This window comes from Streptomyces sp. NPDC037271 (assembly GCF_055603605.1).
Genome location: NZ_JBVJVN010000028.1, coordinates 31384 through 89054, shown reverse-complemented (window position 1 = coordinate 89054; position 57671 = coordinate 31384). Strand labels below are relative to the sequence as shown.

At 72.6% G+C, this 57671-nt stretch carries 46 protein-coding genes and 1 pseudogene (1 of these 47 running past the window's edge); 18 read left to right on the top strand and 29 right to left on the bottom strand.

Translation table 11 applies throughout. From position 1 onward, the window contains the following. Positions 1-126: the 3' portion of a DUF6204 family protein gene (locus ACZ7G3_RS31660; protein WP_470929752.1), read on the top strand. It extends 237 nt beyond the left edge of the window; only the last 126 of its 363 coding nucleotides appear in the window; its start codon lies beyond the left edge, outside the window; its stop codon occupies positions 124-126. On the opposite strand, the gene ACZ7G3_RS31655 is transcribed toward ACZ7G3_RS31660, so the two are convergent. The 9 genes from ACZ7G3_RS31655 to ACZ7G3_RS31615 all read right to left on the bottom strand — a co-directional run bounded on the left by ACZ7G3_RS31655 (position 98) and on the right by ACZ7G3_RS31615 (position 12650). Continuing rightward, positions 98-724 carry a GNAT family N-acetyltransferase gene (locus tag ACZ7G3_RS31655; RefSeq protein WP_470929750.1) on the bottom strand — a complete coding sequence of 209 codons (627 nt, stop codon included), beginning with the start codon at positions 722-724 and terminating at the stop codon, positions 98-100. The two genes, ACZ7G3_RS31660 and ACZ7G3_RS31655, sit on opposite strands and share 29 nt — an antisense overlap. 42 nt (positions 725-766) lie before the next feature. After that, positions 767-1690 carry a S66 peptidase family protein gene (locus ACZ7G3_RS31650; protein ID WP_426597486.1) on the bottom strand — a complete coding sequence of 308 codons (924 nt, stop codon included), beginning with the start codon at positions 1688-1690 and terminating at the stop codon, positions 767-769. Positions 1691-1704: 14 nt separating this feature from the next. Continuing rightward, entirely contained in the window at positions 1705-3672 is a 1968-nt protein-coding gene (locus tag ACZ7G3_RS31645; protein WP_470929748.1) for a prolyl oligopeptidase family serine peptidase, read from the bottom strand. Between the two features lie 28 nt (positions 3673-3700). After that, positions 3701-5023 carry a M20/M25/M40 family metallo-hydrolase gene (locus ACZ7G3_RS31640; RefSeq protein ID WP_470929746.1) on the bottom strand — a complete coding sequence of 441 codons (1323 nt, stop codon included), beginning with the start codon at positions 5021-5023 and terminating at the stop codon, positions 3701-3703. Beyond that, complete coding sequence (locus ACZ7G3_RS31635; RefSeq protein ID WP_426597489.1) at positions 5016-5849, bottom strand: M55 family metallopeptidase; 834 nt, start codon at positions 5847-5849, stop codon at positions 5016-5018. The genes ACZ7G3_RS31640 and ACZ7G3_RS31635 overlap by 8 nt, the downstream gene beginning before the upstream one ends. Positions 5850-6153: 304 nt before the next feature. Next, the gene (locus ACZ7G3_RS31630; RefSeq protein ID WP_426597490.1) at positions 6154-6879 is read right to left on the bottom strand and encodes a class I SAM-dependent methyltransferase; all 726 of its coding nucleotides are present in this window, start codon (positions 6877-6879) and stop codon (positions 6154-6156) included. A 144-nt stretch (positions 6880-7023) separates the two neighbouring features. After that, positions 7024-9501 (bottom strand): ATP-binding SpoIIE family protein phosphatase, encoded by a 2478-nt coding sequence (locus ACZ7G3_RS31625; protein WP_470929744.1) that lies wholly within the window; start codon positions 9499-9501, stop codon positions 7024-7026. 145 nt (positions 9502-9646) lie between these two features. Continuing rightward, positions 9647-12046 carry an MFS transporter gene (locus ACZ7G3_RS31620; protein WP_470929742.1) on the bottom strand — a complete coding sequence of 800 codons (2400 nt, stop codon included), beginning with the start codon at positions 12044-12046 and terminating at the stop codon, positions 9647-9649. 160 nt (positions 12047-12206) lie between these two features. Then, entirely contained in the window at positions 12207-12650 is a 444-nt protein-coding gene (locus ACZ7G3_RS31615) for an SRPBCC family protein (RefSeq protein ID WP_470929740.1), read from the bottom strand. 160 nt (positions 12651-12810) lie between these two features. On the opposite strand from ACZ7G3_RS31615, the gene ACZ7G3_RS31610 reads away from it, so the two are divergent. From ACZ7G3_RS31610 to ACZ7G3_RS31600, 3 genes are all read left to right on the top strand, one after another. Continuing rightward, positions 12811-13851, top strand: coding sequence for an Rv2578c family radical SAM protein (locus tag ACZ7G3_RS31610; RefSeq protein WP_470929738.1), 1041 nt, complete (start codon positions 12811-12813; stop codon positions 13849-13851). A gap of 406 nt (positions 13852-14257) precedes the next feature. Continuing rightward, positions 14258-14656 (top strand): RidA family protein, encoded by a 399-nt coding sequence (locus tag ACZ7G3_RS31605; protein ID WP_470929736.1) that lies wholly within the window; start codon positions 14258-14260, stop codon positions 14654-14656. Next, positions 14653-15186 carry a GNAT family N-acetyltransferase gene (locus ACZ7G3_RS31600; RefSeq protein ID WP_470929734.1) on the top strand — a complete coding sequence of 178 codons (534 nt, stop codon included), beginning with the start codon at positions 14653-14655 and terminating at the stop codon, positions 15184-15186. The genes ACZ7G3_RS31605 and ACZ7G3_RS31600 overlap by 4 nt, the downstream gene beginning before the upstream one ends. Positions 15187-15190: 4 nt before the next feature. Here ACZ7G3_RS31600 and ACZ7G3_RS31595 read toward each other — a convergent pair whose 3' ends face one another. Then, positions 15191-15778, bottom strand: coding sequence for an adenylosuccinate lyase (locus ACZ7G3_RS31595; RefSeq protein ID WP_470929732.1), 588 nt, complete (start codon positions 15776-15778; stop codon positions 15191-15193). A 383-nt stretch (positions 15779-16161) separates the two neighbouring features. On the opposite strand from ACZ7G3_RS31595, the gene ACZ7G3_RS31590 reads away from it, so the two are divergent. The 9 genes from ACZ7G3_RS31590 to pssA all read left to right on the top strand — a co-directional run bounded on the left by ACZ7G3_RS31590 (position 16162) and on the right by pssA (position 27108). Then, positions 16162-17967, top strand: a complete 1806-nt coding sequence (locus ACZ7G3_RS31590) for a 3-hydroxyacyl-CoA dehydrogenase family protein (protein WP_470929730.1) — start codon at positions 16162-16164, stop codon at positions 17965-17967. A 259-nt stretch (positions 17968-18226) separates the two neighbouring features. Then, positions 18227-19042 carry a TetR family transcriptional regulator gene (locus ACZ7G3_RS31585; RefSeq protein WP_426597498.1) on the top strand — a complete coding sequence of 272 codons (816 nt, stop codon included), beginning with the start codon at positions 18227-18229 and terminating at the stop codon, positions 19040-19042. A 325-nt stretch (positions 19043-19367) separates the two neighbouring features. Further along, positions 19368-20711, top strand: a complete 1344-nt coding sequence (gene ccrA, locus ACZ7G3_RS31580; protein ID WP_470929728.1) for a crotonyl-CoA carboxylase/reductase — start codon at positions 19368-19370, stop codon at positions 20709-20711. Between the two features lie 18 nt (positions 20712-20729). Then, positions 20730-22757: a protein meaA gene (locus ACZ7G3_RS31575; protein ID WP_470929726.1), complete on the top strand. Its 2028-nt coding sequence runs from the start codon at positions 20730-20732 to the stop codon at positions 22755-22757. Then, the gene (locus ACZ7G3_RS31570) at positions 22754-23716 is read left to right on the top strand and encodes an HpcH/HpaI aldolase/citrate lyase family protein (RefSeq protein WP_470929724.1); all 963 of its coding nucleotides are present in this window, start codon (positions 22754-22756) and stop codon (positions 23714-23716) included. Before ACZ7G3_RS31575 ends, ACZ7G3_RS31570 begins: the two co-directional genes overlap by 4 nt. 5 nt (positions 23717-23721) lie before the next feature. Further along, the gene (locus tag ACZ7G3_RS31565) at positions 23722-24234 is read left to right on the top strand and encodes a MaoC family dehydratase (protein ID WP_470929722.1); all 513 of its coding nucleotides are present in this window, start codon (positions 23722-23724) and stop codon (positions 24232-24234) included. Further along, complete coding sequence (locus ACZ7G3_RS31560; protein WP_356371758.1) at positions 24235-25440, top strand: acyl-CoA dehydrogenase family protein; 1206 nt, start codon at positions 24235-24237, stop codon at positions 25438-25440. Positions 25441-25610: 170 nt separating this feature from the next. Continuing rightward, positions 25611-26267 carry a phosphatidylserine decarboxylase gene (locus tag ACZ7G3_RS31555; protein WP_426517822.1) on the top strand — a complete coding sequence of 219 codons (657 nt, stop codon included), beginning with the start codon at positions 25611-25613 and terminating at the stop codon, positions 26265-26267. A gap of 22 nt (positions 26268-26289) precedes the next feature. Continuing rightward, positions 26290-27108 (top strand): CDP-diacylglycerol--serine O-phosphatidyltransferase, encoded by an 819-nt coding sequence (gene pssA, locus ACZ7G3_RS31550; protein WP_426517824.1) that lies wholly within the window; start codon positions 26290-26292, stop codon positions 27106-27108. A 272-nt stretch (positions 27109-27380) separates the two neighbouring features. Here the strand turns inward: pssA and ACZ7G3_RS31545 are convergent, their stop codons facing one another. Next, entirely contained in the window at positions 27381-28538 is a 1158-nt protein-coding gene (locus ACZ7G3_RS31545; RefSeq protein ID WP_470929720.1) for a glycerate kinase, read from the bottom strand. A gap of 114 nt (positions 28539-28652) precedes the next feature. Beyond that, the gene (locus ACZ7G3_RS31540) at positions 28653-29486 is read right to left on the bottom strand and encodes an alpha/beta fold hydrolase (RefSeq protein WP_426597505.1); all 834 of its coding nucleotides are present in this window, start codon (positions 29484-29486) and stop codon (positions 28653-28655) included. 182 nt (positions 29487-29668) lie between these two features. On the opposite strand from ACZ7G3_RS31540, the gene ACZ7G3_RS31535 reads away from it, so the two are divergent. Both ACZ7G3_RS31535 and ACZ7G3_RS31530 read left to right on the top strand, forming a co-directional pair. After that, the gene (locus tag ACZ7G3_RS31535) at positions 29669-30163 is read left to right on the top strand and encodes an NUDIX domain-containing protein (RefSeq protein ID WP_426597506.1); all 495 of its coding nucleotides are present in this window, start codon (positions 29669-29671) and stop codon (positions 30161-30163) included. A 40-nt stretch (positions 30164-30203) separates the two neighbouring features. Continuing rightward, complete coding sequence (locus ACZ7G3_RS31530) at positions 30204-30950, top strand: SIR2 family NAD-dependent protein deacylase (protein WP_426597507.1); 747 nt, start codon at positions 30204-30206, stop codon at positions 30948-30950. Here ACZ7G3_RS31530 and ACZ7G3_RS31525 read toward each other — a convergent pair. The 3 genes from ACZ7G3_RS31525 to ACZ7G3_RS31515 form a co-directional block, all read right to left on the bottom strand. Further along, the gene (locus ACZ7G3_RS31525) at positions 30947-31429 is read right to left on the bottom strand and encodes a methylated-DNA--[protein]-cysteine S-methyltransferase (RefSeq protein ID WP_470929789.1); all 483 of its coding nucleotides are present in this window, start codon (positions 31427-31429) and stop codon (positions 30947-30949) included. The genes ACZ7G3_RS31530 and ACZ7G3_RS31525 overlap by 4 nt on opposite strands. Positions 31430-31448: 19 nt before the next feature. After that, positions 31449-32921, bottom strand: a complete 1473-nt coding sequence (locus ACZ7G3_RS31520) for an AlkA N-terminal domain-containing protein (protein WP_470929787.1) — start codon at positions 32919-32921, stop codon at positions 31449-31451. 118 nt (positions 32922-33039) lie between these two features. Then, positions 33040-34950 carry a heavy metal translocating P-type ATPase gene (locus ACZ7G3_RS31515; protein WP_470929718.1) on the bottom strand — a complete coding sequence of 637 codons (1911 nt, stop codon included), beginning with the start codon at positions 34948-34950 and terminating at the stop codon, positions 33040-33042. Between the two features lie 56 nt (positions 34951-35006). Here ACZ7G3_RS31515 and ACZ7G3_RS31510 point away from each other — a divergent pair, with 56 nt between their 5' ends. Then, positions 35007-35369, top strand: coding sequence for an ArsR/SmtB family transcription factor (locus tag ACZ7G3_RS31510; protein ID WP_426597509.1), 363 nt, complete (start codon positions 35007-35009; stop codon positions 35367-35369). 51 nt (positions 35370-35420) lie between these two features. On the opposite strand, the gene ACZ7G3_RS31505 is transcribed toward ACZ7G3_RS31510, so the two are convergent. The 10 genes from ACZ7G3_RS31505 to ACZ7G3_RS31460 all read right to left on the bottom strand — a co-directional run bounded on the left by ACZ7G3_RS31505 (position 35421) and on the right by ACZ7G3_RS31460 (position 50163). Continuing rightward, positions 35421-39338 carry a glycoside hydrolase family 2 TIM barrel-domain containing protein gene (locus tag ACZ7G3_RS31505; RefSeq protein ID WP_470929716.1) on the bottom strand — a complete coding sequence of 1306 codons (3918 nt, stop codon included), beginning with the start codon at positions 39336-39338 and terminating at the stop codon, positions 35421-35423. Positions 39339-39582: 244 nt separating this feature from the next. Continuing rightward, positions 39583-41187: an alkaline phosphatase D family protein gene (locus tag ACZ7G3_RS31500; protein ID WP_470929714.1), complete on the bottom strand. Its 1605-nt coding sequence runs from the start codon at positions 41185-41187 to the stop codon at positions 39583-39585. Between the two features lie 125 nt (positions 41188-41312). Next, a complete protein-coding gene (locus ACZ7G3_RS31495) occupies positions 41313-41972 on the bottom strand; it encodes an ABC transporter ATP-binding protein (protein WP_470929712.1) in 660 nt (219 codons plus the stop codon). Continuing rightward, positions 41965-42969: an ABC transporter ATP-binding protein gene (locus ACZ7G3_RS31490; RefSeq protein ID WP_470929710.1), complete on the bottom strand. Its 1005-nt coding sequence runs from the start codon at positions 42967-42969 to the stop codon at positions 41965-41967. The genes ACZ7G3_RS31495 and ACZ7G3_RS31490 overlap by 8 nt, the downstream gene beginning before the upstream one ends. After that, positions 42966-43853: an ABC transporter permease gene (locus tag ACZ7G3_RS31485; protein WP_426597514.1), complete on the bottom strand. Its 888-nt coding sequence runs from the start codon at positions 43851-43853 to the stop codon at positions 42966-42968. Before ACZ7G3_RS31485 ends, ACZ7G3_RS31490 begins: the two co-directional genes overlap by 4 nt. A 5-nt stretch (positions 43854-43858) precedes the next feature. Next, a complete protein-coding gene (locus tag ACZ7G3_RS31480) occupies positions 43859-44827 on the bottom strand; it encodes an ABC transporter permease (RefSeq protein ID WP_426555186.1) in 969 nt (322 codons plus the stop codon). Between the two features lie 32 nt (positions 44828-44859). Next, positions 44860-46452, bottom strand: a complete 1593-nt coding sequence (locus tag ACZ7G3_RS31475) for an ABC transporter substrate-binding protein (protein WP_470929708.1) — start codon at positions 46450-46452, stop codon at positions 44860-44862. Positions 46453-47086: 634 nt separating this feature from the next. Next, positions 47087-47596, bottom strand: a complete 510-nt coding sequence (locus ACZ7G3_RS31470) for an O-acetyl-ADP-ribose deacetylase (RefSeq protein WP_470929706.1) — start codon at positions 47594-47596, stop codon at positions 47087-47089. 70 nt (positions 47597-47666) lie between these two features. Further along, complete coding sequence (locus ACZ7G3_RS31465) at positions 47667-49076, bottom strand: phytoene desaturase family protein (RefSeq protein WP_426555105.1); 1410 nt, start codon at positions 49074-49076, stop codon at positions 47667-47669. Between the two features lie 154 nt (positions 49077-49230). Next, positions 49231-50163 carry an AraC family transcriptional regulator gene (locus tag ACZ7G3_RS31460; RefSeq protein ID WP_426517790.1) on the bottom strand — a complete coding sequence of 311 codons (933 nt, stop codon included), beginning with the start codon at positions 50161-50163 and terminating at the stop codon, positions 49231-49233. Positions 50164-50276: 113 nt separating this feature from the next. On the opposite strand from ACZ7G3_RS31460, the gene ACZ7G3_RS31455 reads away from it, so the two are divergent. Further along, complete coding sequence (locus tag ACZ7G3_RS31455) at positions 50277-50957, top strand: NAD(P)H oxidoreductase (RefSeq protein WP_426517792.1); 681 nt, start codon at positions 50277-50279, stop codon at positions 50955-50957. Positions 50958-51002: 45 nt separating this feature from the next. On the opposite strand, the gene ACZ7G3_RS31450 is transcribed toward ACZ7G3_RS31455, so the two are convergent. From ACZ7G3_RS31450 to ACZ7G3_RS31440, 3 genes are all read right to left on the bottom strand, one after another. Further along, a complete protein-coding gene (locus ACZ7G3_RS31450; RefSeq protein WP_426517794.1) occupies positions 51003-51893 on the bottom strand; it encodes a GNAT family N-acetyltransferase in 891 nt (296 codons plus the stop codon). 100 nt (positions 51894-51993) lie between these two features. Continuing rightward, positions 51994-52839 carry an inositol monophosphatase family protein gene (locus tag ACZ7G3_RS31445; RefSeq protein WP_470929703.1) on the bottom strand — a complete coding sequence of 282 codons (846 nt, stop codon included), beginning with the start codon at positions 52837-52839 and terminating at the stop codon, positions 51994-51996. A 130-nt stretch (positions 52840-52969) separates the two neighbouring features. Next, positions 52970-54805 (bottom strand): gamma-glutamyltransferase family protein, encoded by a 1836-nt coding sequence (locus ACZ7G3_RS31440; protein ID WP_470929701.1) that lies wholly within the window; start codon positions 54803-54805, stop codon positions 52970-52972. Positions 54806-55334: 529 nt separating this feature from the next. Here ACZ7G3_RS31440 and ACZ7G3_RS31435 point away from each other — a divergent pair. Further along, positions 55335-56642, top strand: coding sequence for a phytase (locus tag ACZ7G3_RS31435; RefSeq protein ID WP_470929699.1), 1308 nt, complete (start codon positions 55335-55337; stop codon positions 56640-56642). Between the two features lie 119 nt (positions 56643-56761). Here ACZ7G3_RS31435 and ACZ7G3_RS31430 read toward each other — a convergent pair. Next, positions 56762-57671, bottom strand: a pseudogene (locus tag ACZ7G3_RS31430) (MFS transporter); the annotation flags it as partial.

The following is a 57671-nucleotide window of genomic DNA, read 5'->3' as shown; positions in this document are numbered from 1 at the left end:
GCGATCGCCGAGGACCGGGCGGAGACGACGTTGCGCGGGCTGGGTTACGGGTTCCGCGAGCTGCGGTCGACGGTGACGGACCTGGACACGATGAAGATCAACCGGAAGTCACGGTCTCGGCGGTGATCGCCCAGCGCTGGTGGTCGCGCCAGGCCCCGTCGATGTAGAGCATCCTCGGTGAGAAGCCCTCCAGGTGGAAGCCGCAGGCGCGGGCCAGCGCGATCGACGCGGCGTTGCCCGGCTGCACGTTGATCTCCAGCCGGTGCAGGCGCATCGGTCCGAACGCGTACCGCACGACGAGGTCCAGTCCCTCGCGCATCAGCCCGCGGCCTGCCGCGTGCGCGAAGGCGCCGTAGCCGAGCGCGCCGCTGCGGAAGCCGCCCTCGACGATGTTGTTGATGTTGACGAATCCGGCGATGGAGCCGCCGCCCGCCCCACCGCCGTCCGACCCGCCGCCGTCCGACCCGCCCGTTTCCTTCTCGCCCGGTTCCTGCTCGCCCGTTTCCTTCTCGCACACCAGGAACCCGGCCTTGGTCGGGTCCTCGATCAGCCGCGCCGCGTAGGCGTCGTACGCCCGGGCGCTGTCCGGCGGGAAGAGCCACGGGTGGTGCAGGTCCTTGCTCTGACGGGCCCGGGCGGTGAACTCGGCGCCGTCCTCGTAGGTGAAGTGCCGTATGACCACGCGGGGGCCCTCGGCGAGGAGGCGGGACGGGGTGTGCGGCATTTCGCCAGCCTACGACGTCGTGCCGCCGCGCGCGGGGCGTGGTCAGCGCAGCGCCGGCCGGTCCAGCGTCAGGGTGCCCGCGTCCGCGTCGAGCTCCGCCATGACGCCGAACGGTACGGTCAGCGCACCCTCGCAGTGCCCGAAGCCGAAGTCCTCGACGACCGGCACACCGAGGCCGCCGAGCCGGTCGGCCAGCATGGGCCGCAGCCGCTCGTAGGGCTCGCACTCGTGCCACGAACCGAGCAGCACACCGCTGACCCCGTCGAGCAGTCCGGCGCGCAGCAGCTGGGTGAGGTAGCGGTCCAGCCGGTACGTCTCCTCCCCCACGTCCTCCAGGCACAGCAGTCCGCCGCGCGCGGCGGGGCGGGCGTGCGGGGTGCCCAGTTCGGCGGCGAGCAGGGCGAGGCAGCCGCCGAGGGTGACGCCGCGCGCCCGGCCGGGGACCATGGGCGTGCCGCCGGAGGCGATCACGCGGACCGTCTCCGGGGCGAACAGGGTGGCCTTCAGGTGCTCCTGCGCCCGCGCGTTCTTGAGGAAGTCGATGCCCGCGGCCATCGGCCCGTGCAGCGTGACCAGACCCAGCCGGGCGGCGAACGCCTCGTGCAGCGCGGTGATGTCGCTGAACCCGACGAGCACCTTCGGTCCGGCCGCGCGCATCGCCTCCCAGTCGAGCAGGTCGGTCATGCGCTGGACGCCGTACCCGCCGCGGGCGCACAGCACCGCGTCCACGGACGGGTCGCACCACGCGGCCTGGAGGTCGGCGGCCCGGTCGGTGTCCGTGCCCGCGAGGTAGTCGAAGGCGTGGTGCCGGTCCAGGACGTGCGGTGCCACGACCGGGTCGAGGTCCCAGCCCCGCAGCACGTCCAGGCCCGCCTGCAGCCGCTCCTCGGGCACGGGGCCGCTGGGCGCGACGACGGCCACCCGGGCGCCGGGGGCGAGCCGGGGCGGCCGGGTCAGCTCGCTCACCTTTCTCCCCTCCCTCATCCGGTCAGCTCCAGGGTCGGGATGCCGCGCGGATCCAGGCCGAAGACCTGCGCGTAGAGGGAGAGTTCGGCCTCCAGGGCACGCACCATGGTCTCCGCCCGGCGGAACCCGTGTCCCTCGCCCTCGAAGGTGAGGTACGCGTGCGGCACTCCCCGGCCCTCCATGCGGGCGAGGAACCGCTCGCACTGCACGGGCGGGCAGATCACGTCGTCCAGGCCCTGGAGCAGCAGGAACGGTGCGGTGATCCGGTCGGCGTGCGCGGCGGGCGACCGCTCGACGTACCGGGCGGGCACCTCGGCGTACGGGCCGATGAGGCCCTCCAGGTACCGGGACTCGAAGTCGTGGGTCTCGCCCGTGCCCCAGCCGGTCAGGTCGAGGATGGGGTAGCTGACCGTACCGCAGGCGTAGACGTCGGTCGCGGTCAGCGAGGCGGCGGCCGTCCAGCCGCCCGCGCTGCCGCCCCGCACGGCGAGCCGTTCCCGGTCGGCGACGCCCTCGTCCGCGAGGGCGAGGGCGACGGCCGCGCAGTCCTCCACGTCGACGACGCCCCACTGCTCGCGCAGCCGGTTGCGGTACTCCCGGCCGTACCCGGTCGAACCGCCGTAGTTGACCTCCGCGACGCCGATGCCGCGCGAGGTGAAGTAGGCGATCTCCAGGTCGAGGACGAGGGGCGACCGGCTGGTGGGCCCTCCGTGCGCCCAGATGACGTACGGCGGCAGCTCGCCGTCCGGTGCGAGACAGGCGGGGTTGTGCGGCGGATGGAGGTGGGCGTGGATCTCCCGCCCGGCGGGGCCGGTGAACGTGCGGATCCGCGGTCCGGGGTAGTACGCCGGGTCCACGGCGTCGTCGTGCGGAGCGCCGACGACCCGGGCCCGGCCGGTACGGGCGTCCAGCTCGACCACCTCGTAGGCGCTGCGCGGGCTCGCCCCGACGGCCACGACCCTCTCGCCGTCGGCGGCGAGCGTGGCCGCGAACTCGGTCCAGGGGCCCGCCGCGTCGACGACCTCGCCGGTCTCGGGGTCGAGTATGCCGAGGGCGGTGGCTCCCCGGCCGTGCACGACGGCGATCAGGCCGCTGTCCAGCGGCGCGAACCAGCGCTGCCCGAGCTTCCACAGCGGCCCGCCGAACTCCTCCTCGCGGGTGCACAGCGGCTGCCCGTCGCGGTAGAGGTTCCACCAGCCGGTGCGGTCGGAGGCGTACAGCAGGGCGCCGTCCGGGGCCCAGTCCGTCTGGGCGATCGACTCCTCGGGCCCGCCGGCGATCGTCCGGGCGTCCCGGAACGTGCCCTCCGGGCCGACCTCCGCGACGATCAGTTCGGTGCCGTCCCAGGGCATGCGCGGATGGTCCCAGGCGAGCCAGGCCGCGCGCCGCCCGTCGGGCGAGAGGCGGGGGCCGGTGACGAAGCGGTGCCGGTCGCCGGTGAGTTCGCGGACCGCGTCCCGGTCGTCGGCAGCCGAGCCGTCCAGCGGCACCGCCGCCGGGACGCGGCGCACGTCGCCGGGCCCGTCGCCGGTGAACTCCTCCAGGACGCACCACACCTCGCCGCGCTCGGCACGCACGTCCGGCTCCGCCCACCGCAGCCCGCCGCCCAGCGTCGAGACGGGCGTGAGCGGACGCGGCTCGGCGCCGCCCGGCCGGTAGGCGTACAGCCGCTGGTCGGCGAAGTTCACGAAGACCACCAGCGGCCCGGACTCCGTCGTGAGTGCGGCCCAGGGCCGGCCGCCGTACTCGATGACGCGGCTGCGGACATTCCACGGCGCGGGCAGCACCGGCTCCTCGGTGCCGTCGGGAAGCCGCCGCACCAGGGTGCGCCGCCCGCCCTCGGCGGGCCGGGGCGCGGTCCACCACACCTCGTCACCGACGAGGCCCACGTCGTCGGGCCGTCCGTCGTGCGCGGCGGCGAGGGCCGCGTCGACGGGTGAGGGCCACGATCCGTACGCCAGGGTCTGCACTGACTCGCCCACTTCTCCTCCAGGTCTCGTCGGGCAGGCGCTACGCCGTGCGCAGGAAACGGTCGAGGACGCGGACGCCGAAGTGCAGCGCGTCGACGGGGACGCGTTCGTCGACACCGTGGAAGAGGGCCTGGTAGTCGAAGCCCTCGGGCAGCCTCAGCGGCGCGAAACCGTAGCCGGTGATGCCGAGGCGTGAGAACTGCTTGGCGTCCGTGCCGCCGGACATGCAGTAGGGCACCACGTGCCCCTCCGGGGCGAACTCCTCGACGGCGGCGCGCATCCGGGCGTACGTCGGCGAGTCCACCGGCGACTGGAGGGCGACCTCGCGGTGGGCGAACTCCCAGTCCACGTCCGGCCCGGTGAGCCGGTCGAGGGTGCTGCGGAACTCGTCCTCCAAGCCGTGCAGGAAGCGCCCGTCGACGTATGCGACGGCCTGCCCGGGGATGACGTTGACCTTGTAACCGGCGTCCAGCATGGTCGGGTTGCTGCTGTTGCGGACGGTGGACTCGACCAGCCCGGCGGCGGGTCCGAGCTTGTCCAGCAGCGCGTCGACGTCGCGCAGGTCGGTCTCGATGCCGTAGACGGCGGCGAGTTCGGTGAGGGCGGCGCGCACGGTCGGGGTCAGCCGCAGCGGCCACTCGTGGCCGCCGATGCGGGTGATCGCCGCGGCGAGCCGGGTGACCGCGTTCTCCCGGTTCACCTTGGACCCGTGTCCGGCCCGCCCCCGTGCGGTGAGCTTGAGCCAGCCCGTGCCGCGCTCACCGGCGGCGATCGGGTAGAACTGGCGGCCGGCGCCGTCGTGGAAGGTGAACGCCCCCGACTCGCTGACACCCTCGGTGCAGCCCTCGAACAGCGCGGCGTGCCGGTCGGCGAGGAAGCCGGAGCCGTCCTCGGCGCTGGCCTCCTCGTCCGCGGTGAACGCGATGACGACGTCGCGCCGGGGGCGTACCCCCTGCCGGGCCCAGTCGCGCACGACGGCCAGGATCATCGCGTCCATGTTCTTCATGTCGACGGCGCCGCGCCCCCAGACGACCCCGTCGCGGATCTCCCCGGAGAACGGGTGCACGCTCCAGTCGGCGGCCTCGGCGGGCACCACGTCCAGATGGCCGTGCACGAGCAGCGCTCCGGCCGACGGGTCGGTGCCCTCGATCCGGGCGACGACGTTGGTGCGGCCCTCGGTCCGCTCCAGCAGCGTGGGTTCGATCCCCGCCTCGGCGAGCCGCGCGGCGGCGTACTCGGCGGCGGGCCGCTCCCGGCAGTCGCCGCCGCCCCGGTTCGTCGTGTCGATCCGGATCAGCTCGGAGGTGAACCGCACGACCTCGTCCAGCGCCCGCGCGTCCACGCCCTCGGGACTCTCAGCCATACTGCTCCTCCACCGCGGCCGAGGCGATCGTGGTGACCGCCTTGAAGGTGCGGATCGCCTCGAACATGGTGTCGTGGGTGTACGCCACCTTCCGCTCCCCGATGCGGGCCACGCCCGGCACGACGGTCGAGGCCGCCGCCAGGTGCTCGGCGTCGAACTCCACCGCGACGGTGAAGGGCCCGCCGCTCACCGGCTCGTGCCGCACCGCGAGCGCCGCCGCCTCCTTTGCCGCCGCCCGGATGTCGCCGGCGGTCCTGGCCGGCGTACGGCACACGGCCGCGTACCGCGACACATGGTCCTTGACCGCGACCTTCAGCGCCTCGGGCGCGTACCCCAGCGCGTCCTCGCACGCCACGTCGTCCCCGGTGACCAGCACCACCGGCACCCCGTACTCGGCGACGACGTGCGCGTTGAGCAGCCCCTCGCTGGCCCGTACGTCGTTCAGCCACACGCCGGTGATCTGGTTGGCCAGGTAGGTGTGCGCGAGGACGCCCTCCATGCCGGCGCCCGCGTGGTACCCGATGAACGCGATGCCGTCCACGTCCCCGTGCTGGACGCCCTCCACCATGGACAGCGCCTTGTGCCGGCCGGTGAGCATCTGCGTCCGCTCGTCGAGCTGCTCCAGGAGCAGGTTGCGCATGGTCCAGTGCGCCTCGTTGACGAGCACCTCGTCGGCACCGCCGTCGAGGAAACCCAGCACGGCGGCGTTCACGTCCGAGGTGAACATCGACCGGCACCGCTCCCACTGCGGCGTCCCCGGCAGCACGTCGGCCGGCCAGGTGACACCGGTGGCGCCTTCCATGTCGGCGCTGATGAGGATCTTCATGCCTCGAAACCGTACGCGCTGCCCGGCCGCCTCGGCCAGAGCTGTGGATAACTATCGGTGGTCCGGACCACTGAACTCACCTCGTACGGGCTACGACCAGCTCTTTCCACGCGATCGGCCGGTCGTGGAGCGGCGGCTGCCCGACGCCGGCCCGCGCCCGACCGACGTGCCGGGCGGGTGCGCGAGCCTCGGATGCGGCGCCTGCGGCAGGGCGCAGGCGCCGCTCCCGCCGCAGGCTCGGAACGGGCTCGACGCCTGCCCCGGGAATGCACGCGCCGGGCTCGCTCACCACCCGGCGCGTCCGTCACTCGCGCCGCCCCGCCACCACCCACGTCGACGGCAGTTCGATCCGTGTGCCGTCCGGTGTGTACTCCGTGGTGAACAGAGGGAGTTGACCGCTCGCCAGGACGGTGAGGCCGGCCGCGCCCAGGTACTCCGGTACCGCCTCGTCGGGGATCGCGCCGGGGGTCAGGCCGTGCCGCAGGACGGGCGCCAGCTTGGCCGGGGGCCCCTCGGGCCCCCGGGCCAGTCCCGTCAGCACGGTCCCGGCCTCCTGGGACGGTTCCACCAGGAAGGCGCGGCCGCGTACGCCGACGAGTGCGGCGAGGGCGTCGGCCAGTGGCCGGCGGTCGTCGGGCTCGCACTGGTGCAGGACGCCCCGCACGTAGACGTTGGCGTCGCCCAGCTCCGCGTGCAGCGTTTCCGCCTCGGCCTTGTCGGCGGCGTCCAGTTGCCGGTACACCGCCTGGCCGGCGGGGTCGGCGTGGCGGGCGTGGTCGAGGGCGGCGGTGGCCAGGTCGGCGCCGACGACGTGCGGGAAGCGGTCCGCGAAGTACCGGGTCTGGGTGCCGTTGCCGCAGCCGAGGTCTATCAACGGCAGGCCGGGGTCGGTCAGGTGCGGCTCGAAGTACGCCAGGTGCCGCCCGGCGGTCAGCATGGGCTCCGCGTCCCAGAACACCGCCCCCTGGCCTCCGGGCGCCTCGCTCCAGAAGCTCTCCCAGGCGTTCCGGTACCGATTCGTGACGCTCATGCCCGTCTCCCCAGGTGCGACGTACGGCCCGCCGGAGTGACGGGCCCGTACGGTGTATCGCGCCCGGCGCACGGCCACAAGCGCCCGGCGCACACCTTTGTCGGACAGGCAAACCCTGCGCGCCCCCTGACGGCGTGTGACGACTCAGCGGCGGGGCAGCGTCAGCTCGAACCACACGGTCTTGCCCGCCTTCGTACGGCTCGCGCCCCATTCACGGGCGAGGGTGCTGACCACGCGCAGCCCGCGCCCGGTCTCGTCGTCGGGACCGGCGCCGCGCAGTGCCGGCAGTTCGTGGTCGTCGTCGTCCACCTCGCACAGCAGCGTGTCGGCGCGGACCAGGCGCAGCTCGACGGGGCGGGTGTGGGCGTGCCGCAGGGCGTTGGTGACGAGCTCGCTGACCATCAGTTCGGCGGCGTCGGCCACGTTCGCGGGCAGCGCCCAGTCGTGGAGTTGCTCGCGGACCGCCGCCCGGGCCCGGCCGGCCTCGGCCGGGTGGCGGTCGATGCGCCATGCGGCGACGGCGTCGGGCTCGATGCCGCCCAGCCGTGCCATCAGCAGGGCCACGTCGTCCCTGCGGCCCCCGTGGGTGCCCAGCGCGCGGATGATGGTGTCGCAGGCGTCGTCCATGGAGGCGGCCGGGTGGGCGGCGGACTCGCAGAGGGTGGCGAGGCCGACGCCGATGTCCTCGCCGCGCACCTCCACCAGGCCGTCGGTGCACATCACCAGCCGGTCGCCGGGCTCCACCCGCACGCGTACCGTTTCGAAGGGCACCCCGCCGACGCCGATCGGCGCCCCGGTGGGCAGGTCGAGCAGCTCGCCGGCACCGTCCTGGGCGCGGACCAGGACGGGCGGGATGTGGCCGGCGTTGGCGAGGTGCAGTTCCCCGGCGATGGGGTCGTAGACGACGTACAGGCAGGTCGCCAGGTGGGTGTCGCCGAGCCGCTGGGCGAGGTCGTCGAGGTGGCGCAGCAGTTGGGCGGGCGGCAGGTCGAGGCCGGCCATGGTCTGCACGGCGGTGCGCAACTGGCCCATCATGGCGGCCGAGTTGAGTCCGTGGCCCATCACGTCGCCGACGACGAGGGCGGTGCGGGCGCCGGGCAGCTTGACCGAGTCGAACCAGTCGCCGCCGACACGGCCGAGGAGGGTGCCGGGCAGGTAGCGGGTGGAGATGTCACAGCCGGCCATGTGCTCCGGGATGTGCGGGAGCATGCTGTCCTGGAGCGTCTCGGCGACGTTCTCCTGGTACGTGTACATGCGCGCGTTGTCGAGTACGAGGCCCGCGCGGGCGGCGAGTTCGGCGCCGGTAACCCGGTCCATGTCGTTGAAGACGGGCCGCTCCGGGTGTCGGAGAAGGATCATGAAGCCCAGGACGACGTCGCGCGCCTTCAGGGGCACCAGCAGCATCGAGCGGCCCGTGATGAGCGGCCGGATGTCCCGCTTCTCGAACTGGGAGGCGATGGAGTGGCCCATCTCCTCGCTGATGCGGGGCACCAGGACGGGTTCGCCGGTGGTCATGCACTGGAAGAAGGGGGTGTGCGCCGGGAACGGCATGGCCTCGCCGACCGGTACGACGTCGTCCCAGCGGCCGGGTTCGTCGGTGTGTTCCAGGGCGACCCGGTGCCACACCGTCGTCGTGTCCGGCACACCGTCGGGGAATCCCTCGCCGGCGACGACCTGCTCCCGCAGATAGGTGCCGGCGACGTCGGTGAAGCGGGGGACGACGGCCCGGCTGACCTCGACGACGGTCCGGGAGAGGTCGAGCGAGGTGCCGATGCGTCCGCTGACCTCGTTGAGGAACTCCAGGCGTTCGCGGACGGCCGCGTACTCCAGGTCCTCGGCCTCGTCCCGCAGGTCCTCCGGCACCGGCTCGCCGGCCGCGAGTGCCCGGGCCGCCCGCTCGCGGCGCGCCCTGCGCCCGGCGCGCCGGGGCACGCCCCAGTCGGGGGTGACGGGCACCCGGTCGTTCCGGCTGAACTCCAGGATCGGGTAGCCCAGTTCGAGGACCTGCGCGACGATGCGGGCGCTCTCGCCGACGCTCATGCTGGGCAGGATCTCGGGGAGGCGGCGGGCGAGTTCGTCGGCGCCGGGGAAGTCGGTGTGCAGCGCGAAGCCGGGTGCGATCCGCTCGACGGTCGCCTCCCCGGCGCTCCCGCCGGCGAAGTCCCGCCGCAGCCCGTCCGCGTCGGCGGCCAGCACGAGCAGCCGTTCCGGGCCGGGCCCCACCAGGGGGTACGCCCACCACAGCACGTCGACGCGGTCGTTGCCCGGGACGGTCAGGCGGGCCCGGCCCGCCGCCGGGTAGGACAGCTGTCCGTCGAGGGAGGTCGCCAGGCCGGGTCCGAAGCCGTCGTAGGCCGCCGCGGACGAGCCGTACGCGGTGGCGTCCTCCGCGTCGGGGAGCGCACCCGAGACGGGCAGCAGGTCGGGGGCGGGCCGGCCGATCGCCTCCTCCTTGGGCAGGGCGAACAGCCGTCGTGCGCCCCGGCTCCAGTGGGAGACCAGTCCGTCGCGGTCGACCACGACGACGGCCAGCGGGACACGGCCGGCCACTGGGTCGGCGGGTACGGCGCCGGGTCCGGCCCGGCGGCCTGGAGGTGTGTCCCGCTCGGTGCCATGGTCCATGGCGTCAGGCCCTCTCTCCCCACGGCTCCGCAGGATCTGTGTCGCCGTCACCACCGTACGGCGGTGGCCGGTGACCAGGTGCGGCAACGGGGGAATTGGTGGCGCGCGAACACACCGGCGCGCGCCCGCGCGCCGGTGTCCGGTCTCAGTCCTCGTGCCCGAGTTGGAGGTCGCGTTCCGTGCGGCCGCCGCCGGCCATCTGGAGCACGGTCGCGACGGGCGGGTAGCCGGCGGCGATGACGGTGTACTCGCCGGACGACAGGTCGACGAACCGGAAGGTGCCGTCCGGCCCGGTGGTCAGCGTGTCCACCACGTTGCCGGCCGCGTCGAGCAGCGTCACGCGCGCGTCCTCCACGGCCCGTCCCCCGCCGGCCCGCACGGTGCCGCGCAGCACGGCGCCGCCGGCCAGCTCGATGTCCTGGCGGGTCTCCCGGGCGGCCTGGACACTGACGGGCAGCGCGGCCGGGCGGAAGGCGGGGGCGCTGCCGGCGAGGGTGTACTCACCGGCCACCAGCTCGGTGATGACGTAACCGCCCTCCCGGCCGCTGCGGGTGGTGGCGACGACCTCGCCGTGGACGTTGGTGAGCGTGACGATCGCGTCGCGCACGGGGCTGCCGTCCGCGGTGAGCACGTTGCCGGCGAGGCGCCCGGCGCCGCCGAGGACCACGTCCAGTTCCACTGGGCGTTCGCCGACGGTCACGGAGACCGCCTGCGGCTGGTGACCGCCGGCCGCGGCGATCAGGACGTACGACCCCGAGCCGGGCGTGGCCAGCGCGTAGCGGCCGTCGTCGCCGCTGGCGCCCCGGCCGATCTGCTGTCCGCCGACGTTGATGAGGGTGAGCGCCGCGCGGGGCACGACGGTCCCGTCGGGGTGCTGCACCGTGCCGCAGACGGGGATGCCGGCGGCGTACGGCGACCGGGCCTGCGGGACGGGGGCGACGTGCTGCGCGGTCTCCGGCTCGGTGACGGGGGCGTTGTGGGACACCAGGGGTTTCTCCTTGAGGAAGCAGGCGATGAGCAGCCCGAGGACGAGTACCGGTACCAGGTAGAGGAAGATCCGCGGCATGGCGTCGGCGTACGCCCCGATGTAGGCCTCGCGCAGCGCCGGGGGCAGGGAGTGGACGAGCTCCGGGGTGATGGCCTCGGCGTCGGGCAGTCCGGCGCCCGCCTCGGCGGGGAGCCGGTCGGTCAGGGCGTCGGTGAGCCGGTCGGCGAAGAGGGTGCCGAAGACGGCCGCGCCGACGCTGCCGCCGATCTGCCGGAAGTAGTTGTTGGCACTGGTGGCGGTGCCGAGGTCGGCGGGACGCACGGAGTTCTGCACGGCGAGGACCAGGACCGGCATCACCATGCCGATTCCGGCGCCGAGGACGGCCATCCAGATGCTGTAGTTCAGGCGGGGTGTGTCGGCGTCGAGCCGGGACAGGAGCCACATGCCGACGACGGACAGGGCGCTGCCGAGGATCGGGTGGGACCGGTAGTGCCCGGTACGGCTGATGAGTTGCCCGGAGATGATCGAGGCACCGACGATGCCGCCCATCATCGGCAGCATCAGCAGACCGGACTCGGTGGCGGTGGCGCCGTCGACCATCTGCAGGAAGGTCGGCAGATAGCTGGCGGCGCCGAACAGGGCGACACCGATGACGAGGCCGACCAGGCCGGTGACGTTGAAGACGGAGTCCCGGAACAGCCGCAGCGGGATCAGCGGTTCGGGCGCGAAGTGCTCGGCGACCAGGAAGAGGAGGGTCGCCCCGGCCGCTCCGGCGGCGAGGCCGAGAATGACCTCGGAGCCCCACTCGTACTCCGTGCCGCCCCAGCTGGTGAGCAGCACCAGGCAGGTGGAGGCGGCGGCGAGCAGCAGCGCGCCGAGGATGTCGAGGCGGGCCCTGGCCCGCGGTTTGGGGAGCTTCAGGACGACGGCGACGACGGCCATGGTGACCAGGCCGAAGGGCACGTTGATGTAGAAGCACCAGCGCCAGGACAGGTGGTCGGTGAAGTAGCCGCCCAGCAGGGGGCCGGCGACCGAGGCGAGTCCGAAGGCGGCGCCGATCAGGCCCATGAACCGGCCGCGTTCGCGGGGCGGCACGATGTCCGCGATGATCGCCTGCACGCCGATCATCAGGCCGCCCGCGCCGACGCCCTGCACGGCGCGGAAGGCGATCAGCTGGTCCATGGTCTGGGCCCGGCCGGCGAGTGCCGAGCCGACGACGAAGACCAGGATGGCGAACTGGAAGACGCCCTTGCGTCCGAAGAGGTCACCGAGCTTGCCGTAGATCGGCAGGCCGACGGTGGAGGTGAGCAGGTAGGCGGTGATCGCCCAGGACATCTTGTCCAGGCCGTGCAGCTCGCCGACGATCTTCGGCAGCGCCGTGGCGACGATCATCTGCTCCAGGGCGGCGAGCAGCAGGGCCAGCATCAGCCCGACGAAGACCAGCCGGACCCGGCGCGGACTCAGCCCGGCGTCCCACTCCGGCCCGGGGGCGGGGGGCTCGGGAGGCGTCGGGGGTGCCGCGGCCGGTTCCTCCTGCACCAGAGTGATCCCGCCCACGCGCCGCTCCCCTCGTCACACCTGCTCACAATTGCCGCCAGATGCGACAACTGCGAACAAGTGCGAAAAGTTACGGCACGCAACGGTATCCCGCGGGGATCACTCGAACCGGTGAGGCCGCCGACGGCCGCTCAACGACCGTACGCGGCTTGCCCTTTGGCTACTTCTCGACCTCGGCGGCGAGCTTGGCGAGCATCGCGTCGTAGATCCGGGCGAGCCCCTTGGGCGCGAAGGTCTTCTCGAAGAAGCCGCCGATGCCGCCGGCACCCTGCCAGGTGGTGGCGACGACCACCCGGGACCTGCCCTCCCCGGCAGGGGTGACCCGCCAGGTGGTGACCATGGAGGAGTTGCGGTCCTTCTCGACGAGTTCACCGTCCGTCGGCTCGGTGACCTCCAGCAGGCAGTCGCGGACGCGCTTGCTGGTGGCCTGGAGCTTCCAGTGCACGAGGGTGCCCTCGCCGTCGCCGCCCTCGCGGACCTCGTACTCGCTGAAGTGCTCGGGCAGCAGCTTCGCGCGGGTGCCGCTGTAGTCGGCGAGGGTGTCGAACACCGTCTCCGCGTCCGCCGCGACGATCCGCTCCGTCTCCGCCTCGACCTGCGCCATCGGGTTCCTCCAGGGCCTGGTTCTCGGGGTCGGGGCAAGCCAACCACCCCACCGCCCGGCCACCAAATCGGGGGGCGCGAAGCGGCTCCGCGCGACTCGTCCGCACGATCAAGGGAACATGTGTTCTATTGTGTGGGCGCAGTACTACCGAGGAGGCGCCATGCGCTGGGAGAACCTCACGGACTCCGACCACGCCCGGGCCGCCGACCCCGCGCTTTTCGGCGCGGACGCGGTCACCACCCGCACGTTCGACACGCCCGAGTTCCGCGGCATCACCTTCCACGAGGTGCGGGCCCGCTCGATCCTCAACCGCGTGCCGGGCGCCTCGCGCATGCCGTTCGAATGGACGGTGAACCCCTACCGGGGCTGCACGCACGCGTGCGTGTACTGCTTCGCGCGCAAGACGCACGGCTATCTGGACCTGGACACGGGACTCGGTTTCGACTCCCAGATCGTCGTCAAGGTGAACGCGCCCGAGCTGCTGCGACGCCAGCTGGCGTCGCGCCGCTGGCAGGGCGAGCACGTGGCGATGGGCACCAACGTCGACTGCTACCAGCGCGCCGAGGGCCGCTACCGGCTGATGCCGGGCATCATCACGGCCCTCACCGAGCGGGCCAACCCCTTCTCGATCCTGACCAAGGGCACGCTGATCCTGCGCGACCTGGACCTGCTGACGCGGGCGGCACGGGTGACGGACGTGGGGATCTCGGTCTCGGTCGGCTTCACCGACCCCGAGCTGTGGCGCACCGTGGAACCGGGGACGCCCGCGCCGGTACGCCGCCTGGAGGTCGTACGGACCCTCGGCGAGCACGGCATCGGCTGCGGGGTGCTGATGGCACCGGTCATCCCGTTCCTGAGCGACGAGCCGGCCCAACTGCGCGCGACGGTGCGGGCGATCGCCGCCGCCGGCGCCACGTCGGTGACGCCCCTGGTGCTGCATCTGCGGCCGGGCGCCCGGGAGTGGTTCATGGCCTGGCTCGGACAGCACCACCCGCACCTGGTACGCCGGTACGAGCGGCTGTACGCGGAGGGCGCCTACGCCCCGAAGTGGTACCAGCGCCGAGTCACGCGCCAGGTGCACGACCTGGCCCGGGAGTACGGCATCGGACCCACGCGCGCGGGGACGCCGCGGCGGATCACGCCGCCGGAACCTGAGGCCGAGCCCACGCCGGCCGAGCCGATCCAGCTCTCCCTCATCTGAGAGCGGACACCCCGGCGCGTGGCCGCACGCCACGGCAGGCGCACCACTTTCCGCGGCGGTCCCTCCGCACCGGGCCGGTCGTTCTTCCGCGTCGCGGACCAGGAGCGGCCGGCAGGTCGTCAGGCCCGCGATGCGGCGGTGGCTCCCTGTCCCGCTGCCCGGCCACCTTGGCCCCAACCTCCGCCACCAGGGCGACACCAGGGGGCAGGCCGGGTCCCGACGCGAACGGCCATCCGCGTCCCGCGCGCCCGACCACGGCCTCACCCCCGGCGGTCGCGTACCGGCGCTCCCCGGTGTTCAAAGGGTGGGAACACATCTGGACGGCAACCCGGTCGAATCGCCGTAGTCGTCGAAGTCGGCGGCGTGGCCGCCGAGCTGCCGGTCTCCGCCGGTCCACCATGGACGCATGAGTGAACTGACCAGGATTCCCGCCCCCGAGGGCGTCGCGCCCGCCGCCCAGTACACCCATGTCGTCCTCGGCACCGGGCGGTTCGTGGCCGTCTCCGGCCAACTCGCGCTGGACGAGGACGGCAAGCTCGTCGGCGAGGACGATCCGGCGGCTCAGGCCCGCCAGGTCTTCGAGAACCTGCGGCGGTGTCTGGCGGCGGCCGGGGCGACCTTCGACGACGTGGTGAAGCTGACCTTCTTCGTCACGGACATGGCACACATGTCCGCGATCCGCGCGGCCCGCGCCGAGCACATACCCGACGACCGGCTCCCGGCCGCGTCGGCGGTACAGGTCGCCTCACTGGTCCGGCCGGAGTTCCTGATGGAGATCGAGGCGTTCGCGGTCGTGGCCCCGTGAGCGGGCCCCGGGTCCGGGTGCGGGAGATGGAGCTCGTCGACTGCGACCGCGTGTCCGCGATCCGCGTCCGTGGCTGGCGGACGGCGTACCGGGGCCTCGTGCCGCAGCCGTACCTGGACGGGCTCGACGTGAGCGAGGACGCCGAACGGCGCCGCGACTTCCTCACCCGTGCCCCGGACGGCGTGGTGAACCTGGTCGCCGAGGACGACACGGGCCATGTCGTCGGCTGGGCCTGCCACGGTCCGTACCGGAGCGGCGAACCGCACCCTGCCGACGCGGAGTTGTACGCCCTCTACGTCGACACCGCGTGCTTCGGCACCGGAGTCGGACGGGCCCTGCTCCGGGAGTCGGTGCGCCGGAGCGCGGCCGCCGGGCACGCACGCATGCTGCTGTGGGTGCTCGAGGGCAACGCCCGCGCCCGGCGCTTCTACGAACGGGCGGGTTTCCGCGCCGACGGTGCCGAGGAGCCGTTCGAGGTGGAGGGGGTCTCGGTACCCGAGGTGCGGTACACCAGAGACCTGACCGGCTGACGGCTCACCGCTGCCCCGGAATGCGCGCCAGCGCCCGCACCGCCGCCTCGGCCAGCGCCGGGTGGGCGAGCGCGTCGTTCAGGACGGGGCCTGCCCGGTCGTCGCCGAGGGTGCCGAGGCCCTCGACGCAGGCGAGCGCCACGCGCCGGTACGGGTCGTGCGGGCGCAGCCGTCGCTCCAGCGTGGTGATGAGGGCGGGCACGGACTCGGGAGCCCGCAGTTCGACCAGCAGCCGCACCGGGTGCAGGGCGTAGGCGACCCGTAGTTCGTTGGTGGCGAGGGCGGCGGCGGCGCGGGCGGTGCGGGGGTCGCCGAGCCGGGCGAGTGCGTGGGCGGCGGAGGCGCAGCGGGGTGGGTCGCGGTGGTTCAGCAGCAGCACGAGGGACTCGAAGGCCCGCCGGTCCCCCGCCACGCCCAGCCGGAACGCGGCCAGTTCCCGGGCCCAGAGCGGGTGTCCGGGCTCGGTGAGCACCGCGGCCAGTTCGTCCGGGTCCCCGGTCGCCACGAGACGGTCGTACGCCGCCGGGGCACCCGGCGCGTCGCCCGACTCGGCCCGTAAGCGCTCCGTGAGCGCTCGCAACTCTTCGTCCATGACACCGAGGTTAGGGGCGTCACAGGGCGCGTGGGACGTACATCACGAACACCGGGGGCTGGCGCGCTCGTTACCCGCGAGTTAAGCTCAGACGAGCGAGTTACCCACTCGCCGCAACTCCTCCCGGTGGCCTGGTGACGCAGCCGCCGTGAGAGCAGTCGGTTCGGTATCCGGGTGTCCCCGGTACCGCAGTACGACTCGGCCTCGGGACAGGGCCGGTCGGAAACCGCCGCCGGACGGCGTGTGCACGCCCTCCGACGCGGCACCGGGCGTGTGCGCCAGTCGGCCCGGCACCACCCGCACTTCCTTCCTCACGCACCCGGTACGCCCCTTCGCGTATCCGGGCGTGTTCCCGTCGTCACCCTCATTCCTGGAGTCCCGCGATGGCCACTCCCCTGTCCGACACCCCTCTGTCCCCGCTCCGGACCATCGCCGTCGTCGGCCTCGGCACCATGGGCACCGGCATCGCCGAGGTCCTGGCCCGGGCCGGCCGTGACGTCGTCGGCATCGACATCAGCGAGGCGCAGGCCGCGACGGCCGTCGCCGCGCTGGAGTCCTCCACCGCCCGCGCCGTCGAGCGCGGACGCCTCACCGAGCGGGAGCGCGCCGACGCCCTCGCCCGGATCCGCACCTCCACCGACCTGCGGGCGGCCGCCGACGCCGACCTGGTGATCGAGGTGACCCCGGAGTCGTACGAGATCAAGCAGCAGGTGTTCCGGGACCTGGACGGGATCGTGCGTCCCGGGACGATCCTGGCGACCGGCACCAACGCGCTGTCCGTGACGCGGCTGGCCGCCGACTCGGCCCGCCCGGAGCGGGTGCTGGGCCTGCACTTCTTCAACCCGGCCCCCGCGATGAAGCTGGTGGAGGTCGTCTCCTCGGTACTGACCGCGCCGGGCGCCGTCACGGCGGTCACCGACCTCGCGCTGGACCTCGGCAAGGAGCCCGTCGCGGTCGGTGACCGGCCCGGGTTCGTCGCCGACGGCCTGCTGTTCGGGTACCTCAACCAGGCCGCGGCGATGTACGAGGCGAACTACGCCTCCCGCGAGGACATCGACGCCGCGATGCGGCTCGGCTGCGGCCTGCCGATGGGGCCGCTGGCCCTGCTGGACCTGATCGGCGTGGACACCGCGCGTAGGGTCCTGGAGGCCATGTACGCCGCCTCCCACGACCGTCTGCACGCCCCGGCGCCGATCCTGAGGCAGCTCAGCGAGGCGGGTCTGACGGGCCGCAAGGCGGGGCGCGGCTTCTACACCTACGAGGCGCCGGGCAGCGCGGCCGTCGTGCCGGACGCGCTGACCCCGAGCGCGGGTGGCGGTCCAGTGACCGGCCGTCCCGTCCGCGCGGTGGGCGTCGCGGGCTCGGGCACCATGGCGTCCGGCATCGCCGAGGTGTTCGCGAAGGCCGGCTACGAGGTCGTGCTCGCCGCCCGCAGCGCGGAGAAGGCGGTGACGGCCAAGGCCCGGATCGGCAAGTCCCTGGCCCGCAGCGTCGACAAGGGCCGGCTGACCGCCGAGGCCGCCGCGCGGACGCTGGAACGGATCACGCCGACCGGTACGTACGACGACTTCGCCGACGTCGACCTGGCGCTGGAGGCGGTCGCCGAGGACCTGGAGGTCAAGCGGCAGCTGTTCGCCACGCTGGACAAGGTCTGCAAGCCGGGCGCGGTGCTGGCCACCACCACGTCCTCGCTGCCCGTGGTCGCCTGCGCCCGCGCCACCTCGCGTCCGCAGGACGTGATCGGCATGCACTTCTTCAACCCCGCGCCGGCCATGAAGCTGGTCGAGGTGGTGCGCACCGTGCTGACGGCGGACGACGTGCACGCCACCGTCCGCGAGGTCTGCGCGAAGATCCGCAAGCACGCCGTGGACTGCGGCGACCGGGCCGGGTTCATCGTGAACGCGCTGCTGTTCCCGTACCTCAACAACGCCGTGAAGATGGTCCAGGAGCACTACGCGACGCTCGACGACATCGACGCGGCGATGAAGCTGGGCGGTGGCTATCCGATGGGCCCCTTCGAGCTGCTGGACGTGGTCGGTCTGGACGTCTCGCTCGCCATCGAGAAGGTCCTGCACCGCGAGTTCCGCGACCCGGGCCTGGCCCCGGCGCCGCTGCTGGAGCACCTGGTGGCCGCGGGCTGCCTCGGCCGCAAGACGGGCCGCGGCTTCCGCGAGTATGCCCGCCGCTGAATCCGGCCCCGGCGACCGGTTCCGGTCCGGGGAGGACTGGGGCGGACTGCTCGGCCCGGGCGGGTTTCCGCCGCCCTCCCCGGGCGAGTCTCCCCCGGCCTCCCCGGGCGGGTCGCCCCGGCCCTTCCCGGGCGGATCTCCCCGGCCCTTCCCGGGCGGATCTCCCCGGCCCTTCCCGGGCGGATCTCCCCGGCCCTCCTCGGGCCGGGGAATCCCCGGTCACGCGCATGATTGCGGGCACATGCAGTACGTTCATGGCATGTCCCAGCCCGCCAAGTCCTCACGTACACCAGCCACGCCCGACGCGCCGGAGAGCGCGGCCGGCAGCCGAGCCGCCGCGCAGCGGCTCAAAATGCGCCGGGAGCTGGCGGCGGCGGCGATGGAGCTGTTCGCGACCAAGGGGTACGAGGCGACCACCGTCGACGAGATCGCGGCGCAGGCCGGGGTCGCCCGCCGCACCTTCTTCCGTCACTTCCGCTCCAAGGAAGAGGCGATCTTCCCGGACCACGACGACACCCTGGTCCGCGCCGAGGCGGTGCTCAACGCGGCGCCCGCGCACGAGCACCCGCTCGACACGGTGTGCCGGGGTATCAAGGAAGTCATGAAGATGTACGCGGCCCGGCCGGAGATCTCGGTCGCCCGCTACAAGCTGACGCGTGAGGTACCCACCCTGCGCGAGGCCGAGATCGCGTCGGTGGCCCGCTACGAGCGCCTGTTCACCCGCTATCTGCTCGGCCACTTCGACGAGCACGCGCACGACGACGACGCCAACGACGACCCGCTGCTGGCCGAGGTCGCCGCGTCCGCCGTGGTCACCGCCCACAACCACGTGCTGCGACGCTGGCTGCGGGCGGGCGGGCAGGGGGACGTGGAGACCCAGCTCGACCACGCTTTCGCGATCGTCCGCAAGACGTTCGGCACGGGCATCGGTGCCGGGCGCGGCACGGCCTCCGCCGCGCGGCCGGCCGCCTCGTCGGCCTCCGTGCAGGGCGAAGTGCTGGTGACCGTCGCGCGCACCGACGCGCCACTGCACGAGGTGATGCGCACCATCGAGCAGGCGCTCAAGGAGCGCTGAACCCGCTTCGTCCGCTGTGACAACGGCCACCCGTCGGGTGGCCGTTTTCGCGTGCCCGCGCCCCTTTTGGGCGGCCCCTTGACCCCTGTCCGATCGATCATCGCTCATCTGTCGCGTAAAGATTTCATCTGAGAGCATTTTCTGGCACTCAGTGCCTTGCGGGGTGACACGGGGTGTCATACGTTGAAGGTGTTCGGGCTGTCCCCGCACCTCATCCCCTGCGCGCCCGAGCGCCTGCGTCACAGGCACCCTCACCCACCCTCATCAGCACCGACGTACCCCCCAGCGCCCCTCCCTCGGGGCGCTCACCGCCGGAGGCAACACCGTGACCGTGAAGGACATCCTGGACGCGATCCAGTCGACCGACTCCACACCGGCCGACATCGCCGCCCTGCCGCTGCCCGAGTCGTACCGCGCGATCACCGTGCACAAGGACGAGACCGAGATGTTCGCGGGCCTCGAAACCCGCGACAAGGACCCGCGCAAGTCGATCCACCTGGACGAGGTGCCGGTGCCCGAGCTGGGCCCCGGCGAGGCCCTGGTCGCCGTGATGGCCTCCTCGGTCAACTACAACTCGGTGTGGACCTCGATCTTCGAGCCGCTGTCCACGTTCGGGTTCCTGGAGCGCTACGGCCGCACCAACGAGCTGGCCAAGCGCCACGACCTGCCGTACCACATCATCGGCTCCGACCTCGCGGGCGTCGTCCTGCGCACCGGCCCGGGCGTCAACGCCTGGCAGCCCGGCGACGAGGTCGTCGCGCACTGCCTCTCCGTCGAGCTGGAGTCGTCCGACGGCCACAACGACACGATGCTCGACCCCGAGCAGCGGATCTGGGGCTTCGAGACCAACTTCGGCGGTCTCGCCGAGATCGCGCTGGTGAAGTCCAACCAGCTGATGCCGAAGCCGGACCACCTCAGCTGGGAGGAGGCCGCGGCCCCCGGCCTGGTCAACTCCACCGCCTACCGCCAGCTGGTCTCCCGCAACGGCGCCGGCATGAAGCAGGGCGACAACGTGCTCATCTGGGGCGCGAGCGGTGGCCTCGGCTCCTACGCCACCCAGTTCGCGCTGGCCGGCGGCGCCAACCCGATCTGCGTCGTCTCCAGCGAGCAGAAGGCGGACATCTGCCGGGCGATGGGCGCCGAGGCGATCATCGACCGCAGCGCCGAGGGCTACAGGTTCTGGAAGGACGAGCAGACCCAGGACCCCAAGGAGTGGAAGCGCTTCGGCAAGCGCATCCGCGAACTCACCGGCGGCGAGGACATCGACATCGTCTTCGAGCACCCCGGCCGCGAGACCTTCGGCGCCTCCGTCTTCGTCACCCGCAAGGGCGGCACCATCACCACCTGCGCCTCCACCTCGGGCTACATGCACGAGTACGACAACCGCTACCTGTGGATGTCCCTGAAGCGCATCATCGGCTCCCACTTCGCCAACTACCGCGAGGCCTGGGAGGCCAACCGCCTCATCGCCAAGGGCAAGATCCACCCGACCCTCTCCAAGGTGTACTCCCTGGAGGACACCGGCCAGGCCGCCCACGACGTCCACCGCAACGCCCACCAGGGCAAGGTCGGCGTGCTGTGCATGGCGCCCGAGGAGGGCCTGGGCGTGCGCGACCAGGAGAAGCGCGCCCGGCACCTCGAGGCCATCAACCGCTTCCGGAACATCTGAGGACGGCGGAGGCCACACATGACTGAGCGTCAGAAGGACCGGCCGTGGCTCATGCGTACCTACGCCGGTCACTCCACGGCCGAGGCGTCCAACGAGCTGTACCGGCGCAACCTCGCCAAGGGGCAGACGGGCCTGTCGGTCGCGTTCGACCTGCCGACCCAGACCGGCTACGACTCCGACCACGTCCTCGCCCGCGGCGAGGTCGGCCGGGTCGGCGTGCCGATCGCGCACCTGGGTGACATGCGCCGGCTGTTCCAGGACATCCCCCTGGAGCAGATGAACACCTCGATGACCATCAACGCCACGGCCATGTGGCTGCTGGCGCTCTACCAGGTCGTCGCCGAGGAGCAGGGCGCGGACATCACCCGGCTCCAGGGCACGACCCAGAACGACATCGTCAAGGAGTACCTGTCCCGGGGGACGCACGTCTTCCCGCCGGGGCCCTCGCTCCGCCTGACGACGGACATGATCGCGTACACGGTCTCCCACCTCCCGAAGTGGAACCCGATCAACATCTGCAGCTACCACCTGCAGGAGGCGGGCGCCACGCCGGTCCAGGAGATCGCGTACGCGATGTCCACCGCTATCGCCGTGCTCGACGCCGTGCGTGACTCCGGCCAGGTGCCCCAGGAGCGCATGGGTGACGTGGTCGGCCGCATCTCCTTCTTCGTGAACGCGGGCGTCCGCTTCGTCGAGGAGATGTGCAAGATGCGGGCCTTCGGCCGCATCTGGGACCGCGTCACGCGCGAGCGCTACGGCATCGAGAACCCCAAGCACCGCCGCTTCCGCTACGGCGTCCAGGTCAACTCCCTGGGACTGACGGAAGCCCAGCCCGAGAACAACGTCCAGCGGATCGTCCTGGAGATGCTGGCCGTCACCCTCTCCAAGGACGCCCGCGCGCGTGCCGTGCAGCTGCCGGCCTGGAACGAGGCGCTGGGCCTGCCCCGGCCCTGGGACCAGCAGTGGTCGCTGCGCATCCAGCAGGTGCTGGCGTACGAGAGCGACCTGCTGGAGTACGGCGACCTCTTCGAGGGCTCGAAGGTGGTCGAGGCGAAGGTCGACGAGCTGGTCGGGGAGGCGTTCACCGAGATCGAGCGCATCCAGGAGATGGGCGGCGCGATGGCCGCCGTCGAGTCCGGCTACCTCAAGTCGCAGCTGGTCGCCTCGCACGCCGAGCGCCGGGCCCGGATCGAGTCCGGCGAGGAGAAGATCATCGGGGTCAACGCCTTCGAGGGCACGGAGCCGAACCCGCTGACCACCGACCTGGACACCGCCATACAGACGGTCGACCCGGCGGTGGAGGCCCGCGTCATCGCCTCCCTCCAGCACTGGCGCGACACCCGCTATCAGCCGCCCTTCAACCACCCGCGCCCCTGCAAGGCCCTGGAGAAGCTGAAGGAGGCCGCCAAGGGCACCGACAACCTCATGGAGGCCACCCTGGAGTGCGCCCGCGCCGGCGTCACGACCGGCGAGTGGGCCGGGGCGCTGCGCGAGGTGTTCGGCGAGTTCCGCGCGCCGACCGGGGTGTCCTCGGCGCCGGTCGCGGTCGCCGCCGAGGAGGGCTCCGCCCTGTCCGGGGTGCGCCGGAAGGTGGACCTGACGGCGAAGGACCTCGGCGTCGGCAAGCTGCGCTTCCTGGTCGGCAAGCCCGGCCTGGACGGTCACTCCAACGGCGCCGAGCAGATCGCCGTGCGGGCCCGCGACGCCGGGTTCGAGGTGGTCTACCAGGGCATCCGGCTCACCCCGGAGCAGATCGTGGACGCCGCCCTCGCCGAGGACGTGCACGCGGTGGGCCTGTCCATCCTCTCCGGCTCGCACGCCCAGCTCGTCCCGGACGTGCTGGAAAGGCTCCGTGTGGCCGGTGCCACAGATATACCGGTGATCGCCGGTGGCATCATCCCGAACGGTGACGCCGAAGAACTGCGGGCCGCGGGAGTGGCCGCGGTCTTCACCCCGAAGGACTTCGACATCACGGGAATCATCGGCCGGATCGTCGACGAGATCCGGAACGCGAACAAGCTCGACCCCCTGGAGGTCCCCGCATGACGACAGTCGACCGCCTTCGCCCCCGCCGCTCCTGCCTGGCGGTCCCGGGAAGCAACCCCCGCTTCCTGGAGAAGGCCCAGGGCCTCCCGGCCGACCAGGTCTTCCTGGACCTGGAGGACGCCTGCGCGCCGCTCGCCAAGCCGGAGGCCCGGCACACCATCGTCAAGTTCCTCAACGAGGGCGACTGGACCGGCAAGACCCGCGTCGTGCGCGTCAACGACTGGACGACCGAGTGGACGTACCGCGACGTCGTGACCGTCGTCGAGGGCGCCGGCCCGAACCTCGACTGCATCATGCTGCCGAAGGTCCAGGACGCCCAGCAGATCGTCGCCCTCGACCTCCTCCTCACCCAGATCGAGAAGACGATGGGCTTCGAGGTCGGCCGCATCGGCATCGAGGCGCAGATCGAGAACGCGCGGGGCCTGAACAACGTCAACGAGATCGCGCAGGCCTCCCCGCGCGTGGAGACCATCATCTTCGGCCCGGCCGACTTCATGGCGTCCATCAACATGAAGTCCCTGGTCGTGGGCGAGCAGCCGCCCGGCTACCCGGCGGACGCCTACCACTACATCCTGATGAAGATCCTGATGGCCGCCCGCGCCAACGACCTCCAGGCGATCGACGGCCCCTACCTCCAGATCCGCAACGTGGAGGGCTACCGCGAGGTCGCCCAGCGCGCCGCCGCCCTCGGCTTCGACGGCAAGTGGGTGCTGCACCCGGGCCAGGTCGAGGCGTCCAACGAGATCTTCTCGCCCTCCCAGGAGGACTACGACCACGCCGAGCTGATCCTGGACGCGTACGACTACTACACCTCCGAGGCGGGCGGCAAGAAGGGCTCCGCGATGCTCGGCGACGAGATGATCGACGAGGCCAGCCGCAAGATGGCCCTGGTGATCTCCGGCAAGGGACGTGCGGCCGGCATGCGGCGCACCAGCAAGTTCGAGATCCCGGAGGGCTGAGGGCGATGCAGTTCGGACGCACCTACGAGGAGTTCGAGGTCGGGGCGACGTACAAGCACTGGCCCGGGAAGACGGTCACCGAGTACGACGACCACCTCTTCTGCCTCCTCACCATGAACCACCACCCGCTCCACATGGACACGAACTACGCCGAGAAGACGACGGACTTCGGCAAGAACGTGGTGGTCGGCAACTACGTCTACTCGCTCCTGCTCGGCATGTCGGTCCCGGACATCTCCGGCAAGGCGATCGCCAACCTGGAGATCGAGTCGCTCAAGCACGTGGCGCCGACCTTCCACGGCGACACGCTCTACGGCCAGACCACCGTCCTGGACAAGTGGCCGTCGAAGTCGAAGAACGACCGCGGCATCGTCCACGTCGAGACCAAGGGCTACAAGCAGGACGGCACGCTGGTCTGCGTCTTCCGCCGCAAGGTGATGGTGCCCACCGAGACGTACGTCAAGGAGCGCGGCGGCGAGCAGCCCGGCCGGCCCGAGCTGAAGGAACAGGGGAAGTAGATGAGCCGCCTCGCCCAGACCCACGGCCTCACGGACGTCCAGCGGGAGATCCTCTCCACCGTCCGCGACTTCGTGGACAAGGAGATCATCCCGGTCGCCACCGAGCTGGAGCACCGGGACGAGTACCCGCAGGACATCGTCGACGGGCTGAAGGAGCTCGGCCTGTTCGGCCTGATGATCCCGGAGGAGTACGGGGGCCTGGGCGAGTCGCTCCTCACCTACGCGCTGTGCGTGGAGGAGATCGCCCGGGGCTGGATGTCGGTGTCCGGCATCATCAACACGCACTTCATCGTGGCGTACATGCTCAAGCAGCACGGCACGCAGGAGCAGAAGGACCACTTCCTCCCCCGTATGGCCGCCGGGGACATCCGGGGCGCCTTCTCGATGTCCGAGCCCGCGCTCGGCTCGGACGTGTCGGCGATCTCCTCGAAGGCGGTGAAGGACGGCGAGGAGTACGTCCTGAACGGCCAGAAGATGTGGCTGACGAACGGCGGCACGTCGTCCCTGGTGGCCGTTCTCGTGAAGAGTGACGAGGGTCACCCCGAGGGCACGGCCCCGCACAAGTCGATGACGACCTTCCTCGTGGAGAAGGAGCCCGGCTTCGGCGAGGTCCGGCCCGGACTGACCATCCCGGGCAAGATCGACAAGATGGGCTACAAGGGCGTCGACACCACCGAGCTCATCATGGACGGCCTGCGCATTCCGGCCAATCGCGTGCTCGGCGGAGTCACCGGCCGAGGTTTTTACCAAATGATGGACGGTGTCGAGGTCGGCCGCGTCAATGTGGCGGCACGTGGTTGCGGCGTCGCCCAGCGCGCCTTCGAGCTGGGTGTGCGATACGCCCAGCAGCGTCACACTTTCGGCAAGCAGATCGCCCAGCACCAGGCCATTCAGTTCAAGCTCGCGGAGATGGCTACCAAGGTGGAGGCGGCTCATGCGATGATGGTGAATGCTGCACGCAAAAAGGACTCGGGCGAACGAAACGACCTGGAAGCGGGTATGGCCAAGTACCTCGCCTCCGAATACTGCAAGGAGGTCGTGGAGGACGCTTTCCGAATCCACGGCGGGTACGGCTTCTCCAAGGAGTACGAGATCGAGCGCCTCTACCGCGAGGCCCCGATGCTGCTCATCGGTGAAGGCACCGCCGAGATCCAGAAAATGATCATCGGCCGCCGACTGCTCGAAGAGTATCGATTCCAGGGTTAGATGTCCGGATACGGGGTGTTTTCTTGGAGAAGAAGGTCACACCCCGTAGGCACTGTTCGGCCGCCGACTCGGCTTCCTGGCTTACCCAGTTGCGGCAGGAAGCCGCTACGATCGCCGGAAAGCCGCCGTCCCCCGTCGAAGCGCGGCATCATCCGCTACGAAGGTCATCCATGCCCCACAGCCAAACCTCTGCATCTCGCGACAGCCTGGCCGGCGTACGCCTCGCGCGTGGAGCATCGCCGTGGCTTCTGCCGACCGTCGCCACCGCAGCCGTCAGCCTTCTCCGTGCCCGCCGTTCCGGCGCCGCCAAGGCCGTCGCCGTCCCCGCCACCGCGCTCGCGGCGGGGATGCTGTGGTTCTTCCGTGACCCCGAGCGCGAGATCACCCAGGGCCGGGTCATCTCGCCCGCCGACGGTGTGGTGCAGAGCATCATGCCGTGGAAGGACGGCCGTACCCGCGTCGCGATCTTCATGAGCCCGCTCAACGTCCACGTGAACCGGGCGCCGCTGGCCGGCGAGGTCACGTCGGTCGAGCACGTTCCCGGTGGTTTCGTTCCGGCCTTCAACAAGGAGAGCGAGAACAACGAGCGGGTGGTGTGGCACTTCGACACCGAGCTCGGCGACATCGAGATGGTCCAGATCGCCGGCGCGGTGGCCCGCCGCATCGTCCCGTACCTGCCGCAGGGCACGAAGGTCGAGCAGGGCGACCGGATCGGTCTGATCCGCTTCGGCTCGCGCGTCGACCTGTACCTGCCGGAGGGTGTGGAGGTCGCGGTCGAGGTGGGTCAGAAGACGGTGGCTGGGGTGACTCGAATTGACCGTGATTGATCCACAGACCCAGGCCGGGTGGGTGCCCGAGGCCGACGAGGTGGACGACGAGGAGGAGATGCCCCTCTCGCTCCGGCTGTCGATAGCGGACACGCTCACCCTCGGCAACGCCACGTGCGGCTTCATGGCGGTGTACTTCACCACCACCGGCATCCTCATCCCGCACCTCATGGGCAGCGAGGAGTCGGGCATGGCCCGGCACAGCGCGGCCACCGCGGTCATCCTGATGCTGTGCGCGGCGATCTTCGACCTGTTCGACGGCCTGGTGGCGCGCAAGCTGCGCAGCTCGCCGATGGGCGCCGAGCTGGACAACCTCTCCGACCTGATCAGCTTCGGGCTGGCGCCGGCGTACTTCGTCCTCGTCTACGGCATGGTCGCGGACGACGCGTACCAGCGGGTGGCGGCGGTGGGGGCGATCGTGGTGCTGCTGGCGGTGGTGCTGCGGCTCGCGCGGTTCTCCTGCGTCACCGTCAAGGACGGCACCTTCCAGGGCATGCCGTCGCCGTTCGGGGCACTGACGGTGGTGTCGATCGTCCTGCTGGAGCTGCCCTTCGTGGCGACGCTGCTGGCGATCATCGGTACGGCCTGGCTGATGGTGAGCCGGGTCGAGTACCCGAAGCCGCGGGGGCGCCTCGCCGTGGCGATGCTGTCGTGGATCGTCCTGTCGATGGGGCTGCTGGCCGGCTGGGCCTTCGACGCGCCGAGCGGGCAGCTGCTGCTGCAGACCGGGTGCGCGCTGCAGCTGGTGATGGGCGCGGTGATTCCGCTGTTCGCCACGGCGCGGCGGGTGAACAACTTCCGCGACAACCGACGGGAGGCGCGGGCGGCGCAGTTGCCGTGACGCTCCGCCGAGTGGGCCCCGGACCCGGGTTGGGTTCGGGGCCCTTTCGTTCGTCCGCGCCCGGCGCGGGGCCTTACTCGGGGCTGGGCCTTACTCGGGGCTGGGCCTTACTCGGGGCTGGGCCTTACTCGGGGCTCCGCCCCCAGCCCCCCGCCCTACGCCCACCACCGCCCGACTCGGCCGGGACAGGGGCGAGGTCTCCAGCCTGTCCGGCGATCGGAGCACCCCGAGTCGGTACGGGAAGGGGCGGGCGGGGCGAGGGACTCGCCCGGCTAGGCCAGGAAGTCCCGCGCGATGCGCTCCGCGACCCGCTCCAGGATCGGCCCGGCGTCGGCGATGCACTTCGCCACGTCCGGCTCGACGTCCGTCAGCGGGTACGCCCGCCGGATCCCGGCCCGCCCCAGCGCCTCGGCCGGCAGCGCGAGCCGCCCGCACACCGCGACGACCTCCTTGCCCGCCGCCCGTGCCGCCGCGGCGACGCCCGCCGGGGCCTTCCCGTGCAGCGTCTGCTCGTCCAGCGAGCCCTCCCCCGTGATCACCAGGTCCGCCCGCGCCAGTGCCGGCGCGAAGCCGAGCACGTCCAGCATCACCTCGATACCGGGCCTGAACCGCGCCCCGAGCAGCATCGCGCCGAAGCCGATGCCGCCCGCCGCTCCGGCGCCCGGCGAGGCGGCGTACTCGGCGGCGCGCGCGCCCACGGTCTCCGTCCCCTCCAGCACCTTCGCGAAGTGCGCGAGGGCCGCGTCCAGGGCGTCCACGTCCTGTGGGGAAGCACCCTTCTGCGGACCGTAGACCGCCGGGGCGCCCTTCGGCCCGGTCAGCGGATTGTCGACGTCGCTCGCGAGTACCAGCCCGACGCCGGACAGCCGCGGGTCGAGGCCCGACAGGTCGGCCGAGGCCAGGTCGGCGAGGCCGCCTCCGCCCGGCGCGACCGGCTCCCCGTCCCGGCCGAGGAACCGCGCACCCAGCGCGGACAGCATCCCGGCGCCGCCGTCGGTGGTCGCGCTGCCGCCGACCCCGAACACGATCGTCCGCGCCCCGGCGTCCAGGGCGGCACGCAGCAGTTCTCCGGAGCCGTACGTGGACGCGGTCAGCGGTGCGAGGACGCCGGCCGGCAGCCGCTGCAGGCCACTGGCCTCCGCCATCTCCACGACCGCGGTGTGCTCGCGCACCGCGAACGCGGCCGTCACCTCGTCGCCGAGGGGCCCGGCGACCCGTACCTCCCGGCGTTCGAACCCGGCCGCGACCGCGGCGGCGACGGTGCCGTCACCGCCGTCGGCCACGGGCAGGGCCTCGACACCGAGGTCCGGCACGACGCGGCGCAGACCGGCCGTCACCCGCTCGGCGACCTCGACGGCCGTCAGCGACCCCTTGAACTTGTCCGCGGCGACGAGTACCCGCCGGGCCCCGTCGACTGCAGCGTCAGCCACCTTGCTCTCCCCTTGCTCTCCGAGCCTTGCGCACGTCAAGGCAGTCGCGCCGCTGCGACCTTAACCGGAGGACGGCCGGACCGTCATGCCCCTGCCCACAAGGTGGAACCGCCGCTACTTGGCGAGGAAGGACAGCAGGGCGTCGGTCACCTCCTGGGCGTGGGTCCACAGCAGGCCGTGCGGGGCGCCCTCGACGACGACGTACTCGGCCTGCGGAAGCGCGGCGTGGAACCGCTCCCCCGTGGCCTCGAGGGGCAGGATGCGGTCGGCGGTGCCGTGCAGGATCAGCGTCGGCACGTCGATCTTGGGGATGTCGGCGCGGAAGTCGGTGGTCCAGGTCGCCACGGCCGCCAGGGACGCGTACCAGGAGGCGCCGGCGGCGACGTTCCAGCTGTTGCGGACGGCCTCCTCGCTGATCCGGGTGCCGAGGTTCTCGTCGAGGTTGTAGAAGTCCTCGTAGAACGAGGTGAAGTAGGCGTAGCGGTCGGCGGTGACGGCCTGCTCGATGTCCCTGAAGATGTCTCCGTCGACGCCTTCGGGGTTGTCGTCGGTCTTGAGCAGGAAGGGTTCCAGGGAGGCCAGGAAGGCGGCCTTGGCGATACGGGCGGAGCCGTAGGTGCCCAGGTAGCGGCCGACCTCGCCGGTGCCCATCGAGAAGCCGACGAGGACGGCGTCGTGCAGGTCCAGGGTCTCCAGGACGGTGTTGAGGTCGGCGGCGAAGGTGTCGTAGTCGTAGCCCGTGGCGGGCTGGCTCGAACGGCCGAATCCCCGCCGGTCGTAGGTGATGACGCGGTAGCCGGCCTTCAGCAGGGCCGCGGCCTGCTTCTCCCAGGAGTGGCCGTCCAGCGGGTAGCCGTGGATGAGCACGACCGGCTGCCCGGTGCCGTGGTCCTCGTAGTACAGCTCGATGTCGGTGGAGTTCTCCTGGCCGACGGTGATGAACGCCATGGTGGTGCTGCCTTCCGGTGGACGGGACGGATGAGTACTTCGGCCGGCGAGGCGGTGCTGTTCCGCCGACACGGAGAAACATAGCCACCAACTCGGTTGCGCGCAACTTGTTTGTGCACAACTCACTTGGTTTCGGCCCGGGTTCCCCCCGCGCCCGGCCGCGGGCTCGTTACGCTTCCGGGATGACCACTCCTGACTACGCCACCTACATCGCCGGTCTCCCCCGTGTCCTCGCCGGTGCGGCCGCGGTCTTCCGGGACGCGGAGGGACGGGTGCTCCTCGTCGAGCCCAACTACCGCGAGGGATGGGCGTTGCCCGGCGGGACGATCGAGTCCGACGACGGCGAGACCCCGCGGCAGGGCGCGTGGCGGGAGACCGTCGAGGAGATCGGGCTGGACGTCCGGCTCGGCCGGCTGCTGGCGGTGGACTGGGTGCACGGGGCGGGCCGGCCCCCGATCGTGGCCTATCTGTACGACGGCGGGGTCCTGACCGAGGACGAGCTCAAGGCGATCCGGTTGCAGGAGGAGGAGCTGCTGTCCTGGCGGCTGGTGCGACGCGAGGAGCTGGGCGACCACCTGCGCGGCACCCTGCACGGCCGGGTCCTCGCCGCGCTGGACGTGCTGGCGGACGGGTCCGGAACGGCCGAGCTGGAGAACGGCGTCCGGGTCGACCGATAACCGTTCGCCGGTCGCGCACCGTCGCCCTACCCTCGACCGCATGACCAGCAAGCCCCTCGTCGCCATCCTGAGCGGTGCCGGCGTCTCGACCGACTCCGGCATCCCGGACTACCGAGGCCCCAGCGGGCTGTGGCGGCGCGATCCGGAGGCCGAGAAGCTCGTCACGTACGAGTACTACATGGGCGATCCGGAGATCAGGCGCCGCTCCTGGCTGATGCGGCGCGACAGCGGGGCGCTGCGGGCCGAGCCGAACGCGGCGCACCGCGCGGTGGCCGAGCTGGAGCGGTCGGGGGTGCCGGTCCGGGTGATCACGCAGAACGTGGACGGACTGCACCAGCTCGCCGGGCTGACCGCCCGCAAGGTCCTCGAACTGCACGGCACCGCGCGCCGTTACGTGTGCACGGGCTGCCGTGCCCGGGGTCCGATGGAGGACGCGCTCGCCCGGGTCGCGGCCGGTGAGGACGACCCGCCGTGTCTGGAGTGCGGCGGCATCCTGAAGCCGGCGACCGTGATGTTCGGCGAGCACCTCGACCCGGTGGTACTGGGCGAGGCGGTCGCCATCAGCAAGGCGTGCCAGGTGTTCGTCGCCGTCGGCACCAGCCTCCAGGTGCACCCCGCCGCCGGACTGGCCGACGTGGCCGTCGGCCACGGGGCCCGTCTGGTCGTCGTGAACGCCGAGCCGACGCCGTACGACGACCTGGCCGACGAGGTGGTCCGGGAGCCGATCGGCACCGCCCTGCCCGAGCTGCTGCGCGGGCTGGGCCCCGGCACCGCCCAGGGTGACTAGAAGAGCGCCGAGCCTCGTTCGAAGTCCAGCAGCCGCCGCTTGCGTTCCAGGCCGCCGCCGTAGCCGGTGAGGCTGCCGCTCGCGCCGATGACGCGGTGGCAGGGGACGATGATGCCGATCGGGTTGCGGCCGTTGGCGAGGCCGACGGCGCGGGAGGCGTTCGGGGTGTCGAGGGCGGCGGCGAGTTCGCCGTAGGTGCGGGTCTCGCCGTACGGGATGCGGCGCAGCTGGTCCCAGACGGTGCGCTGGAACGGGGTTCCGTTCAGGCGCAGGTCGAGGGTGAAGTCCTTCAGCTCACCGGCGAAGTAGGCCGTCAGCTGTTCCTCCGCCTCCGCGAACGGCCCGTCGTCGGCCGCCCCGAAGGTCTCCTCCGGTGGGCGGTGGCGCTGGTCGGTCATGTAGAGGCCGCACAGGGCGCCGTCCTCCGCGACGAGGGTGAGCGCGCCGTACGGGCTGTCGATCACGGTGTGCTGTTTCAGGGATCCCACGGATTGTTCCTCACACGGGCAGGAAGTTGATCGGGTGGCTGTCGGTCGCCCACAGGTACTGGACGGCGTACGCCCGCCAGGGCCGCCAGGCCGCCGCGCGGGCGGTGAGCGCGGCCGGGGTCGAGGGCAGGCCCAGTTCGGCGGCGGCGCGGCGGATGCCGAGGTCGGTGGGGAGGAAGGCGTCGGGGTCGCCGAGGGCGCGCATCGCGATGACGTCGGCGGTCCAGGGGCCGAAGCCGGGGAGGGCGAGGAGCCGGGCGCGGGTCTCGACCCAGTCGCACTCGACGCCCAGGTTGAGCGAGCCGTCGGCCAGGTGGGACACGAGGGTGGTGAAGGTCGTGCGGCGGGTGCGGGGCATGGCCAGGGTGTCGGGGTCCACCTCCGCCAGCGCCGCCGCCGACGGGAAGAGGTGGGTCAGACCGCCCTCGGGGTCGTCGACCGCGTCGCCGTGTGCCGTGACCAGCCGGGCGGCGTGGGTACGGGCGGCGGCGGTGGAGACCTGCTGGCCGAGCACCGCCCGTACGGCGAACTCCGCCTCGTCCACCGTGCGCGGGACACGCCGGCCGGGCGCCTTGTCGACCAGCGGCGCGAGCAGCTCGTCGGTGCGCAGCTGGTCGTCGACGGCCTGCGGGTCGGCGTCCAGGTCGAGCAGGCGCCGGCAGCGGCTGATGGCGACGGTCAGGTCGCGCAGGTCGCTCAGGGTGAGGCGGCAGGCGATGTGGTCGGGGTTCGGGGTGAGGGCCACGATGCCGTGACCGTACGGGAGGCGCAGGGTGCGCCGGTACGCGCCCTCCCGCCACTCCTCCACGCCGGGTACGGAGGTGGCGGCGAGGTGGCCGAAGAGGTTGTCGGGGTTGAGGGGGGCGCGGAAGGGGAGGCGGAGGGAGAGGGCGCCCGGGGTGGTGCGGGCGACGCTGCTCTGCGGCACGCGGGTGCGCAGCTCGCTCGGGGAGAGCGCGAAGACCTCGCGGACCGTGTCGTTGAAGGTCCGGACGGAGGAGAAACCGGCCGCGAAGGCGATGTCCGCCATGGGCAGCGGGGTCGTCTCGACGAGCAGGCGGGCGGTCTGCGCGCGTTGCGCGCGGGCGAGCGCGAGCGGGCCCGCGCCCAGCTCGGCGAGCAGCTGGCGTTCGACCTGCCGGGTGCTGTAGCCGAGCCGGGCGGCGAGGCCGGGTACGCCCTCTCGGTCCACGACGCCGTCGGCGATCAGCCGCATGGCGCGGGCGGTGAGGTCGGCACGCCGGTTCCACTCCGGGGAACCGGGGCTGGTGTCCGGGCGGCAGCGTTTGCACGCCCGGAACCCGGCCTGCTGGCAGGCCGCCGCGCTCGGGTGGAAGGTCATGTTCTCGGGCTTGGGCGGCACCACCGGGCAGCTGGGCCGGCAGTAGATCCCGGTCGTCACGACCGCCGTGAAGAACCAGCCGTCGAAGCGCGCGTCCTTCGACCGGACGGCGCGCACGCAGCGCTCGGTGTCGGTGTGCATTCCCGTCTGCATGCGTCCAGGATGGACCACCGGCCGGGCCGGGGCTGGCGGGAATCCGACATCGACGTCGCGCTTCCTGGGCTTCGCCGGATCGCCCTGGTCACCAGGGCCTCCCCGGTCACTCGGGTCGCCATGCCGACTCGCGCAGCAGTCGCAGCCCGTTGAGGCCGACCAGCACGGTCGAGCCCTCGTGGCCGGCGACGCCGAGCGGCAGCGGCAGGTGTCCGATCAGGTCCCACAGGACGAGGACGGTGATGAACGTACCGGCGATGACCAGGTTCTGCAGCACCAGCCTGCGCGCGCGCCGGGACAGCGCCACGACGGCGGGTACGGCCGCCAGCTCGTCGCGCACCACGACCGCGTCCGCCGTCTCCAGGGCCAGGTCGGAGCCGGCGCGGCCCATGGCGATCCCGGTGTGCGCGGCGGCGAGCGCGGGGGCGTCGTTGACGCCGTCGCCGACGAAGAGCACCTTGCGGCCGGCCCGTTCCCGTTCCCGTACGGCTTCGACCTTGTCCTCGGGCAGCAGGTCCGCGCGGACGTCGGTGATGCCGGTCGCGGTGGCGACGCGGGCGGCGGCGGCCGCGTTGTCGCCGGTGAGGAGGGTGGGGGCGGTGCCGGTGAGGGCGGTGAGCGCGGCGGTGGCCCCGGCGGCGTCGACGCGGAGGCGGTCGGTGAGGGCGAGGGTGCCGACGGGGGTGCCGTCGCGGGTGACCTGGACGGTCGTTTCGGCGCCCTCGGGTGTCTGGGCGCGGCCGACCCGTACCTCGTGGCCGTCGACCGTCGCCGTGACGCCGTGGCCCGGGGTCGCCGTGAAGTCCTGTGCGGACGCGATGTCCAGGCCGCGGGCGCGGGCGGCGGCCACGATCGCGCGGGCCAGCGGATGTTCGCTGGGGTGCTCGGCCGCGGCGGCGAGCGCGAGGAGGGCGTCCTCGTCGAGGCCGGAGCCGGGCAGCGGCCGTACGGCGGTCACCTCGGGGGTGCCCTCGGTGAGGGTGCCGGTCTTGTCGAGGGCGGCGGCGTCGATCTCGCCGAGGCGTTCCATGGCGACCGCCGACTTCACCAGGACGCCGTGCCGGCCGGCGTTGGCGATGGCGGAGAGCAGGGGCGGCATGGTCGCGAGGACGACCGCGCAGGGCGAGGCGACGATCATGAAGGTCATGGCGCGCAGCAGGGCGTCCGTGAGGTCGGCGCCGAAGGCGAGCGGGATGCCGAAGACCGCGAGGGTGGCGACCACCACGCCGACCGCGTAACGCTGCTCGATCTTCTCGATGAACAGCTGCGTCGGCGCCTTGGTGCGGGACGCCTCCTCGACGAGGGTGACGATGCGGGCGATGACCGAGTCGGCGGGGTCGCGTTCGACGCGGACGCGCAGGGCGCCGGTGCCGTTGAGGGTGCCGGCGAAGACGTCGTCGCCGGGGCGCTTGAGGACGGGGACGGATTCGCCGGTGATGTTCGCCTGGTCGACCTCTCCGGCGCCGTCGACGACCGAGCCGTCGGCGCCGATCCGCTCCCCCGGCCGGACCAGGAGCACGTCGCCGACGGCGAGGTCGGCGGTGGGGACGGTCTCCTCGCGGTCACCCCTCACGCGGGTCGCGGTGGTGGGGGCGAGGTCGAGCAGGCCGCGTACGGAGTCGGCGGTGCGGGCGGTGGCCAGGGCCTCCAGGGCGCCGGAGGTGGCGAAGATGACGATCAGCAGGGCGCCGTCGAGGACCTGCCCGATGGATGCCGCGCCGAGCGCCGCGACGATCATCAGCAGGTCGACGTCCAGGGTCTTCTCGCGCAGCGCCCGCAGGCCCTCCAGGGCGGGCTCCCAGCCGCCGGCGGCGTAGGCGACCACGTACAGCGGGCCGTACGTCCAGGCGGGGGCGCCGCCGAGGTCGAGGGGGAGCGCGAGCAGGAACGCGACGAGGGAGACGAGCGCCCAGCGGGCCTCGGGCAGGGCGAGGACGCGGGTGCGGCGACGGGGTGCCGTCCGGGCGGGTGCGGGGACGGGAGCGGGGGCGAGTGTGGTGGACACGCGGCACACCATACAGGAACAGATGAAGACTCATTCATGCTTTCATGTGTGGTGAGTAGGATGAGCGCATGGGTCACGGAGCCGCCACCACCGCGCAGGACGCCGCCGCACGCGTGCGTCTGGACGCGGACAACGTCGCCAACGTCGCCACCACGCTCCAGGCCCTGTCGACGCCGTCCCGGCTGCTGATCCTGGCCCGTCTGCGCGAAGGCCCGCTGCCCGCCACCGAGTTGGCGGCGGAGGTCGGGATGGAGCAGTCGGCCTGCTCGCACCAGCTGCGGCTGCTGCGCAACCTGGGCCTCGTCGTGGGTGAGCGGCGCGGCCGTTCGGTGGTGTACGCGCTGCACGACCACCATGTCGCCGAGCTGCTCGACCAGGCCGTGTACCACGTGGAGCACCTGCGGCTGGGGATCAGCGACGCGACGGAATGACCCGCCGCCGCACACGGGCGGCGACGGGTCGGGTACGGGATGCGGACGGTGCTATTCGGTCGCCGTGGGCCGCCGTGAGGCCGCCATCGCGTCCTTCACGTCCGTCAGCGGGCGCAGCCGGTACGTGTACGCGTAGTCGCGGTCGGCGAAGAGCTTGAACTCGTCGTGCGTGTGCGCGCCCCAGCTGTTGTCACCGCCGACGCCCATCTGACGGTGGTTCAGGCGCAGGACGACCTCGTCCCTCGGCGTCAGCTGGTAGTCGTGGCGCACGCCGGCCGACAGGTCCTCCGGCGTGAAGAAGGAGGCGTTGGCCTCCAGCAGGGGTTCGCCCGACGCGAGCAGGCCGACGCCGTGCCGGTCGGTGAGGGCGATCCAGCGGACGTCGGTCTTGTTGCCGTTCTCCTGCGGGCGGATGTACGGCGTCCACTGCTCGGCGACGGTCCCGGAGTACAGGCCGACGTCGGTGCCGGTGTTGCGGTCCCAGTGGTTCTCCTCGGGGCCGCGGCCGTAGTAGTGCAGGCGGTCCAGCCGGCGCGGCAGGAAGAGCAGGGTGCCGACCTCGGGGATGTAGGGCAGGTTCGCGGCGCCGGGGTGCAGGGTGTTGTCGACCTTGATCTCGCCGTTGCCGAACACCGTGTACGTGGTGGTGTACGCCGACTCCACCGTGGTGGGCAGCGTGCCGGAGACCTTGATCTCGACGGCCCGGTCGCCCAGGGCCCGCACGGTCACGTCCGTCACCTTCCGCCGGGCGCCGGCGTCGCGCCAGGTCTGGTTGCGGTTGTGCTGGCCGTTGCCCTTGTCGTTGTCGGTGGGCGCCCGCCAGAAGTTGGGCGCGGGCCCGGAGGTGAGCAGCCGGGTGCCCTTCGCCTCGTAGGAGGTGATGGTGCCGGTGCGCTTGTCGACGGTGACCGAGAAGCCCCTGCCGCTGATCCTGACGTCCTCGTCGCGGTCGTCGTGGCGCAGGGCCGGGACGCTCTCCAGGCGTACGGGGGTCACGTCGGGGCCGCCGGTCTCGACGGGGAGCTGCTGCCGGGCCACCTCGAAGCCGGCCTTGGCCCACGGCGTGGACTCCCTGGTGGTGAAGGAGAGCTCCAGGAAGTACTCCGTGCCCGGGTCGGGGTCGTCCGGCAGCCGGACGGGGACGGTGATGTCCTTGCTCGACTGCGGCGCCACGTCCAGCTGGTTCCGGGTCAGCCTGCCGCGCCGTACGGCCTTGCCGTCGGCGACGAGTTCCCAGCGGCCGTCGAACTCGCGCACGTTGGTGAACAGGTACTCGTTGGTGAGGGTGACGGCGCCGGGGCCGCCGCCCGGGGTGCGGGTGGCGTTGACGGCCTGGTAGACGCGCTTGACCTCGACGGCCTTGCCGGTGTGCCCGCGGTCGGCGGTGACGATGCCGTCCGCGACGAAGGCGCCGTCGTTGGGGTTGTCGCCCCAGTCGCCGCCGTACGCGAGGAACCGTTTGTCCCTCGGCCGCTTCTCGGTGGCCTTGACGGTCGCGGCGTCGAACCAGAACCGCACGCCGTCGTCCCCGGGACCGCGGCCGTCGGAGGCGAGTTCGGCGGCGCCGAGCGCGCGGGCGTAGACGCGGGCGCGGCGGATGGTGCCGCTGAACTCGCGGGTCTGGGCGTCGGCGTCGGTGGCGAGCGCGAGGGGCGCGGTGTTGCTGCTGGGCCGCCGGTCGGTGGTGCGGGTGGCCCGCGCCGCGCCGTCGACGTACAGGGTCAGGGTCCCGGCGTCCGCGTCGAAGACGCCCGCGATGTGGTGCTCCCGGCCCGTCCAGTCGTCCGGCACGGTCCAGCTCGCGGTGATCCACTGGCCGCCGGAGTGGATGAAGAACTCCAGTCGCCGGTCGGTCTGCTTCAGCGCGTACTGGGTGTCGCCCTTGGCGAGGATGGGCTGGTGGTAGCCCGTGACGTGCGGCGTGACCCAGGCCTCCAGGGTCAGCGAGTCCGTCAGGTCGAGGCTGTCGTCGCGTTCGAAGACCGTGATGCCGGACAGGCCCTTGTCGCGGTCGAGCCTGCCGCGGGTGGCGAGGATCTCGCCGCGCAGCCCGGCCGGACCGGCCTCGGTCAGCAGGGTGCGGGCCGGTACGGGCGTGTACAGCGACTGGTCGACGAAGTCCCAGATCCAGCCGCCCTGGAGCACGTCGTGGCCGCGCACGATGTCCCAGTACTTCTTGAAGTTGCCGTTGGAGTTCCCCATCGCGTGGGCGTACTCGATCATGACGTACGGCCGGGTGTCGGAGGTGTCCTTCGCCCGCTGCTCGACGCGCTGCGGGCTGTCGTACATCTCGGAGCGGATGTCGCTGATGCCCGGGCGGTCGTCGCCCTCGTACTGGATGACGCGGGTGGGGTCGTAGGAGCGGATCCAGTCGTGCATGGCGGTGAAGGTGCTGCCGCCGCCGGCCTCGTTGCCGAGCGACCAGATGACGACCGAGGCGTGGTTCTTGTCGCGGTGCACCATGTTCTGGGCGCGGGCGACGCAGGCCTCGGTCCAGTCGGGGTGGTCGCCGGGGTACTCGTCGCGGATGCCGTGGGTCTCGAGGTTGGTCTCGTCGACGAGGTAGAGGCCGTACTCGTCGGCGAGTTCGTACCACAGGGGGTTGTTCGGGTAGTGCGAGGTGCGGACGCTGTTCATGTTCATCCGCTTGATGATCTTGATGTCCTCGACCATGTCCTCGCGGGTGAGGGCGGTGCCGCGGGCCGGGTGCATCTCGTGGCGGTTGGTGCCGCGGAAGGAGACGGGCCTGCCGTTGATCCGCATCAGCCCGTCCTTGAGCGCGAACTCGCGGAATCCGACCCGGTGGGACAGGGTCTCGATCACCTTGCCCGCTGGGTCCCGCAGGCGCAGGACGGCCGTGTAGAGGTCGGGGTGCTCGGCCGACCACAGCCTGGGTTTCGGTACGGCCTTCGCCGCCCGTACGGTCACGTCCTGACCGGCACCGGCCGTGCCGAGGTCGGCGGACTGCTCCAGCGGCCGGGACCAGACGGCGTGGCCGCGCGCGTCGTACAGCTGGGTCTCGACCGTGTACCGGCCGGACTCGCCGTCGCCGTACGCCCGCACGCTCGCGGTGACCGCCAGCTCGGCGTCCGTGTACGTGTCGTTGAGCGGGGTGTCCAGCTTGAAGTCGCGCAGGTGCACGGCCGGGGTGGAGTAGAGGTAGACCGAGCGGAAGATGCCGCTCAGCCGGATCATGTCCTGGTCCTCCAGCCAGTCGCCGTCGGCGTAGCGGTACACCTCCACGGCGATCTGGTTGGTGCCGGCCTTCAGGTGGTCGGTGATGTCGTACTCGGAGGGCGTGTAGGAGTCCTCGTCGTAGCCGACCAGTTCGCCGTTGATCCACACGTAGTGGGCGGACTTGACGCCCTCGAAGTGGAGGAAGGTGCGGCGGCCCTTCCAGTCGCGCGGGACGGTGAAGGTGCGCCGGTACTGGCCGACCGGGTTGTAGCGGGTCGGGGCGGCGGGCGGCTGCGGGTCCTCGCCGAGGCCGTTGGGGCCCCAGTACGGGTAGGTGATGTTCAGGTAGATCGGGAAGTCGTGGCCGTGCAGCTGCCACACGGACGGGACCGGGATCGTCTCCCAGTCGCCGTCGTCGGTGTCGGTGCGGTGGAAGTCGGCGTCCCGGTCCTCGGGACGGTCGGCATAGGCGAACTTCCAGGTGCCGTCGAGGCTCTGCCGGTACGGCGAGCGGGTGCGGTCGCCGGCGAGGGCCGCTCTCACGTCCGGGTAGGGCATGAGCGTGGTGTGCGGCGGTTCGGTGCCGACGCGGAAGACGCCGAAGTCGTTCCACTCCGGGGGCTCGTCGGCCGCCGCCCGCCGGCCGGCCGGGTGCGCCACGACGGGCGACGCGGACGACAGGGTGAGCGCGCCGAGAACGGCGGCACCGCCCTCCAGGAGACGGCGGCGGCTGACGACCGGGCGGGCGGGGCGGGCCGGGGATCCGGCGGGTGACACGGGCGAGTGCGGCATGACCGTGGCCTTCCGTGGGCATCGGGGGCGGCTCAACACACGGTGCTGTGAGGGCAGTTGATGCGGAGGCGAAGCGCAACTGCCGGTGACGCAGCGACTGCTGAGTCAGCCCACACCCTAGGACCCGAACACAACCGAATCAATTACCCCGTCGGACTTTGTTGGTTCCTGATGGAGAGCGGTCGGCCCCGGATCCGGGGCCGACGCCCGCCGCTCGGACGGCCTGCGCCCAGACGGCCTGGACTCAGACGGCCTGGACTCCCGGCACGCCCGCCTCGATCACGAACGACTTGTCGGTACGGACCGGGGCGCCCGGCCGGGTCACGTAGTCGACCACCCGGTAGTCGGCGGTGTACTGCTCCTTGGACACGGTGCAGCTCACGTATCCTCGGCGGCTGCTGTAGTACTTGGTGTGCGGGTTCTCGTCCCAGTACACCTGGCCGGGATCGTGGGTGGCCGAGCCGTCGCCGCCCGAGGTGATCGACGTGGTGACGAACTCGCTGCCCAGCAGCCGGGTCTCGGGGCGCTCGAAGTCGCGGCGCAGGTCGTTGGTCCAGTTGTTGTGCACGTCGCCGGTGAGCACCACGAAGTTGTCGATGCCGCGCTCCTCGACGTAGCCGAGGACCCGGTCGCGGGAGGCGCGGTAGCCGTCCCATCCGTCGTTGTAGCCGCCGTCGTCCGGGCCGGCGACGGCGTCCCAGTTGGCGAAGTAGATCTGCTGCGGCAGCACGTTCCAGGTGGAGCGCGACCGCGACAGGCTCCGCTCCAGCCAGGCGTGCTGCTCGCCGCCGAGGATGGTGGCCTCCGGGTCCCACTGCTCGGGTCCGGAGACCTGCCACTTGTCGCCGTACGGCTGGTTGGTGCGGTACTGGCGGGTGTCCAGCACGCTGAAGGTCGCGGTGGCCCCGAACTCCAGGCGCCGGTACAGCGGCAGCTCCGTGTCGACCGGCTTGCGCAGGCGGCGCAGCGGCATGTGCTCCCAGTACGCCTGGTAGGCGGCCCGGCGGCGGGCGGCGAAGCGGGCGGTGGTGTCGTTGCCCTGGCCGGCGTCGCTGTTCTCCGGGCTCAGGTCGGCGTAGTTGTTGTCGGTCTCGTGGTCGTCCCAGGTGACGACGAACGGCGCCGTCGCGTGCAGCAGCCTGAGGTCGGGGTCGGTCTTGTACTGGGCGTGCCGCGCGCGGTACTCGGCGAGGGTGTTCATCTCGTCGCCGTGGTGCGTGCGCACCTTGCCGTTGACGCCGGCGGCGTACTCGTAGAGGTAGTCGCCGAGGTGGAAGACCACGTCGGGCCGCTCCTCGGCCATGTGCCGGTACGCCGTGAAGTGGCCCTGCTCCCAGTTCGCGCAGGAGGCGAACGCGAAGTCGACGGTGGGCGCCGTGCCGGGGGCCGGGGCGGTGCGGGTGCGGCCGACCGGCGAGAGGGCGTCGCCGGCGCGGAAGCGGTAGTAGTACTCGTGGTGGGGCCGCAGGCCGCGCACGTCGGCGTGGACGGTGTGCGCCTCCGCGGGCACGGCGTGCTCCACACCCCGCCTGACGATCTTCCTGAACCGCTCGTCGAGGGCGACCTCCCACCGCACGGCGACGGGGCGCCGGGGCATGCCGCCGTCGTCGTCGAGCGGCTTGGGCGCGAGGCGGGTCCAGAGCACGACGCCGTCGGGGAGCGGGTCCCCGGACGCGACGCCCAGCTGGAACGGGTCGCCCGGGACACGGCCCGGCGCGGCGGCCGGGGCGGCCGCGACGGGTGCGGCGCCGGTGCCGAGCAGCACCGCACCGGCGCCGGCGGCGCCCGCGATGCCGAGGAAGCCCCTTCTCTTCAGGGAGTTCGCAGAGGTGGTGCGCGGCGGGGTCATCGAACCTCCAGAGGACGGATGGCCGGACGACAACCAGGCAATCGGCACCGGGTGAACCCCGACTGCTGCGCTCGTGGACCGCGCTTGACCGATACATGTCCATGAGGATGATCGGCCGGAAGGGCTCAGGAGCCCGTCAGGGTGCCCCATTCCACGGTGCGGTCGCACCAGCGGTCGAGGAGGACCCGGTCGTGGCCGACGGCCAGCAACCCCGCGCCGGTGGCGGCGCGGTAGTCCTCCACGACCCGGACCAGGGCGGCGGTGGTCGAGGCGTCCAGCATCGCCGTCATCTCGTCGCACACCAGCCAGCGCGGGCGCAGCACCAGGGCGCGGGCGAGGCAGGCGCGCTGCAGCTGGCCGTCGCTGACCTCGTGCGGGCGCCTGCTCAGCAGGTCGGCGGTGAGGCCCACGGTGGCGGTGAGTTCGGCGACCCGGTCGGTGACGTCCTCGCGCCGGCCGGTGGCGCGCAGGGGTTCGGCGATCAGGTCGCTGAGCGCCAGCCTGGGGTCCGCGGAGAGCCGGGCCTGCTGGAAGACGACGCCGAAGGCGGTGCGCAGTTCGCGCGGGGCGCGGTGGCGCCAGCGCCGTACGGGTGTGCCGTCGACGGTCAGGGACCCGGCCCGGGGGTGGTGCAGCAGGGCCGCGACACGCGCGAGGGTGGACTTGCCGCAGCCGCTCGGGCCGAGCAGCCCGACGGCCTCGCCCGGCGCGACGGACAGGGAGACGTCCCGGATCACGGGCGCGTTCCTGTCGTACCCGGCGGTGATGGCGCGTAGGTCAAGCACGGTCGGCGGCCTCCGTGAGCGCTGCGTGCGGGTGGTGGCAGGCGACCGTGGCGGTCAGCGGCGGCAGCGCGACGCAGACGTCGGTCGCCCGGTCGCAGCGGGCGGCGAAGGCGCAGCCCTCGGGGAGGGCGCCGAGTTCGGGCGGCAGCCCGGGGATGGGGGTGAAGGCGCGGTCGGGCAGGGCGTCGAGCAGGCCCCGGCTGTAGGGGTGGCGGGGGCCGGGGGTGCCGAAGAAGTCGCGGGCGTCGGCCAGTTCGACGATCCTGCCCGCGTACATCACGGCGATCCGGTCGGCGATGCGTTCGGCGGCGGCCAGGTCGTGGGTGATCATCAGCAGGGCCCGGTCCACGCCGGCCCCGGCCCCGTTCCCGGCCGCGCCGTTGTCGACATGTCGCCTCAGCTCGTCGACGGTGCGGTCCACCAGGTCCCGGTCGAGGCCGGTGGTCGGCTCGTCGGCGAGCAGCAGCGGGGCGTCGCCGACGAGGGCGAGGGCGGTGGCGGCGCGCTGGGCCAGGCCGCCGGAGAGTTCGTGCGGGTGGTGGTCGAGGTGGTCCACCGGGAACGCGGCGCGCTCGGCGGCGGCCTCGGCGGCCGTGCGCAGGGCCGCGCGGCCACGGACGGCGGTGAGTTCCGCGACCGTCTCCTCCAGCTGCGAACGGATGGTGCGGACCGGGGTGAGGTGGGCGGCCGGGCTCTGCGGGACCAGGCCGATCATCCGTCCCCGTACGGTGCGGGCGAAGGTCCGCTCGTCGGCGGCGAGCAGGTCCAGGTCGCCGAGGAGCGCGCCGCCGGCGGTCCGCGCGTTGCCGGGCAGCAGCCCGAGCAGGGCGGAGGCGAGGACGGACTTGCCGCAGCCGCTCTCCCCGATCAGGGCGAGGCACTCGCCGGCCGCCACGTCGAAGTGGGCGTCGGTGACGGCGGCGATCCGGCGCCCGCCCGGCATCAGGAAGCGCACCGACAGACCGCGTACCGACAGCACGGGGGCTCGCTCGGTCACAGCATCAGCTCCGATCGGCGACGAGGGTTGATCCGCTCCCGCCAGGCACCGGCGAGACCGGCGACGGCGAGGGTGGGGACGATGATGAACAGGCCGGGGAAGAGGGTCGGCCACCACTGCCCGGCGAGCAGCGAACCCCGCGCCTCCTGGATGAGGTTGCCGAGGCTCGCGGTGTGGGTGGGCAGCCCCAGCCCGAGGAAGGACAGCGCCGACTCGTGCCACATGGCGTGCGGCACCATCAGTACGGCGGCCAGCGCGGCCTGCGGCAGTACGCCCGGCAGCAGGTGCCGTACGGCCACCCGCCACCGGGAGGCGCCGCCGGAGACGGCCGCGTCGACGTAGGGGCGCGAGCGCAGGGACAGCACCTCGGCGCGGACGATGCGCGCGGTGGACAGCCAGTGGGTGAGCGCGACGGAGATCACCACCGGCCAGACGCCCGGCCGGAACATCGCGACGATGAAGATGCCCATCAGCAGGTGGGGCACGGAGGACAGGGTGTCGACGACCCGCATGACGGCGCGGTCGACCCAGCCGCCCAGCGCCCCGGCGGTGGCTCCCACGGCGGTGCCGACGACGGTGGCCGTCAGCGCCGCCGCCACCCCGACGAGCAGGGAGACGCGCAGGCCGTACACGCAGCGCAGCAGCAGGTCCCGGCCCACGTCGTCGGTGCCGAACGGATGCTCCCAACTGGGGGCCCGCAGCTTCGCGGCCAGGTCGACGGCCTGCTGGTCGAGCTGCGCCAGCGGCGGCACGAGCAGGACGGCGAGGACGGTCACGGTCAGCAGCGCGGCGGAGACGCGCAGGCGCAGCGTGCGGGTGGAGCGGCGGTCGGCGCCGTGGGAGCGCCACGCGGGGCCGGCCTTCTCGGCGGCGGCGTCAGCCATGGGAGTCACATTTCACTGAGCTTCACCCTCGGGTCGAACAGTCCGTAGAGCAGGTCGGCGAGCAGGTTGCCGGCGAGTACGGCGGCGGTGGCGAGGGTGGTCAGGGCGGCCAGCAGCGGGAAGTCCACGGCGGTGGCCGCCTCGACGGTGGCCGCGGCGATGCCGGGCCAGCTGAACACGGTCTCCACCAGCAGGGCGCCGGTGATGAGTTCGGGAACACGGGAGCCGATCAGGGTGAGCACCGGCAGCAGCCCCGACCGCAGGGCGTGCCCGAACAGGACGGTGCCCTCCCCGATGCCGCGGGCCCGCGCCCCGCGCACCGGGTCCTCCGCGAGGGCGTCACCGACGCCCTGCCGTACGTAGAGGATGAACCAGGGCAGCTGGGAGACGGCGAGCACCCCGGCGGGCAGCACGATGTGCCCGGCGACCTGCCCGAAGGTGACCTGTTCACTCGCGGTGTCCGTCAGGCCGCCGGCCGGCAGCACGTCCCACTGGAGGGCGAACAGCCACACGGCGAGCAGCGCGATCCAGAAGACCGGCGCCGCCTCCAGGGTGTACGCGAGCGAGGTGACGGCCCGGTCGAGCATCGAGCCGGGGCGGCGGGCGGCCAGCACACCGAGGAGCGTGCCGGCCAGGACGGCGACGGCGAAGGCGACGGCGCACAGCAGGGCCGACCAGACGAGGCGTTCGCCGATGACCTGCGCCACCGGCTGGCGCATCACCCCGGAGTGGCCGAGGTCGCCGGTGGCGGCGGAGGTCAGCCACTCCCACCAGCGGACGACGAACGACTGGTCCACGCCCAGGTTGTCCCGCAGCCGGTCCAGGGTCTCCTGGTCGGCGCCGAGCGCGGCGGTTCCGGCGTACGCCTTGACGGGGTCGAACGGTGAGGCGGCGGCGATGGCGAAGACGCCGAAGGTGACGACGAGGACGATGGGCAGGGCGAACAGGGCCCGCCGCCCGGCCAGCCGTCCCATCGCGCCCCAGGGCAGTCGCCGAGGAGACCGGGTCACTTCTTCGGCTGCCAGTCCTCGATGTTCCACCAGGGCCCGCTGGCGAAGCCGTGCTCGTGCGGCTCCAGCTGCGTGGTCAGTCCGTCCCAGCGGTCGGCGAGGACGTACAGGTGGTCGATGTGGGTGAGGAAGGTGTAGCCGGGGTTCTCCACGAGCGCCTGCTGGATCTTCTCGTAGGCGGCGCCGCGCACCTTCGGGTCCTGGCTGCGGCGGCCGGCGTCGAGGGCATCGTCCACCACCGGGTTGTCGTAGTGGGCCATGTTGTTGAAGCCGTCGCCGGCGAGGGAGGAGTGCAGCAGGGTGTAGAGGCCGAAGTCCGGGTCGCCGACGCTGCCGAAGCCCGCCAGGACCGCGTCGCTCTTCATCCGCGGCTCGATGACCTCCCAGGTGGCGCCCTCCACCTTCACCTCGATGCCGGCCTTCTTGGCGTCGGAGGCGTAGGCGAGGGCGTGGTCCTGGCGGACCTTGTCGCCCGAGGGGTAGTACAGGGTGAACGAGGCGCGCTGTCCGTCCTTGGCGCGGATGCCGCCGGAGCCGGGCTTCCAGCCCGCCTCGTCCAGGATGCGCTCCGCCTCGGCGAGGTCGCGCGGGCGCTCGATGCCGCGCGCGTAGGCGGGGTCGTCGACGGGCAGCGGCCCGTACGCCGGCCGGCCCGCGCCGTCGAGGATCTTGTCGACCATGGCCTGGCGGTCCACGGCGGCGTCCAGGGCCCGCCGGATCGCGCGGTCGCCGGTGACCTTGCCGGCGGTGGGCAGGGTGACGGCCCGGAAGTCGTAGGACTTCGCCCGGTACGTGCGCCGGCCGTCGTCCTTCTCGAAGGTGGCGGCGAGGTTGGGCGGCAGGACGGCGCCGTCGAGGTCGCCGGAGCGCAGGCGGGTGGCGCGTACGTTGTCGTCGGCGATGACCGCCATGGTGAACGACTTCACCGCGGGCTTGCCGCCCCAGTAGTGGGGGTTGGCCTTGAAGGCGAGCTTCTCGCCCTTGCTCCAGTTCGTGAGGACGTACGGACCGGTGCCGACGGGCTTGGTGTTGAAGTCGCCGGTGTTGGGGTCCTGTCCGCCCGCCACGTGCTCGGGGACGATGGGCAGCACCGTGCGGGCGGCGAAGGCCGCGTACGGGTACTTGAGGGTGAAGACGACGGTGTCGTCGCCGTTCGCGCGGACGTCCTTGATCGCGTCCAGTTCGCTGCGGGCGGTGCTGTTGGTCTTCGCGTCCAGAACGGTGCGGTACGTGTAGACCACGTCCTGGGCCGTCAGCGGTTCGCCGTCGCTGAACTTCACGCCGTCCCGCAGGGTGTACGTGTACGTCCGGCCGTCGTCGGCGATCTTCGGCAGCGCGCTCGCCAGCGCGGGCTTCAGCTTCAGGTCGGTGTCGCGGGCGAGCAGCCCGTCGAAGATCTTGGAGTTTCCGTCCTTGCCGTAGCCGAGCAGTGGGCTGAGCGTGTCCGGCTCAGAGGCCACCCCGATCACCACGGACTCGGCCGCCTCGGCGTCGCCGCCCGCCGCTCCGCCTCCGGGCGCGGAGCAGGCGGTGACGCCCGCGGCAAACGCCGCCGCGGCGGCGGCACTTCGTATCCGACGGGTTGTCATGTCTCCCCCACGCTTGTTGTTGGTGCGAGGTTATTGCACAGCAGTCGCAATAGAAGCGTCAAGCCAGGTGGGGAAGCGCACGGGGGCGCGGCCGGCCCGCCGGCGGCCGTCTGCCCGGCTCAGCCGCCCGCCCTCCTCGCAACTTGTCCCCCACGTGGGCCGGTTTCGCAGGACGCAGTCCGCCACCCCCCTTGACGTCCTGCCCGCAGGTTCGTCCCAACGCCACGCACTCCTCGTCGACCGCGCACGCGTCCACCGCGGGTTCGGACATGTCGTCAGCGCCGTCGAAGCGGTAGCGGAAGTGGACCTGGTCGCCTTCGGAGGACACCCGCGGGTGGGGCTCCGGGCGCCGGCCGACGACCTCGGTGAAGACGCCGAGAGGCCGGCCGGACACGTCCTCGAGCCGTGATCGAGGGGGTGCGCTCCCCCGCGTCCTCCCGCCACCGCGGCGTCCTCCCGCCACCGCGGCGTCTGCCTCGTCATGACGCGCGCCTGGATCTCGCCGATGCTGTTCGCGCTCTGCGGCTCGGTCCTCGCGACCGGGCTGCTCCTCGAGGGTGTCCCCGGCACGGGGCGCCTTCTGAGCGCTCGGTCCGTCGCTCATGGCGGCGATGCGCCCGAGGCGTTGTCCCCGTCAGCCGAGTTGCCGGGAGAACGCCTCGTACGCCCGGTCGTCGAAGAGCACGAACCTCACCTCGTCGACGGTGGTCGGCGTGTGCCGAACCGCCTCGACGGCGATGCGGGCCGCGTCGTCCATCGGCCACCGGTACACGCCGGTGGAGATTGCCGGGAACGCGACCGTACGGGCACCCAGCTCGTCGGCCACACGCAGCGACTCCCGGTAACAGGAGGCGAGCAGCTCGGGATCGCCGCCTGAGGCCTGGTGCACCGGACCGACCGTGTGGATCACCCAGCGGGCGTCCAGGTTGCCCGCGGTGGTGGCGACCGCCCGGCCCGTGGGGAGGCCCTTGCCGTAGTGCGAGGCGCGGAGCCTGCGGCACTCCGCGAGGACGGCGGGGCCGCCGCGCCGGTGGATGGCGCCGTCGACGCCGCCTCCGCCGAGGAGCGAGGAGTTGGCGGCGTTGACGATCGCGTCGGCGCTCTCGCGGGTGATGTCGCCCTGGACGAGGGTGATGGTGGTCATGTCCGGTCCCCGATCATCGCCGGTCTCCGATCGACTTCGTTGCCAGTCTCCCGTCACCTCCGGTCCGCGGTCAGGTCTGCCGCAGCCTGCGCCAGACGGCCTTCGCCGCGTTGTGCCCCGACATGCCGTGCACGCCGGGGCCGGGCGGGGTGGCCGACGAGCAGATGAAGACGGCCGGGTGGGGGGTCGTGTACGGGAACAGGGACAGCTTGGGCCGCAGCAGGAGCTGGAGGCCGGAGACGGCGCCGGAGGCGATGTCGCCGCCGACGTAGTTGGCGTTGCGGGCCGCGAGTTCGGGCGGTCCGGCGGTGGCGCGGGCGAGGACGCGGTCGCGGAAGCCGGGGGCGAAGCGCTCCAGTTGGCGTTCGATGGCGTCGGTGAGGTCGCCGGTCCAGCCGTTGGGGACGTGTCCGTACGCCCAGAAGACGTGCTTGCCCTCCGGGGCCCGGGTGGGGTCGGCGACGCTGGGCTGCGTGGTGATGAGGAACGGCGCGTCGGGGGCGCGGCCCTCGCGGGAGGCGGCGTTCAGTGCGGCGCCGATCTCCGCGCTGCCGGCGCCGATCTGCACGGTGCCGGCGGTGCGGGGCTCCTCGGCGGTCCACGGGACGGGGCCGTCCAGCGCGTAGTCGATCTTGAAGACGCCGGGCCCGTACCGGTAGCCGGCGTAGTGGCTGCCGAGGCCGGCGATGCGGGCCAGGGCCGTGGGTGAGGTGTCGAAGACGTAGGCCCGGGCGGGCGGCAGGTCGTCGAGGCGCTTGACCTCGTAGTCGGTGTGGACGGTGCCGCCGAGGTCTCGCAGGTAGGCGGCGAGGGCGTCCGAGATGGCCTGGGAGCCGCCGCGGGCCACGGGCCAGCCGCGGGCGTGCGCGGCGAGGGCGAAGACCATGCCTATGGCGCCGGTCGCGAAGCCGCCGAGCGGGGCCATGACGTGCGCGACGAGCCCGGCGAAGAGGGTCTTGACCCGGTCGTCGCGGAAGCGGCGCATCAGCCACGTCGACGGGGGCAGGCCGACCAGGCCGAACCGGGCGAGGGTGACCGGGTCGCGGGGCAGCGCGGTGAGCGGCAGGGACATGAAGTCGCGGGCCAGTGTGTCCCAGTGGGGCAGGAAGCGCTCGACGAGTCTGCGGTAGGCGCCGGCGTCGCGCGCTCCGAAGGAGGCGGCGGTCTCGCCGACCGACCGCGAGAGCACGGCCGCCGAACCGTCCGGGAAGGGGTGTGCCATGGGCAGCGCGGCGTGCAGCCACTGAAGTCCGTACCGCTCCAGGGGCAGGTCGCGGAAGGCGGGTGAGTTGATGCCGAGCGGGTGCGCCGCGGAGCACGGGTCGTGCCGGAAGCCCGGCAGGGTCAGTTCCTCGGTGCGGGCTCCGCCGCCCACGGCGCCCCGGGCCTCGAACACGGCCACCGAGAAGCCGCGGCGCGCCAGCTCCACGGCAGCGGTCAGCCCGTTCGGCCCCGCTCCCACCACGACCGCATCGAGCATCGACGGCACCTTCGGACCCCTTCGTCAGCCGATGGCCACTGGGGATCAGGATATGCCCGGGATCCGACAGCCCGCGGCCGTTGGTGGACGGGACCGCGCGCCGGGCGCCGCACCGGGCCATCGGGGAGGGTGGCCTCGCCGCCCGCGGCGGGGCTCACGCCGCCGCGGCGGCCCGGAACCCGCTGGGGCTCAGCCCTCTGTGGCGTTTGAAGGCGGCGCTGAAGCCGAAGGCGTCGGCATAGCCGACGGACTTGGCGATCTCGGCGATGCCGAGGTCGGTGTCGGCCAGCAGCGCCTCGGCGTCGGCCATGCGGCATTCGGTGAGGTAGGCGAGGGGCGGCCGGTCCATCACCTGGGTGAAGCGCTTGGCGAACAGCGCCCGGGAGACACCGGCTCGCGTGGCCAGCGACGCCACCGTCCAGGGGGCGGCGGGCCGGTCGTGGAAGGCCTGGAGGGCGGGGGCGAGGACCGGGTCGGCGAGACCGCGGTACCAGCTGGGCGCGTCGGCGCCGGCCTGGTCGAACCAGTTGCGCAGGGTGCAGACCAGAGCCCAGTCGAGGAGCCGGTCCATCAGCGCCTGGGAACCGGCCGAGTGCTGGGCGGCGTCGGCGGCGGCCGTCTCCAGCCAGGCGCAGACCTCGACGTCCTCGTTGATCACCAGGACGGGCGGCAGGGCGCGCAGGAGCCGTTCGTGGCGGTGGCCGGAGGCGCGGTAGGCACCCACGATCAGCGCGGTCGCCCCGTCCGGGTCGGTGCCCCAGCGGATGCCGCCGAGTTCCTGGGCCGTGCATTCGGCTTCCGGGGCGAAGCAGGCGATCTCGTACTCGGCGTGCGGGCGGTGGACGGTGCCGGGACGGTCCGCGAGGCAGAACGGTGCGGGACCGCGCACGATGGCCGTGTCGCCCACGCCGACGGCCCGCTCGGTGCCGTCGGGCAGCAGCAGGGTGCCGCCGCCGCGCAGCACGCTGACCATGGTGAGCGGCGCGCCGTCGGCGAAGCGGATGGTCCAGGGCGCCGTCAGTACGGCGTGACTGACGACCGAGCCCTCGGCCCGGATGCCGCTCAGCAGCGAACTCAGGGGATCCACGGAAGACATCGTAGACGATCTCCTATGTTTCCGAGAGTTTCTCCCATGGATCATCTACCTGAGCGCGGCTGTACTGGACTCGTCGAACTGATCGAGAACAGCCGGGAGACACCGTGACGCAGCACAGCAGCGACGCCAGGACGGCCCTCGTGGTCGTCGCCCACCACCGCACCGATTCCCTCACCGCGCACACCGCCCGTCGCACCGCCGACCGGCTCAAGGCCGCCGGGTACCGGGTCGACCTGCTCGACCTGCACGCCGAGGGGTTCGACCCGCGGATGAACGTGGCGGACCAGCCGGACTGGGGCGACCGGGAGAAGCCGTACTCGGACGAGACGCGCGCCCACATGCGGCGGATCCTCGCCGCCGAGGTCGTCGTCGCCGTCTTCCCGGTGTACTGGCAGAGCGTGCCCGCCGTCCTCAAGGGGTGGATCGACCGCGTGTGGAACTACGGGTTCGCCTACGGCCGCAGCAAGCCCCGCCTCGCGGGCAAGCGCATCCTGTGGCTGGGTCTGGCCGGCGCCACCGCCGACGACGCCGTCGTGGAGGGCATGCGGTCCGTCCTGGAGACCAACCTGAGTGAAGGCATCGCCTACTACTGCGGCTTCTCCCGCTCCACCGTCGGCCTGCTCACCGACGCGGAGGAGCGCCCGCAGCGCGTGGACGCCGAGGGCAACCTGCTGGTCGGCGACGCGGTCGCGGGCGCCGAGCGTGAGGCGCAGTACGCCGATTTCGACCGTCGCGCGCGGGAGTTCGTGGAGAAGTTCCTCGCCGAGGAGGTGGTGGCGGCCTGACGGGCCGGCACCCGGGCGGTGGTGACCGGGTACCGGCTTCGGCCGTCACAGGTCGAGCTGGTACTCCAGAGCCTTGTGGGTGGGCACGTATCCCAGGGCGTCGTTGATGCGCCGCATGTGTGTGTTGCCGTCGGCCGTGTCGGTGACCAGGCCGGCGAGTTCGGGGTGCCGGGTGCGGGCGAGGCGGATCGACTCGGCCTTCATCCAGCGGCCGAGGCCGTGGCCGCGGTGCTCGGGCAGTACGCCGGTGCCGTAGTGGAGTCCGTCGCCCTTGCCGTCGCCCGGCACGACGAGCTCCGAGAAGCCGGCGATCGAGCCGTCCGCCTCGTCGACGGCGGCCACCGTGGTGAGCAGGTCACCGCGGTCGGCGACGGCCTTGGCGGCGGCCACGACCCGTTCGACGTCCCAGACCACGACGCCGTAGTCGGTCTCCCCCATCGGCATGTCGTCCAGCGCGCGGCGTGACGCGGCGAAGGTCTGCGCGAGCTCGTCGGGGACGGTGCCGCGCCATGACACGAGGCGGTAGCCGGGGTGCGGCCGGTCCGCGATCGCGTGTATCCCGTCGCTCCGGCCGCCATCGGGCTCGTCCAGGGCGAGCCGGGCGTAGGTCAGTCCCAGCACCACGCGGAAGCCGCTCGCGGCGAGGAAGCGGTCGCCGGGCGTGTCCGCGTCGGCCTGCGCGACCACCGACCGCCGGCCGTCCTCCCGCGCGGCGGCCACCGCCGTGTCCAGGAGCCGGGTCCCGACCCGCCCGCGCCGCTCCGCCGCGTGCACGTTCAGCCGCAGCTCGGCCAGGTGTTCCTGGCCTTCCTTGGTGAACAGGCGCAGGAACGCGTACCCGAGCGGGTCGCCGTCGTCCCCGCAGGCCAGCCATGCGAGGCGATGGCTGGACGGGGTGCGGTCGGGGTCGGTGAGGGCGGTGACATGTATGGGCAAGGTGACTCCGGTGTCCGATGATGACTGCCTGAACCGACAGTCGATCACGCAACGGGTCACCGCGGCACGGGAATTGCCGTGCCGGAGAGGACCCCGGCGGTCAGGCCTCGCCCGCCAGCAGTGCCACCACCCGGCGGGCCGTGGCCGCGTCGCGGGCCGCGGTGAACGGCAGCTCGTTGTCACCCGTGATGCGGAAGGGCTCGCCGGTGCGGGTGAGGTGGGTGCCGCCCGCCTCTTCCACCAGGAGCAGACCGGCCGCGTGGTCCCACGCCGCTTCCCAGCTGAATGCCGTGGCGTCCAGCTCGCCGCGGGCCACGGCCAGGTACTCCAGGCCCGCAGAGCCGCAGGGGCGGGGTGCCACGCCCGGGGTGCGCAGGCCGAGCAGGGCCTGCTTCTGCTCGTCGGTCGTGTAGTCCGGGTGGGACGTGGCGACCCGCAGGTCGCGGCCGGGCTCGGGCGGGCCGGCGTAGAGCCGCTCACCGTCCAGGAAGGCGCCCCGGCCGCGTACGGCCGTGGCGAGTCGGTCGTCGGCGGGGGCGTAGGTCCAGGAGGCGTGCACGACTCCGTGGTGGGCGAGCGCCACCAGCGTGCAGAAGCCCGGGTCACCGTGCACGAACTGCCGCGTCCCGTCGACGGGGTCGACGATCCACACCGGCGCCCCGCCGCGTATCGCCTCGTACGAGGCGGGATTGTCGTGCACCGCCTCCTCGCCGACCACGACCGAGCCGGGCAGCAGGGCGGCCAGGGCCTCGGTGAGGTACAGCTCGGCCTTGCGGTCGGCGTCCGTCACCAGGTCGTGCGGGCCGGCCTTCTCGTCGACCTCGTGTGCCGCGAGCCGGCGCCAGCGCGGCATGATCTCCAGGGCCGCCGCCTTGCGGACGGCGTCCTCCACCTCGTCGGCGTGCCGGGCGAGAAACTCGTCGATGGTTTCGTTGTTCTCGATCATGACTCCATGAGAGCACGCCCCACTGACAATCCCCACCCGGGTGGTGTACTACGGGTGGAATCGGTACGAACATGGGGTTCGGGGGTCCGCGAGCACGTGGTCGTGAGTCCACGCACACGGGGTCCGGGTGTCAGCGGCCGACCGCGTACCCCTGCATTCCGCGCGGGTTCGCCGCCGCCGACAGCACACCCGTCTCCGGGTTCCGCGCGACGGCGCACAGCCGCCCCTCCGACCAGGCCCCGCCGACCGTCACGTCGTGCCCGCGACGTCGCAGCTCCTCGACGACCTCCGCCGGCATGCGCGACTCCACGGTGACGCCGCCCGCCCGCATGCCGCGCGGGAAGAAGGAGCCGGGGAAGCTGTCGTTGTGCCAGTTCGGGGCGTCGATCGCGCCCTGGAGGTCGAGGCCGCCGCGCACGTGCGCACGCAGCGCGACCGCGAGGAAGAAGTGCAGCTGCCACTGGTCCTGCTGGTCGCCGCCGGGCGTGCCGAACGCCATGACGGGAACCCCGTCGCGCAGGGCCATGGAGGGCGTGAGCGTGGTGCGGGGCCGGCGGCCGGGGGTGAGCGAGTTGGGCAGGCCCTCCTCCAGCCAGGTCATCTGGAGCCGGGTGCCGAGCGGGAAACCCAGTTCGGGCACGACGGGATTGGACTGGAGCCAGCCGCCGCTGGGCGTGGCCGAGACCATGTTGCCCCAGCGGTCCACGATGTCGAGGTGGCAGGTGTCGCCGCGGGTGCTCCCGTCGCCGGCGACGTCCGGTTCGCCCGGTACCGGGGACGTCGGGCTCTTGGCGACCGTCGGCTCGCCGACCCCCAGGGCGTCGAGGCCCTCTCCCTCGACGGCCGCCACGCGCGCGTGGGCGCTGAGCCGCGGGGTGCGCCCGCCCGGGCTGCCGGGCCGCAGCTCGAAGGAGGCCGTGTCGCCGACGAGCTCGCGGCGTGCCGCGTTGTACCGGGGTGACAGCAGGTCGCCGAGCGGCACCCCGGCCGCGCCGTCCGCGTCCCCGTACCAGGCCTCCCGGTCGGCCATGGCGAGCTTGCACCCCTCGACCAGCAGGTGGACGTAGTCGGCGGAGCCGTAGCGGGGCAGTTCGGGCGGGAGCAGCGCCAGCTGCTGGAGCAGGACGGGTCCCTGACTCCACGGGCCGGCCTTGCACAGGGTCCAGCCGTTCCAGTCGTACGTCGCCGGGGCCTCGTAGGCCGCGGACCAGCCGGCGAGGTCGGCGGCGGTCAGCGTGCCGGTGTGGCGCTCGCCGCTGGTGTCCATGGTGGGCCGCCCGGCCTGCCGTACGAGGGCCTCGGCGACGAACCCGGTGCGCCAGACCTCCCGCGCCGCGTCGATCTCCGCCTCCCGGCCCCCCGCCCGGGCGGCCTCGGCGAGCAGCCGTTTCCAGGTGGCGGCGAGGGCGGGGTTGCGGAAGGGCTCGCCGGGGCGCGGCGGACGGCCGTCCGGGAGGTAGACCTCGGCCGAGGTCGTCCACTCCGTCGCGAACAGCTCCCGCACGGTCTCGACGGTCTCCGTCACGCGCTCCACGGGCGGGTGCCCGTGCTCGGCGTAGCCGATGGCGTACTTCAGCACGTCGGCCAGCGGCTTGGTGCCGTGGTCGCGCAGCAGGAGCAGCCACGCGTCGAAGGCACCGGGGACGGCGGCGGCGAGCGGTCCGGTGCCGGGGACGAGGTCCAGGCCGAGGCCCTTGTAGTGCGCGACCGTCGCCCCGGCGGGTGCCACCCCCTGTCCGCACAGCACCCGCACCTCGCCGCCGGCCGGGGCGAGCAGGATGGGCACCTCACCGGCGGGCCCGTTGAGGTGCGGCTCGACGACGTGCAGCACGAAGGCACCGGCCACGGCGGCGTCGTAGGCGTTGCCCCCGTCCTCCAGCACCGCCATGGCCGACTGCGAGGCCAGCCAGTGGGTGGACGACACCATGCCGAAGGTGCCCTGGAGGGTGGGACGGGTGGTGAACATGGGGGCCTCTCACCTCGCTGTCTACGTGCGGCGGCCCGGTTGACGGGCGGTCAGGAACGCGCCTGGAGGGAGTCCGGGGAGTGCGAACCCTGCTCCGTTCGCTCCCGCAGCAGGCTATCGACCGCCCTTCGCCGCTCCTCCCCCGCCTCCCCGCCTCCCCGCTTCCGGCACGGCGTGGCGCTTCGCCACGAGGGCGCGGGGGTGTCCGAGCGTGGACCGACCGCTGTCCGTCCGCCGCCCGGCGGGGCCGGAACCCGGTCGTGACGCGGTGCGGCTGCCGAGCCCTGCAGATGAGCCGACATGGCCGATGAGCCGACATGGATGACATGGATGACATGGATCCACAATCTTCGGTTTTCAACCATTTACCCTGCGGCCATCCTCCTGCCGTGCGCGAGTGGCCGGCGTGACGCCCGCTCTCCGCCTGCTTTCGTGACCATGTCATTTCGTCCACACCGACGGAAGCGGCGGCGGCCCAGCCGGCGGATGCGCGCCGGGAACGCCCCGCTCCTCGACAAGGAGGCTGTTCGTGCACGCGTTCATAAGAAGTCGTTCCGGTGCTGCCGCAGTGGCCGCGACCCTGGCGATCGCCGCCGCGATGGCGGCTGCGCCCTCGGGAGCGGCAGCGTCCGACGAACCGCCCGCGGTCGTCCCCCGGGCGGAGACCGCCGCGATGTTCGACGACGACGAGGGTGGCAACGCCAACGCGGACGACCCGGCGATCTGGCGCAACCCGGCCGACCCGGACGCCAGTCTCGTCGTCGCCACCGCCAAGGAGGGCGGCCTGCGGGTCTACGACCTCGACGCCCGGGAGGTGCAGTCGGTCCCCGCGCCCGGGGCACCGGGTCCCGGCAACGCTCCGGGCCGCTTCAACAACGTCGACCTCGTCCACGGTATGGAACTGGGCTCCCGCTCCGCGGACCTGGCCGTCACCAGCGACCGCGGCAGCGACAAGCTGCGCGTCTACCGCATCGACGGGGACAGGCCCGGTGCCCCGCTCACCGACGTCACGGACCCCTCCGCACCGTGGATCTTCTCCGGCTCCCAGGAGGAGGTCGACGAGGAGAGCACCGCGTACGGCCTGGCCACCTACACCGACGCGGCGACGGGCAGGTCCTACGCGCTGGTCAGTCAGAACGCGACCACCCGGATCGCGTTGCTGGAGCTGACCGCGGCCCCCGGCGGCAGGGTCTCCTACCGTCAGGTCCGCACCCTGGACCTGCCGGACACCTTCACGATGCCCGACCGCACCCGGTGGTCCCCCTGCGGCGAACCCGGTGAAGGACCGCAGGTCGAGGGGATGGCCGTCGACCCGGAGACGGGCACTCTCTTCGCCGGGCAGGAGGACGTCGGCATCTGGCGTCTGCGGGCCGACCTGAGCGGCAGGCCCGTGCTGCAGGACAAGGTCCGCGAGTACGGCGTCCCCGCCACGTACGACGAAGCGTCCGACGAGTGCCTGCCGGGCAGGGACCCCGGCTTCGGAGGCGAGCACGTCTCCGCGGACGTCGAGGGCCTGACCCTGCTGAAGCAGGACGACGGTGACGGTTACCTGCTCGCCTCCAGCCAGGGCGACGACACCTTCGTCGCCTACGACCGGGAGCGGTCCGACGACTACGAGCACGAGGGCGGCTTCCGGGTGACCGCCGCGTCCGAGGCGCTGGACGGCTCCGAGGAGTGCGACGGCGCGGACGTGCTCGCCGAGCCGCTGGGCGCCAAGTACCCGAACGGCCTGCTCGTCGTCCAGGACGGCCACATGGCTCCCGAAGACGGGGACAGGGAAGCCACGGGCTTCAAGTTCGTCGACCTCGCCGACGTCCTGGACGCCCTCGACGACTGACGGGCGCACCCCGCCGGCGAGGGCACCGTACGCGCCCGGCCACGCATCCGGGTCGGCGACGGAGACGTCGCCGACGGGGCGTCGGGGCGTCGGGCAGCCGCGTCCGTACCCCGACGTGGTCAGGGGCTCCGGGGCTCTTCGTGCAGAGGCTCTTCGTGTACGGGCGTGAGGGCGGTCGGCCCCGCGTCCTGGGGTCCTGGGCCGGCCGGGTCCGGTGTGCGGCCTGGGACGCCCTCTTCGGCACGGCGGCGGGCGGCGTCCTCGTCGGTTCGGGCGTCGTAGCTGATCAGCTTGGGCAGCGCGGCGGTGAGCAGGCCCACCGCGGCGACGCAGGCGAGCCCGCCGGTCCAGATCGCCGGGCGGGCGCCGGTCCAGCCGGCCATCGCCCCGGCGCGGACCTGGCCGAGCTGCGGGCCGACGCTGTAGGACAGGACCTCGATGCCGGCCAGCCGGCCGCGCAGCCGGTCGGGAATGGTCTGGTTCCAGATGGTGGAGCGGCCCAGCCCGCTGACCATGTCACCCGCTCCTGCCAGAGCGAGGCACACCAGGACCAGCCAGACCTGTGACGTCCAGCCTGCCGCTGCCATGGCCAGTCCCCAGCCGGCGGCGCCGAACACCACCAGCAGGCCGTGCCGTTGCGTGCGGGACGCCCAGCCGCTGGTCAGGCTGACCACCAGCGATCCGACGGCTCCCGCCGAGTACATCAGGCCCAGCGACCAGTCGGCGTCGAGCTCGTCGGCGAGGAAGGGGAAGATGGTGTTCGGGAAGGCGAAGAACATCGCCGCCAGGTCGATCGCGTACGTGCCCAGCAGCACCGGCCTGGACCAGGCGTACCGGGCTCCTTCGGCGATGCCGCGCCATGACGGCTTGGCCGCCTGCTCGGCGGGCGGCACCGGCGAGAGCCTGCGGCACATCAGGATGGAGACGGAGAAGCAGACCACGGTGGTGGGGGGGGGGGGGGGGGGGGGGGGGGGGGGGGGGGGGGGGGGGGGGGGGGGGGGGGGGGGGGGGGGGAGCGTATGCCGATAA

Coding starts and splice junctions, on each gene's coding strand:
- ACZ7G3_RS31465 (WP_426555105.1), bottom strand. CDS start 49,076: ATGCTCGATGCGGTCGTGGTGGGAGCGGGGCCGAACGGGCTGACCGCT.
- ACZ7G3_RS31610 (WP_470929738.1), top strand. CDS start 12,811: ATGCGCTGGGAGAACCTCACGGACTCCGACCACGCCCGGGCCGCCGAC.
- ACZ7G3_RS31570 (WP_470929724.1), top strand. CDS start 22,754: ATGACGACAGTCGACCGCCTTCGCCCCCGCCGCTCCTGCCTGGCGGTC.
- ACZ7G3_RS31560 (WP_356371758.1), top strand. CDS start 24,235: ATGAGCCGCCTCGCCCAGACCCACGGCCTCACGGACGTCCAGCGGGAG.
- ACZ7G3_RS31565 (WP_470929722.1), top strand. CDS start 23,722: ATGCAGTTCGGACGCACCTACGAGGAGTTCGAGGTCGGGGCGACGTAC.
- ACZ7G3_RS31595 (WP_470929732.1), bottom strand. CDS start 15,778: ATGGACGAAGAGTTGCGAGCGCTCACGGAGCGCTTACGGGCCGAGTCG.
- ACZ7G3_RS31480 (WP_426555186.1), bottom strand. CDS start 44,827: ATGGGACGGCTGGCCGGGCGGCGGGCCCTGTTCGCCCTGCCCATCGTC.
- ACZ7G3_RS31475 (WP_470929708.1), bottom strand. CDS start 46,452: ATGACAACCCGTCGGATACGAAGTGCCGCCGCCGCGGCGGCGTTTGCC.
- ACZ7G3_RS31520 (WP_470929787.1), bottom strand. CDS start 32,921: ATGCACACCGACACCGAGCGCTGCGTGCGCGCCGTCCGGTCGAAGGAC.
- ACZ7G3_RS31510 (WP_426597509.1), top strand. CDS start 35,007: ATGGGTCACGGAGCCGCCACCACCGCGCAGGACGCCGCCGCACGCGTG.
- ACZ7G3_RS31505 (WP_470929716.1), bottom strand. CDS start 39,338: ATGCCGCACTCGCCCGTGTCACCCGCCGGATCCCCGGCCCGCCCCGCC.
- ACZ7G3_RS31555 (WP_426517822.1), top strand. CDS start 25,611: ATGCCCCACAGCCAAACCTCTGCATCTCGCGACAGCCTGGCCGGCGTA.
- ACZ7G3_RS31500 (WP_470929714.1), bottom strand. CDS start 41,187: ATGACCCCGCCGCGCACCACCTCTGCGAACTCCCTGAAGAGAAGGGGC.
- ACZ7G3_RS31655 (WP_470929750.1), bottom strand. CDS start 724: ATGCCGCACACCCCGTCCCGCCTCCTCGCCGAGGGCCCCCGCGTGGTC.
- ACZ7G3_RS31535 (WP_426597506.1), top strand. CDS start 29,669: ATGACCACTCCTGACTACGCCACCTACATCGCCGGTCTCCCCCGTGTC.
- ACZ7G3_RS31485 (WP_426597514.1), bottom strand. CDS start 43,853: ATGGCTGACGCCGCCGCCGAGAAGGCCGGCCCCGCGTGGCGCTCCCAC.
- ACZ7G3_RS31540 (WP_426597505.1), bottom strand. CDS start 29,486: ATGGCGTTCATCACCGTCGGCCAGGAGAACTCCACCGACATCGAGCTG.
- ACZ7G3_RS31590 (WP_470929730.1), top strand. CDS start 16,162: ATGGCCACTCCCCTGTCCGACACCCCTCTGTCCCCGCTCCGGACCATC.
- ACZ7G3_RS31615 (WP_470929740.1), bottom strand. CDS start 12,650: ATGGCGCAGGTCGAGGCGGAGACGGAGCGGATCGTCGCGGCGGACGCG.
- ACZ7G3_RS31575 (WP_470929726.1), top strand. CDS start 20,730: ATGACTGAGCGTCAGAAGGACCGGCCGTGGCTCATGCGTACCTACGCC.
- ACZ7G3_RS31440 (WP_470929701.1), bottom strand. CDS start 54,805: ATGTTCACCACCCGTCCCACCCTCCAGGGCACCTTCGGCATGGTGTCG.
- ACZ7G3_RS31585 (WP_426597498.1), top strand. CDS start 18,227: ATGTCCCAGCCCGCCAAGTCCTCACGTACACCAGCCACGCCCGACGCG.
- ACZ7G3_RS31470 (WP_470929706.1), bottom strand. CDS start 47,596: ATGACCACCATCACCCTCGTCCAGGGCGACATCACCCGCGAGAGCGCC.
- ACZ7G3_RS31625 (WP_470929744.1), bottom strand. CDS start 9,501: ATGGACCATGGCACCGAGCGGGACACACCTCCAGGCCGCCGGGCCGGA.
- ACZ7G3_RS31605 (WP_470929736.1), top strand. CDS start 14,258: ATGAGTGAACTGACCAGGATTCCCGCCCCCGAGGGCGTCGCGCCCGCC.
- ACZ7G3_RS31630 (WP_426597490.1), bottom strand. CDS start 6,879: ATGAGCGTCACGAATCGGTACCGGAACGCCTGGGAGAGCTTCTGGAGC.
- ACZ7G3_RS31635 (WP_426597489.1), bottom strand. CDS start 5,849: ATGAAGATCCTCATCAGCGCCGACATGGAAGGCGCCACCGGTGTCACC.
- ACZ7G3_RS31445 (WP_470929703.1), bottom strand. CDS start 52,839: ATGATCGAGAACAACGAAACCATCGACGAGTTTCTCGCCCGGCACGCC.
- ACZ7G3_RS31530 (WP_426597507.1), top strand. CDS start 30,204: ATGACCAGCAAGCCCCTCGTCGCCATCCTGAGCGGTGCCGGCGTCTCG.
- ACZ7G3_RS31640 (WP_470929746.1), bottom strand. CDS start 5,023: ATGGCTGAGAGTCCCGAGGGCGTGGACGCGCGGGCGCTGGACGAGGTC.
- ACZ7G3_RS31515 (WP_470929718.1), bottom strand. CDS start 34,950: ATGGTGTGCCGCGTGTCCACCACACTCGCCCCCGCTCCCGTCCCCGCA.